The following is a 57,671-nucleotide window of genomic DNA, read 5'->3' on the forward strand; positions in this document are numbered from 1 at the left end:
AATTTGACGTCGTCTTTACTGACCGGCTTCGGGTTCGGGCCCGTAGCGTGGCGTGCCGCACCGCTGACAGCCCCACATTGGCTGCCCGGTCCATTCGTCATCGGGGGCAGCCTCGAAATCGCGAAATCGATGCTTAGTCTCCCGATCACACTCCCGACACTCGAGGTGAGTTCTGTTTGGGTGCTCGCGTTGTGGCTGTTCGGTATCGGTCTTGCCAACGGATTCCTGGAGCGCAATCGCCGGCACCAGCCAGAGGTCGTCGTCTGCGTCCTCACGTAGGCTTGCAAGACGCTCTTCGGAGTGAACCCCACTCCCGGTTTCCTCGTAGAGGACCGTCGTGTGCTCGCCGTCGTGACAGGACTGCGTCGTCTCTGTCCACGCCGTCCGCTCACGAGCAGCCGCGAGCAGCTGATTACCACATTCAGACGTGACCTGTGTCGCCGAGGGGAGCGAGGGCCACTGATCGACAAGCTGTGGGGCCGGTTCCTCGTCGAGATCATAGATTAGCTTGCAGTCATCGACTACTGGGTCATCATCTGCCCTCGCGAGGAGGGTGGCCGCAGCAGATCCCTTCCCGACGGCGCCGTAGAACGTCGACGCCTCGACGAGCAGCTGGATAACGTGGAGGAGAGTCGTTTCGGCAGTCGATGTGTCCTGATCGTCGGCTGCTTCGAGATGGTTCGTGAGACAGAATCGGCACTTCGACTGGCCAGCGGGGATTGACGCTCCACAGGAAGCGCACTCGGTCTCATCTGCTGTCGGGCCATCTGGATAGTCCGTGTCGACGCCACCAGAGCGTTGCCGCCGGGGCTCGCCACTACTACTGGCGAGTTGATCGTCGGGAACGTGGGTCGCTTCGCCGAGCGGTCGGAGGGCTTCGTAGTCGGCGTACTGGTCGGTCATAGAGTGATCTGGCCGTATCATGCTTCGTCTTCGGATTTAAACAATGGCTCTCACATCAATCAGCCTACAGACATACAAACGAAAATCAGCAGTGTGGGCGTTAGACAGCCAGTTCGTCCAGCGCATCGCGGTGGGTCCGCACGGTGACTACCGAGACGTTCGCAACGTCAGCGACGTCCGACTGGGTGAGCCACCGTCCGTCTTCGCGTCCGGCCTTGTACAGACAGGCTGCGGCGAACCCGGACGGCCGAACTCCCGTGGTTGCCCCGGTTGATTCCGATGCTTCTGCCAGCTGCCGAGCCCGCTGCCGGATTTGATCGGAGACGTCGAGCTCCGAGGCCAACTGCGGAACGAACGCACTGGGCGTCACCGGCTGGGCCGGCAGGCCAAGTTCCGTATTCAGCGTCGTGTATGCGTTCGTCACCCGCGATTGCTCGACGCGCGCCGACTCGGTGATGTCGTCGAGCGTTCGCGGCCGCCCGTTACACCGACACGCGCCGTAGACACTCGCGGCGGCCATCGCCTCGATCGACCGGCCCTGCAGGAGGTCCTCGTTCTGAGCGCTACGGAATAGTTGGCAGGCCTGGTCACGGGTCGTCTCAGATAGTTCGAGCGCACTACTGATCCGGCGGACTTCACTAAGCCCGTGTGCGAGGTTGCGTTCAGCTTTCGACTGAAACCGCCCACGGGTCTGTTCACGCCGCATCCGAGCGAGCCGCCGTCGCTTCTGTCCTGAGAGTTCGTTCCCGTTCGCATCGGTCCCGCGGCCGATCTCCGTCGATAACCCTCGATCGTGTCGTGCCGCCGTCAACGGAGCACCCGTGCGCTCCCGTTCGTCTACGTCGAACCCTCGCCACTCTGGCCCGTGGTCGATCCGCTGCTCGTCGATGACCAGGCCACAATCCTCGCAGATGGTTTCGACTGCGTTGGTGGTGACCCGGCCGTCGCACTCGGGACACTGGTTCGCACTCGATTCCGTTCGGACGTCTTCGTCAAAGCCAGTTTCGTAGATGTCTCTGGTTGCCATGGTTCTCACCGTGTTCAGGGAACTTGCCAGTACGGCAAGCCCCTCACCTATCGAGGGGTCAATAAACGCTACGCGGTGTCGCACTCAATACTTCCTTAGAATTTCTTATCGCGACCGTCGTTGAATCCTTCCGAATCTAAGTACTGTCGTTCCTCGTCAGTGGTCGTGGCTTCTTCGTAGATTTCGTCCTCGCGTCGCCATTTCAGCCATCGGTACCACAGTCCGCTTAGTTTCGCTTCTGACTTCAGGTCATGCCGCTTGACGGCGAGTTCTTCAAATCTGTCTCGAAGCCATTCCTTGTCCCGATTTCCGTCCTTCAAATCGAGCTCGATGAAATCTTTAATCTCGTCGTGAAGCTCTTGGTAACTCCGACCCATGTCGTGGAGCTTTTCTGCGCGCTGCCCCGGCTTCCGGTTTGCTTTTGCGAGTGAAATAGTGCCTACGAGGAGGGAGAGCGAAACCATGCTCCAGAGTGGGATGGTTCGCCAGGCTAATCCATAGGTGAGGATTGCGCCCATGATCGCGGTGAGGACTGCTGAACCGACGTCGATCCAGCCCCAAAAACTGGCGGCTGTATAGAATCGTTTGAAGTTCCAGAGGTTGCTATTCTGTTCCTCTAATGCCCGATTGTAGATCCGGTTACGGAAATCGAGATCAACGTCATCGTCATCCATCCAGCATCACCTTCGTTGTTGTCTAGCTGAAGTCGTCTCCGTGGACGTCTTGCAGCTTTTCTTTCGCCTCCTCGGTCTTTCCTTCTTCTTGAAGCTGCTTCGCCTCTTCTAGTTTCTTCTTGGCCGACTTCGCTTTTTTCGCGGCTTCTCGACGCTCGCTACGGCTCATTCCCTGGTCGACCCGTTCATCATAGACGGGCTCCTTTGTCTGGCTCTTGACCCGGTTGGGCAGGGTCTGGACAAATTCACGGGTCATTTCCTGGTAGGTGTCCGGGACCGGTTCACCGCGGCGGGCCTTCTCCTCGAAGTAATTGTAGACCATCGTCTCCATGTGGAATGAGCGCACGGGGACGTTGGTGGTCTCGGCCCATTTTTTCATTGTTCGGGTTAGCCCGGAGACTTTCCCATTGTGTGCTTGGTCCCGAGCATCGAACATCTGCTTGTACTTGCGGGGATTGGTGCCCTGCCACGACTGCCCGCCATGCGTATCCGGAATGGCATAACCATCGCTTGCGTCGGTGAACAGGCCGAACATCCCCCGTGGATGGTCCGCATGGGGCACCTCACTATAGTGAAAGGCCGGTGCGATCTCGATGGTCGAATCATGGTACTTGACCTGGACGACGTTCTGATCGACCTTCACCTCGGTCTGTGAGAACCGGGGGTCGTTCTCGATACGCCGCTTGATAGCATTCAGACAGTTGCGTGGTCCATTTTCCTGTTCGATCCATTGCCGGTGTTCGTCAGCATCGAGAACGATCATCACGTCAGCGTCCGAATCCTCGCTCAAGGGAGCCGTCATTGTGCCCCGCGTGTAGGACCCGATTAGTTGGCTGTCCTCTATCTCCATGTCCTCGCTCAGAATATCGACGAGCACGTCGCGCCGATCAGAGATCGTCTCTGTCTGACGGTCAGTGATCTCGGTTTCCTCGACGTGATCCTCGTAACAATCCTCGACTTCGTCCTTCTCCGGTTCCTCTTTGGACTCCGGTTCGGGATCGCCGGAAATGGCGTCATGGAGTGCTTGGCCAGCTCCGCCGGTGTCTCCAGGTTCGCGGCCGCTATGTGAGTACGTCTGTCCGGTGGAATTGTAGCCGCCCCCCATTTATGCCGTCACCTCCTCACTGCTCGACCAGGCCATAATCGGCATCTGTCCACGTCCGAGCGCACCATTGATGTTGGCCTCCATCTGTGTGTAGCGTTCCTGTGATTGTTTGTAGGGAATGTCGCGGAGCTGGACTTCGTCAATCCAGCGTTGGCCTGCAGCGGCCACGATCTGTGGTGGAAGCTGTTCCAGTCGATGCGTGGCTTGCAGGCCGATAAGCATCACTTGAAGATCGGGTGCTTCGGAGACGACGGTTCGCAGATCCTCTTGGAGCTGGTAGAACCCGATGTTCGCCGTAAAGTACTGCGTACCGTAGAACACGCAATATCGGGCCCCGAGATACTGAAAGACCTGGTAGCAGAGCCGGCGCTCATGCGGCGTCTCACCTTTCAGCAGAGGAATGATCCGGGTTTTAGCGCCGTAGAGATTGCTGGCCATCCAGATCGTTCCTTTGAGGCATTGGAGCACGTGCTTTCGCCGAAGCAGCGGGTCGTTCTCCTTGTAAACGGGGTAGTCGCACGGGATGTGAAAGTCCGGTTGGAATTGCTGGATCAACGCGAGTTCGTCGTCCCATCCGAGGTCGGAGAGCAGGCGGTCGTTGATCGTCGTGGTCGTAATGACAGTGACACGCTCTCCGAAATAGGACTCAGCTGTTTCTCCCTTGTTGACTAACGTTTTTACAGCGGTTATCCGAAGCAGCACTGTCAACTGGCGGGGGTGGTCATTGTGGAAGCGATCGTGGGCTTCCTGTCGTTCGATGAGTAAGACAGGCCCAGTTGGTGCTTCGTCTGTCGATGCGATGTTGAATCCCTGGTGATTTTCAGTGGGGATCTGGTGTTGTGTCATTGGTTAGATCACTCTCCGAGGAGCGTCGTCTGATAATGCGGGTCGATGAACCGAGAGAGGACGTTGTCCGCAACGTACTGTAACGCCTCTACCTGTTCCCGCATGGTCAGCGATTGTTCATACAGGATAACGATGCCGCGTTTATCGAACCCGACCGTGATTTCAGTACCCTCGTTTGGCAGCTTTACCTTGACCTTGGAGACGGGTTCGCCTTCGTACCGGTCCCAGAAGTCCGTGGCTTTCAGGCTGCGCCGGTCTCGGCCTGAGATTTGCTCTGGCTCTGAGGTCTGCGTCGGGTTGAGGTCTGCTTTGACAATGTCCGGCGCCTGTTCGATGATCTGCTGGAGCGTGCTTTCTTCGAAGTTGAGGGTTTCGAGGGAGTAGCCGGGGACGAAATTGGTCTCAAGGAACTCTTGGAGTTCGTTTTCGACTTCCTTGTTGCAGTTACCGATGGCAACGAAGTCACCGCCTAGGAACACAACGGGGTGTTTCTCTAGGATCTTCGTTTCGTGTTCACCACCTAGCGTTTCGTATTCAAACTCTCGTTCAATCGCGTACTCGAACCAGAAGACGTCAGTCGCTACGCTGTCTAACGTCTCTGGAAGTGTTCCCCGGCCTAAGTCCGCGTTTGATTCTCGGGCTGAGAGCTGTGCAACTCGATCCTCGACGTCGTCCGTATCGAGATCGTCGTGGGGTGTTGGTATCAATTTGTAACTAGGCATGGAATTCGCCCTCCTGCGCAATGCGGCGCTGCACTAAGGGTTTCACTGGGGCAGCCACCCGGTAAAACACGGACCGACCAGACTTCTCTTTCTCTAACAACGAATCATCGAAGAGATTCTGGAGATGGTACGAGATTGTGGACTTGTCCCGATCTAGGAGTTCGACCAATTCCGAAGGTCGACGTCCCTGCGGATGCCGGGCCAACAGCACATGTTTGAGGATTAGCACCTGTTTTTCCGATAACTCGTAGATACGTTCCGCTGCACCGTCTAGGTGGAGCGTCCGTGCAGCTGCATCAACTGCACCAACGTCACTAAGCTCCAGGTCGTTGAGAAAGGTCTCTTTTAGTGTTTCACGGAGGAGTTGATGGAACAGGCCGGGAATACCAGAACTGCACTCGTAGATACGCTGGTACAGATCTGTGGATACTTCGATTGGGGCTGTACTGAACGCCTGCATCGTCGCATCCAATGCCGCGATCGTGGTCGATTCATCTAGCGGTGAAAGCTCCACCACCTGTGAGACCGTGAGCGTGTCGTTGATCTCGTCTTTCACCATATTCCATCGTTCAGGCGTCCATGTCGTCACGACGAACACATCTGCAATGCGGCTACTAATCGTTCCCAGCGAATGCTCAATCCGCTTATCCTCCTCGCAATCATCTAATAGGATGATGGCCTTCTCCAAGTCGCTGAGTTCAGCAAGAACACCGTCCCAATATGGTTCGCTCTCCTCTGTATCCTCCTTGAATTGGGCCGCGGAATACTCTCGGGACGGTAATCCGGTTTCTAGCTGGTCCAGCATATGCTGGATAGTCGCAAGAAGCTGGGTTTTCCCGATACCGGTTACTCCGACAATAGGGATATGATGAGGTCCCTCTCGTCGAGAGAAAAACCCGAGGAACTCAGCGATCTCCTCAAGCTGAGCGTCGTGGTTGGGTGCGTTTTCCGGTTGCTCCCGGAAATACTGTGACACGAACCCTTCTGTCACACGGTCGGGGCGGATATCTTGGTCCTGTAGCCAGGCCTCGTAGTTGCTGATATCGCCCTGTTGCCCGCGTGCAAATGCTTCTTCGAATCGATGCTGCTTATCGGAATCAACCATGGATTTCGTACAGTACCCCTTCTATTCAAACTGTCGTACTCTCCCCAAAGTAATAAAACACTAGGGTCAGTAACACGTCTAATCACAGCTCATTCCGCAAACACACCACATCACAGACCCAATTTCGCACGGCAGGGGCGATTCACCCCACGGTTGTGGCTGCGCGCGCAGCGACCGCAGGGAGCGAGCACGGAGCGGAGGGTGGGGCGGCGGGGTCAGGGCCGGTCCGGCACACAGCAAAAAAAGAAGGCTGGGCTAACTGGCTATTTTTCCCACCACCGACCGCGCTCTGGGAATTCGATCCTCGACCAGCCCGTGATCGCGAGACTGCACCGGCCCTGGTACCAGTTCTTCTTGACCGCTCTGAATCTGACCGTCTGCCCCTCTCGAACCACCGTTTTCCCGCTCTTCTCCCAGACCGTGAATTTCGTGCGCCCGCTCTCGTCTTCGATGAGCCCGACTTGTTGAATTGAGTTGTCACTTGGAGCCCAGAGCTCAGTGATTTCACCCTGGACCGTCACTTCCCCGACGGGCACGTCCGGCACATCCGCGATGGGCACGATTGCACCGGGGACCGCCTTCTGCTCCTCCAACGTCTCCAGCACCGCCTTCGTCACGTCCTCTCCGCGCTGCACCTTCTCGGCCAACTGCTTCGCGACGACTGCTCTCGACCAGCCGCCCTGCACTTCGTCGCAGATCCGCATCGCCTGCTTGTTCACCGCTGCGAGTTCGTCTTGCGTCAGTTTCTCCCGTGGATCCGTGCGCTCCACCGGTTCGGGCTCATCCAGGCCACACTGCTCGACGACGACCTCCCGCGTCCGCTTCGCGCGTCCCTCCTGTTGACTGAGTTCCGCCTGGGCACTGATGTGCTCCAGCTCGGCTTCCCGGGCCTCGATTCGCTCCTCCTGTTCGAGAGTCTTCCCGAACATGTGATCCGGGCCTTCCTTGACCCGCGCATCTGGGTGGTTGGAATCGACTTTCGCCTGCACTTCCATGTCGACCGTCGCCCGGAACTCCGGGGTCTCGTCGACGACTTCGAACCCATCCTCGTCGACCTCAACTTCATCGTGTTTCTCGAAAGCCTGTTCATCGACCGAAACTACTTCACTGGAGACGTTCTTACTTGACATTGGAACTCACTGGTTCCTGAAGGCGCTCACGCGCCCGACACCGCGATGCTACAACATCGCGGATTTCCTCGACGACAACAACCGACAGAACCATCTGCGCGCTCTCGCTCGCGCCTTCGCGAGCGCCCTGTGGGCGCGAGCGAGAGCGCGCCCGAGGCGGACGATCATCCAGCACCGCGCACCGACCCGCCCGGAGCGAGCGGCCAGCGGGATATGCCCGCTCGTGTCCGGCCCGATGTGCGGGTCCGTGTCCAGGGCGACTGTCGCCGAGAACGCGCGCCGCAGTGTGGCGCGCGACAGCGCAGGCGGCACAAAGCGCTGGAACGCGAAAGCCCGCAAGGGGCGCAACCGACGGGGATACCCGCTGGCGCCGAGGGCACATCCATTTTAGCCCGGAACGGGCGCGGGCGGTGCGGAGAGCGCCCGCACGCCCGGAATGGTCGGTCGCGAGCGACGCGGAGGGCGGAACGCGGCGAGCGGGGCGGGCCATAACGGACACACCAGTCTAGCCGGCCGCGACACTCGGCGATCCAGCTACCGTCCTGGTGGACTCAGAAAGGGCGAGGCCGCCTCGGCCGTCCCCCGACCCCGCAAGCACCGCAGGCACGAGGCGCGCAGCGGTGGTCGCGGGATGCCGAGCGGCCGAGGGCTTTCAGAAACTGTATTTCAATCGTCGTGCTGCGCGTTCAATTCTGTCAGGAACTGGCCGGCTGCTGTCCCGATACGAACACCGTCGACGTTACGCATCTCGAGGTCATGCGTGGCAGTCCGAAAGGGGTGGTGGTCGACGAGAACGCGATGGATAACAGTTCGGACGGGGCCGGTCCCGTACCTATCGACGACAGTAGCCATCATCTCGTCGAGATGTGCGTCCCGGTGCTCCGTCCGGGGATGCTGTGCGCGCTCGAGGATGAGTTCGACCACGTCATCAACTGATGCGTGCTCGGGATTCTTGGTTCGTTCACAAACGTCGTAGAGAGCGTCGTTATCGGGCATTCCAAATCACTTCGAAGGATCCTCCACGGTGTCAGGGCTCCTTGAGCAATGAGCGAGCTCGCTGCACGTAACTGTTCGCGCCCCAGCTACGGGCGTCACTGATCGCATCGAGGAGCAGCCGCGCATCGGCAGCTGATAGGTGTTCAGCTCGAACGAGAACCGAGAGCAGCGTCGGTGTCGTGACGAGCCGAGTATCAGCGAGTGAGGCGTGGATCAAGCCAAGTTGGTTGAACTCGTCACAGAGGAAGAGCGTAGCATTGAGATCGTTCGCGAGCGTGACCGCCGCGTTTTCACCGTCATCGAGGGGGAACTCGGCATCGAGGTCGACCGACTGTGTCGTGAATGACTCTGTTTGGTCGAGGACGGCGGACGCGGCGTGTCCATGGACGTCATCGTACGAGGCGATCTCTTGGAGTTCATCGATGACCGCTGTTGGGACGACGACCTCGTACCGGGAGAGACAGAGTGCGAGTGGATCGGGGTCGTCGTCAGTAACGATCCCGAGACTCACGAGGGCGGAGGCGTCTGCGATAAGCCGCGACATCTAAGCGTCGGCGACCTCGTCGATGAAGTCCTCGTCCAACTGCTGTTTCAACACGCGGAGGTTTGCCGCCTCCTCGGCGCCGACGAGCGCTTTGAGTTGATCGAAGGTAATCTCATCGTCGTAATAGGCGGCAGCGATCTCTTGGGTGAGTGCGTCGTCGTGAGCGGCGTCTTGGAGGTACTCCCGAAGCGCGGTCACGAGGATATCTGTTCGGTCTTCCCCGAGGACTGCGGCCAGTGCGTCGGCCCGGTCGATGAGCCGATCGGGGGCCCGAAACTGCACGCGCTTCTTATCGGTGCTCATGATGTGTACATTGTGAGCCAACGCACTTAGCCGTTTTCGTGTGTACGATGTGAGCCTCACTCGGCTAAGCGTCACTCGGCCACGAGGTGCTCCGTGAGGTCGCGCGTCCAGTACGTCGCGAGCCCACCAGGGCTACAGCGAGCACACAGTTGGAGCGGCCCCTCGAGATGGCCGAGTTCGACGCGGAACCGGGTAAGTGCCGCGAGGGCGCCGACGACCAGTCCGCACCCGTCGCAGGCGTGGTGGTCGCGCTCGTCGGGATCCGACCGCGTCTGGGTGGCGCAGTCGACACAGATTGGGTGCGTCACCCGTTCGTCTTTCCCCCACGTATGCGCCTCGCCCATCGCTGTACCAGGCGGTGAATCGCAGAACCCACACCCAGAAAGCGTCTGTTGCATCAGTTGTCCTCCGCGTCGGCGTCGGTGGCGGCCTGCCAGCCACGATGGAACACGGCGAGCTGGGTGATCGACTTGAAGGGCTTGCTACTGGGCTCGTGGACGAGAATGCGTTGGTCAGGGATCGGCGCCACCACATCGTCCTCGACGAGGTCGCCAACGAGACGGCGGGCAGTCGCCTCGTCGATGTCCGCCGTCGCGACTCGGGACGCATCCCGGTCCTGTGCAACGAGTTCGGTTTCGAGCCGGTCGTAGTCGCCTGTCGTGTCGTCGATGATATCAGGTCCAGTCATGGAAGCTCACGCTCTGGACGCGCTTCGAGCGCGCCTCACGCCTCCTGGCGCCGATAGACACACCTGCGGTGCGGGCATGATGTCCTACGTCAGCTATCTGCCTCCAGCTAGCCGTTCCTGGTTGGAAGGGAGCATGACGCTACTCCAACACCTACTGTAAGCCACCCCTTGCTGTCGGTCTGTTAGAGTGCGATCACGAGCCCGGTCACGAGTGTCACGAGTCCGAGTGCCAGCCACGTCGTCCGCGCTGCAAGGCGCTGCCAAACCCGCCTCCCCAGCTGGCGGAGTTGATCACGGAGGGCTGCCCGCCGTTCTGTTTCGAGGACCGCGACTTCGTCGTAGTAATCGCGGCGCTCTGCGGGAAGCGTCCGGAGTGTCGTCTGGCACTCACTGCAGGTGTATTCGAACTCTGCACGGACGTGCTGGCGGCGGAATTCTTGCTCGCCGCTCTCGTCGTAGCCTGTGATCTCGTACACGAGGAGTTTCGAGACGAATCGACGGTTCCCGCACTCTGGACATTGGTTCATCCTGAGCGTTGGTGTTCCATCCTCGCTGCTCGTATCGTCTGGCCAGGATGTCTGTGACTCTGTGTCCTCGGTCTCTCGGGGTGGCCTCGTGTGGTTTTCTGACGGCGATGCACTCGCTGTCTCGGAGTTACTGAACGTGGACATGGGTTCACCTGTGACTGCACTCAGCTGACTCCAGGCTGGACACCACGGCGACTCTCGTGGTGGTGCCCATCGTGCTGAGCGCCGTCACCCTTGGTCGGCGCGATAAACGCCACTGCGGGGGAGTCGTCTAGTCGTCCCACAGTACTGCAATCCGGTCTTCGACCTCGTCGAGGACCAGTTGCAGGACATCACGATGATCGGTCGGCCAAGAGTCATCGTCACCAGGCGTCGGGGCGGTGGGCGGGGGATGGAAGTGGTCGCGCGTATTGTGGGGGTTCGGATGCCGATCCCATCGACATTCCCAGGTGTGCTCCGAATGGACCTCTCGATAGTGGATTGTGAAGTCGTCGTTCGTGTACCAGCGGACAGTCAGGGTTGCGTCGTCGACGGGCGCTGGGTAGTATGACGATGCAAAGACGACCTGAAGCTCGAGATGGCCGCTTGCATCCGTGATGGCCGCGTGGGAGACTTGTCCGGTGGCTTGGAGCCGTGTCTGAAGGAACTCAAGGATGGGACGATCGATGGGGGCAGGGCTCCCGCCATCGCCTGTCGGTGGCACCATCGAGCCGGCTACCCGGATGCCTGTTCGCGCTCGCCATCCGTGCGTTGCTGGCGTGCGCGCTCGTAGCGGGCACGCTCCTCGCGGGCGGTCGCCCAGTCGGCGAGGTCGCTGTACACGTCGTCGATGGTCCGTTCGTCGCTGGCTTCCGCGGCGGCGACGGCGTCGACGGCGGCCGGTGACGCGGCGTCGTACGCCTCCTCATACTCGGTGATGCGCGTCGTCAGCTCACGAACGCGGTCCTGGAGTTCCTCGACAGAATGGTCGGCTGCGAGCTGGTTGATGCGTCGCCACTCGAAGTACGCGTCATTACGCTCGTAGGTGGCTGGGTGGCCGTCGTGCCGGGTAACGATGCCGAGATCGTCGAACCAGCCCAGATACTTCCGGGCGGTCTTGGGGTCACAGTCGGCGCTGTCGGCGATCGCGCTCGCCGCCGTCGGCTCGCGGGTCTGCAGGATGGTGCCGTAGACGCGTTGTTCGACGTCGTCGCTGCTGAACGCGTCCTCAAAGGGAGGTGGCCCATCGGCGGCGTCTGTCTCGGACATACTCAGAATTGCAGGTCTAAGGATATAGTTCTTACTTCGAGGAATAGTTTCCCGAACAACAGTATCCTGCGATAGCCCCCATTTTGCGGCGAGATTGAGCGTAGTTAACCAACAAACAGCGCAATATAGCGAGAACGTTGGTTAATACTTCTATCTCGCGGAACCAGAACTCTCGAGGGAGGGCTTCTCGGATGAAGGTGATGCGGCGCTACTACTCGGACTGGCCACCGAAGAATCGACTCAACATAGAGGGTGATTCTGAATCGTCATCGGTCTCTCTCGCAGTACCGGAGTCTTCCTCGTGAGACTGCGCAGTCTCCCGGTCACGGGTTGCGAGTTCGTCGGTGAGCCGCTCGACCTCTGCTTCGAGAGTCTCGATCCGCTCCGTCTTCTGTTCGAGTGTTGCTTCGAGCTCGTCGACGCGCTCGCTCAACAGTCGGTTTTTCTCCGTCAGGTACGCACGACTCCGGTCTGCCTCGTCAGGTGTCCCGCCAGCTGTGACCTCGTCAGGTGTGCCGTGGGGATCTGCGGCGTCGTCGCCGGCGTCCGGGTTGTAGAACTCCGATGTGGTCGCAATCGCTCGCTCGATGGTCTTCTCGCCGTAGGTCGACCCGTCAGCGTAGTGAACCTCGTCCCATTTCTCGCGGTGGAGTCCCGACTGGCGGAACAGGTGATCCATCTGCGTCTGGTCGCCGCCGGTCCAGAATGCAAGCAAACAGCACAGCGCCATGTCGGCCTCGGACTGACTGTCGTAGCCGACCGTATTCCCGTTCCAGAGCCGCTCGAACTTCTCGCCGTTCGATGCGTTTCGCGCTTTTTCGAGGAGGTCCTCGTCTTCGAGGTCGACGTCGACGTCGGCTGCGTCGGTCGTCGGTGACCGGGCGTCAGTGCCATCACGCTGTTCGGACTCGGAGGCTGTGTCACGCTCTGTGTCCTGGACGTACTCGCGGTGAATCGCTGTGAGCGCGTCCTGCCGGCGTGCAACGCGTGTTGGTGTCCACTCGACGTGGTCGCCAGTGACGGTGAAAAAGCGTGCCGTGTCGTACAATTCGATGCTCCCGCGCCGGTTCCGCCCCTCGGGGAGTGCGCCAGTGATCAGGACGTGATAGCCGGTACCGGACGGTGACACCTCGGTGTAGGAGTCGAGTCGCTCAATGATGTCCAGCGCCGCGTCGTCGACGTCGTCTGTCTCGGGATCGCGGCAGTCGTCCAGATCGATGCCGACGATGGAGTCGTCGTCAGTAAACACGAACCCAATACCATCGGCGTGCTCTGTCTCGCTGTAGTCGAGTGCTGTCTCGAAACTCGCCCAGGTCTCCGACTCTGTTGCTGACGCGAACCCCCCAGCCCCTGGCGTCACCGGAATCTTCGTCGGTTTGCCGTCTCGCTCCTCCTCGCGCCAGCACACCCACTGGTCGCGTTCGCGTAACGTCTCCGGAATCGCCTCCGGCTCGTTGACGATGGGGTCACTCATCCTCACGTAGCACCTCGCATGGCTCTCACTGGCTCTGAGCCAGCACAGAACTCACTCTGCTGTACGTCGCGATCCAATCCCTTGGTCCCAACGGGGACCCCCCGTTCTATCCTAGTTGGTTGTTGGGTGGAACACCCGCTATAGCAGGTTAAAAATCGCTGGACGTGAGCGTGTTCCACCCATTTCGGCCGTTTCGTAGCTGTTCCACCCATTGAAGATTTGGGTGGAACATGCCGCAGCCGGGTGATTTCCGACCTTCGAGTTTGATTGGATGAGGTCATGATTCAGCTTGGGTGGAACAGGTCTCAAGAAGTCCCGATGATATCGGGAATTGGACCGTGTACGTCCATTTCATGGCTGAAAGTCCTCTTCAGACCGGATGCGGACACCAGTGTAATGCGGGACGGGTTCCCCGCCGATTCGCTTCTTCGTGGAGTCCACCTTGATGTGGGTGTTGAGCTTCCGGGTGAACCAGCTCTTATTCAGCGGATCGTCGATGCCGTGTGCCTCTGCCCAGTCGTTGTAGAGACCGAATACATCGTCTTTCGGCACGGCTTCATCCGCGTCTTCGACGAGATATTCGTCGACAAACGCTTCGAACGACGGTGGCGATTGGTCTTCCTCGACTGTCTCATCGGCCTGGTCGGTCTGACTGGGTGGTTCGTCAGCGGCCGCTGATTCAGGCGATGCGGGACGGAATGCCCCGTCAGTGATTGCTGAGAGTGGCCGCTTCTCACCGTCTTCATACACGACCGATTCCGCCTCATCGTGAAGGATAACGATGCCGTACGTCGAACGTGTGTAGTCTGGTACGGGGAGTTCGGCTTCGGGGACAAATGGCTTCTTGATGCGCACCCAGTCGTCCTCAAACGCCGATTTCGTCTCGTAGACGTGTTGCTCACCGTGCTCGTATACCACGTACTCGTCGGCAGCGTGGTCGTAGCTGTAGATGGCTGGAACACGGTCCTTCGAGAGTTTTTCAAGCGACGGGAGGCGGATGTGTTCCGTCCCGCTGGCATCACGAAGGACGATCTCGTCGCTATCACGCTGCCAGATGTTCTGGGTCCCGTTCTCGTCGTCGGTCGCCGGTCGCACGGCCGTCACTCCACCTTCTTCGGTCGCTCCACCGTTGAACGTGAGATTCGAGTCAGTCGTGTAGAACCGTGTCTCATCATTCTGGAGAGTACGGACGGGTGGTGTGAGAATGCCGTCGACACGCTCGGCCCACTCAGTTTCGTCGTTTCCTGGGCGAACGACAAACAGCGGGATATCCCCTGCTTCTTGGGCTTTCCGGAGATTCGTGAGCACCTTTGCGGGATTCTCGGGTGTCGTCGTTTCGACTTCGATGGCGAATCGGTCTGCAACGTCGGGGTGGCTCGCCCTCGCGTCAGGTTTCTCGCCGCCATCCTGTGTGAGGATCGAGACGGTGAAGCCGAGTGCGGTGAGCTCCTCTTCGATCTGGCGGAGTGCTGTGTCGTGGACACTCCCACCAGCGGCCTGCACGCTACCAGTATCGGGTGTCGAGACATCCTCTCCGGCGTCAGTGAGCCGGATGCGGAGCTCGTCGGCGTCGATATCGACGGTCGTATCGAGGTATCGTGATCGTTCTCGAATGTCCGCGAGGGCATCATACGATGGCGGCTCGGCGTCGACGTCGTCGAAGAGCCGTCTGAGTTCGTCGTCAACTGCTTCAACGGCCACCCAGCCGTTTTCCTCACGGCAGCCCTCTCGAAGCTGCAGACTCCGAACCACGTTCGCAATCGCGACGTCCAGGTCATCGCTCCCGATATCGAGCACCCCGTGTCCGTCGGTCGGTGTTCTCGTTGTTGAGGCGTCTGTTGCGGCCGGCACGCCGTGTTCGTCACTGATGTGCTCGTGCATCGAGGAGAGCGTCTCAGTGAACTCCTCCTCTTCACGCTCAGTGAGCGGGAATTCACTCTCGGGGTGGCCCGGTGGAATCGGGAGTGGTTCGAGACTGAACGGATATGGTCCTGTTTCACCGAACGTAGGGCTTGGCAGACTGGCGATCCACTCTCCGCGCGGCAACGAACGAATCCGATTAGCGAAATCTGTGGGGTCCATTTCTTCGTGGGCCATCGCTCGCGCCAGTTCCCGGTCGACGTTGATTTTCCCGATGAGTGAACTGCCGATGTTGTTCAGAGCGTTCAGGTAGATCTTCCGCCCACCTTCAGCCTCCATCTGTTCGGGGAACTGCATCGACAGGCCAACAGAGAGCCGGAATCCCCGGCCTTTCTCAAGGAGATCATTCATGATGTCGGAGACCACGACCGATGCTGCCTCGTCGACGAGCAAGTTCACGACGTAGTCGTCGGAGTGCTGGGAGAGGGCCTGTTTGCGGTCCTTGAGAGCTGCATCGAGATTGGTCAGGATCACACCGGTCATAATCCGGGCGGCGTCGTCGCGGAGGTCGCCGAGGTCGAAGAGAATGACCGTATCCTCGTCGAGGACATCTCGAAAGTCGAACTGGTTCTCGGTATTGTTGAAGATCTGCCGCAGGTGCGTATCCTGTGAAATGTACGCAAGGCGGTTTCCGACACCGCCCATCACGTTCGCGAAGGTGTTCGAATCTAACTGGAGCTGCCGTCGAATCGTCCGGGTGACTTCCTCGTCGCTCGACCGTGGAGCGTCGCCGATGTTCTCGTTCGGTGGCCCGGCTTCCCAGAGCTGGTCGACGACGTGTTCGAGCTGTCGGTGGGCGAAATAGTCCGTCGACGCTCGGTACAGCCCGTTCTCACGCCCGTATTCCTCGTCGAACAGTGCCTTGATGAGTGTCTTGATGAGAGTTGGGGCCACAGTCGCCCGCTCGTAGCGGTCGGTTCCCATCACGAGCTTCAAAATCTCTTCGTAGTGGTCGGCCTTCCGTTGGACGGCGTCTTCGCGGCGCCGTCCGCTCTCCATCGACGGTTCGAGATCGAAAAACGAGAACCCGGGGAGGACGTCCGGGATTGGGAAGTGGACGACGTTCTCTTCGAGGTCGGTCATTCCGAACCGACGCGCGTGAGCCCGCATATAATTCTGGGCCATATCGTCGTTCTTCGGGATGATGAGGATCGTCGGCCCCTCGGTGTTGTCGTACAGCGACAGCATATCGTTGATGAGGGCTTTCGACTTCCCAGAACCGGTTGTTCCGAACCGGCCGAAATGAGTGGGCAGCAGTCCGGGTGGAATGTGTGTCGGCACGTCTTCGGCCTCGCCGGTGTCGTCGAGGGCATACCCGATTGCCATCCCGTCTCGGAACTCACTCATGAGGTCTTGGTGCGGACGGGGCAACGGATTCCGACTCTGCTGTTCCGCACGCGTCCCACGTGTCCCCTCGACAGTAAGCTGTTCCGAGGAGGGGACGAGTACGAAGTTCGCGAGTTCTCGGCCACTCAGGACGAACTCCGGTCGAGTCGTCCCGCGGCCAGTCGTGATCTCACGATCCAAGAGCCGCTGCAGCGCCGCTCGTGCGTTTCGGTCTTTCGTAGCTGCCCGGAAGCCGCTGTCGCGTACCCGTTCGGCCGCAACCTCATAGTACGGCCCGTCAAGCGGGTCGAATACCGGAACAAGTGATTGCATTCGCTCATCGAGATCATCGCGACCGTCACCACCGGAGGGAATCCCGATTGCTCGGATGTTCGCGGTGAACGATCGCTTCGGATTTTTCGCCTCGATTGCCGCGACACGTTTTGCAACCGCGTCGCTAAGCTGGTTTCTGTCCCGGCTCTCCGGCTGATCGTCGAGTTCGAAGAGGGAGCCAATAATCTCCTGAGCGAGTGTGTCTCGTCCGTCGATGACGTCCTCCTTGCGAAGGTCGGCATCGGACTGCCAGCTCTCGTGTCGTTGGAAGACGACTTGGAACGCTACTGGTGCTGTCGCCTCCATCAGGTGGTCGACGAGCGACGCGAGCGCACCTCCTGGCTGATCGACGGCTGGGAGTTCCGCTTCGTCGTCGGCAGTAAATGGCGAGAGTGAGGTCATCCAGTCTTGCTTCCGAGTCGCCGACCCTTGCCACCGCACGCCGAGTGGGGAGACGGATTCGGTCGCTGGCCGTGCGAGTATCGTCCCCTCCGATGTTACCGTTGGTTTGGCAAGTGTCGTGAATGGCTCATCCTCGGGAATCGCATCTGGTGGGGCGAGTTCGAGGGCAGTATCGCCGATCTCGATGAAGTGGTCGGGAAACTGGTCGCCGACCGTTCCTCCATCCGCGACTGATTCGGCGTCCCCTGGCCCCGCTTGACTGTTGTCGTCAGTGCCACGTTCGTATTGCTCATCAGGACTGAACTCGTACGAGAGCTCGTCCGACTCATAGTGCTCGACGAATGTCTCGCGGTCGAATTCGACAGGCTGTACGAGTCGAGATGCGACGTCGACCTCGGTACGCTCGATGTCGAAGGTCCCGGGATAGATCGACCGGAGCCGTTTCTCCAGGGTATCCAGATGGTCGTCGGCACCGTAGTAGAATTCGACGGGGTCATCTTTCCCCTCGCTCAGCGCGAGAAATTCGAATCGTAGCGGTGTGTCGCTGTGTAGCGGATTGAGTGTGTCAACTAGTCCTGTCGAGTCCGTTGAGGTCAGTTTGTGGAGGCTCTCCAGTGCCTGCGGCAGACGCTCCGGATTGAGCCGTTCGGAGGTTGGCGTCACGCGAAGGTACTCACGCATCGTCGTCACCTCCCGCTGCGCCACCATCAGTCTCTGCTGGCGTCTGCTCAGGTGGGCGTTGTCCATTGTCGGTCGCTCGGCTTTCAATATCGTCTTGGAACGCCTGCACGTCCGCGTCCACGGCGTTCTCACCAGTCCCGGGGAGTGAGGCTCGCCGTTGCTCGGTTGGCTCGAAGTCGATGACCTGCTTCTCCTTGGGCATCGCTTTGACCTGGATCCCACGCCACTCGCCGTCGACGCCAACCAGTGCTTCGGAGAAGCCGGCGTCCTCGTTGCCCGGCACAGCATCCTGGACGAACCGCATCTGCGCGTAATTCAGCCCGAACTCGTCGGCCCACTCCTTGTCCATCCCGTCGAGGCGGTGGAACTGCTTGACGGCACACTGATCGAGGATCGCCTCGCTTTCGGCGTGCTCGAAGAACTCGTCGACGGTCTGGGTGACCAGCCGGATCGAGAGGTCGTGGTGGCGGTGGTGCCGGAACACCGTCTCGAGGAACGCCAGACTCGCGGCGTCCTGCATGATGTAGCGCGCCTCGTCGATGTAGAACACGACCTCCTTCTCCGAGACCTTCGCCCGTTCGTACACCAGCGAGATGAGTAGCTGCATCGTCAGTGCCGTGCTGCTGTCGACGCTGCCCTCCTGCTGGGCGAGGTCGAGGTAGATGACCTTCTCGTCCCGGATGTCGAAATCCGATTCTTGGCCGAGGTTGGCGTGGCGACCGTCGTCCTCGAAGGGGCGCAGCTGATCGAGGAGCCACGTCGCGTCCTCTTTGATCTTCCCTGCCTCTTCGTCGGATCGAACGACGAACTCCTCAGGGTCGTCGACCATGTCCTCGAAGACGTCCATCATATCACGGATGGTCGGACTCGGATTGCTGTGCGTCGAGATGTCGTCGGTGATGCCGTTGCGCTGGTAGGCACGTTTGAGGGCGAGTTCGAGCGTGGTGCGCCGGTCTCCCAGTGAGATGCCCCGGAGGGCAAAGAAGTTCGTCAGGAAGCTCATCGCGTCGTCGAGTTTCTCGTTGAACGGGCTCGCGTCCTCGCCCATCGCCCGCTGGACGTGTTCGGGCGTCTCCCGAATCTCCAAGGGGTTCAGCCCGAGCGTCCCGCCGACTGTGATCCGCTTGGCGTCGAGCGCCTCCGAGACACCGGCCCAGTTGTTCAGCGGCTCGAGGATGATGCCGATACGGTCCTTACTCTGCTCGATGGAGCGGATGAAGTTCTGCTTCGAACTGAACGACTTCCCCGACCCCGTGTCGCCGACGGTGAACATCGCGTACCCGTTGTCCCGCGCGAACGGGTCGATGACCACGGGACTCTGGTTATCTTTGTGAATCCCGAACTCGACGCCGCCCTCCTCGAGAATCGTCGCGTTGTGCGGCGAGGACAGCAACGCGCCGACGGCGCCGCCGAGCGCAATCGATGTCCGCCCGAATTCGTTGTCGCCGATGGGCGCGGCGGATTGGAGGGCGAGATCCTGCCGACAGATAGCCGTCTTCGGCGTGAGGTTCGCCGGGTCGTCGCGGAGCGCGCTCTTGACCGTCTGGACGGCATCTCTGAGTTCGTCTTTCTCGTCGGCCCGCACGGTGATGAACATCCCTTGGTCGAAGACGTTCGCGCCGTTCTCGACGGCCTTGTACGTCGCTGCGGCCTCGTTGGCGCGCTCTTGGAGATAGGCGCTCCGGATACTCTGTTCGAGGTCAGCATCGACCTGGAGGTCGTCAGCGATGTCCTGCAGTTCGTTCCGGGCCCGCTCCTGATTTTTCGGCGTGATGTGGGCCGTCAGATCGAACTGGACATCGGTCATCTCGAAGAGGTCGCTCAGATACCCGTCGTTGGGATAGTCGGCATAGTTAGCGATGTAGAGTGTCGTCGTCCACTGTTCGCCGACCCGTGCGGCTCGCGTTTCCCACTCGACAGCTCCGGGAGCGGTGACGGTCTTGTGCGACTCGGAGATGTCGTCGAGGAGCTTGCGTTCGGCCTCGCCTTCTTCGAGTGTCTCCTCGTCGAGGACATCGGTAAAGTCCACGTCTGGTTCATCATCCGCAGTGAAGCGGTCCCAGAGGTACTTACTGCCGACGCCAAGGCCGAGACCCACTGCAAGGGCTAGTACTGCACTCTCTGCTGGTGTCAGGTTCTGGAGCCACCCGGCGACGGAGCCAAGCGCGCCACCACCGGTCTGGAGGGTCACGTTACGCATCGTGTGGATCCTCCCGGCGCGAGTGGCCGATGATCGATTGGTCGCGAACCACACGCTCCGCCTCGTCGTAGTCGTGTTCGCGGCCGTTCCAGAAGTCCATATTCAGAACGAACAGCTCGACCGTGCTGAGTCGACGTGCGGACCACCCCGACGCCTGCTGGATGAACTCGGATCGCACGTCGTTCACGCGACTGTCGAGCTTCTCGAACATCTGCGCACGACGTTCGACGTCGGTAAGGTCCTCGCGGCGGGTGACGAACGGGTTGAACAGGAACCCGATGACGGGGAACTGGGTCAGCTTCTCTGCGGGGGTGCCCTCGTCGCGGAAGCGGTCGTAGACCTCTATCGGACTGACTTCAACGCCGATGTAGTACCGGACCTGCTGAATACCCCGGTCACGCATCTCCTTCGGCCGTGTCTCTCGGTACTCTTCGAGGAGTTCCCGGAAAATCGGGTTCTCCGTGACGTCTTCGTCCGTGAGTCGATCCTCGATGGTCTCGGTGATCTGCTCGACCGGGAAGGAACGGGTTGTGGCGTGGAGTTTGAGCTTCGAGTCCAGCTCTTTGTTAGCGAACTCTTCGCCGGCGTCCTGGAGCTGCGCCCAGTCGTCGGACATCGCGAAGTCCATGTTGGCCGGATCGATCTCGATAAACGCCTCCATCGCGCCGTCTTCACGCTGGATGGCACCAGCACCCGGCCACGCCCGCTTGATGTTCGTGAGGTCCTGCGTTCGCTCGTCCGGCTTGAACGGCGTGTAGTTCGCGAGTCCGCCTTCGTTGCGCTCTGACTCGTTGGTACTCGTGTCGGCGTCGGCGGGCGCACTGAACGTGATCTGAGGTCGCTTGAGGTACCGATAGACGTCTTTGGTCCACGTCCAAGCGTTCAGGTGGGTTGGTGAGACGTAGATGACGGCAACGCCAAAGCCAAGCCCGCCAGCGACGAACGGGAGGGCAAGCGACTCGATCCCGGTGAGGCCAGCGATAAACAGCCCAATAATTGGGAAGGCGATGAGCATGCCGACGTCCCCTTCCTCAATATTGAGATACGGGATGCGACTCTCCTCGCCGAACTGATCCATGATGCGCCGTGCGGCCGCGTCTTGATCTGCTGACATTGTTAGTGGATTCCTCGATCAAACTCCATCCCACGGTCGTCACTCGCCGATTCCGCTGTCGCACCACCTGGGTCATTCTCTGTCCGACGGTACGATGGCGTGTCGCCATCGTTTCCTCCATGCCCACCGCGGGCAGCCGCTTTTTGCGCGACGGCATGACCGGCAGCGGCTTTCGGCCCCCACCGAGCGGCGGTCGTCGCGACGCCGGCGCCACCGACGTAGGCTCCAGCGGCGACACCGCCAACGAGTGCTGCGCCTTTCGTCGCACCGCCGACGACTTTGGCCGTCAACGGGGTCGCGTATTTGAACGTCTTCCACGTGATGTAGAGGGCGACCAGCGGAAGAGACGCAGCGACGAGATATTTGAGGAATGCTGTTCCTGGTGTGAGCGTTCCACCGCTGTAGATCAAATCGTATCCCTTGAGGACCATCGCAGCTGGGAGCGGGAGGACAGCCAACGGGACAAACCGTTTGCAGAATCCCATCGCGATATCGGATACGACCGGAATGTTTCCGTAGGCCAGTGCAAATGCAATCGGCATTCCGTACAGGTAGACATAGAGCAGGATCATCCGGATGTAGAACAGCGCCTCCAGCGCCCACATCGAAATTCCACCAATCACGGCGAACAATAGCCCCAGTCCTGGGTTTGTGATGGCTGCACCCAAGAACTGAAGCATTGCCGAGGCTACGGAGGAAAGCTCCGGCATCAGTGCAATGGTGAACCCGTCGACGAGGTAGAGCGCAAGAGTTCCAACCCAATACCACGTAATGATTAGAAAGGCACCGACCCAGGCCGTCTTCTTCGTTTTTCGGGCTTCGTAGGTACTTCCAATATTGAAGATTCGAACCGTGTGACGCCCCTGGACGCTCATCACGAGGAGCAAAAGAGCGACCAGCATGATTTCGCCGCCGATGAGAGCATCGTGAATCGCTGGCCAGGGTGCGTTGGTTGGTTCACCGAAGACAAATGCTCCGTTCGTCTCTGGGGTCGGAGTTCCGAACATCCCCTCCGACAGAGTCTCATACCCCGACCTGAGACCGTCGATAAACAGCCCGATGAACCAATCAACGACGCCTTTGATACCCTCAAGGACGACGTCAATGAGATCAACCATCGTCAGGCCTCCGTGATCGTGACCTCACAGTCAGTCATCTCGTCAGACCCGGAATACTGGACATCGTAGGTATTCGTGACCCGATTGCTACTGACTTGAGTCTCGACGATAACCGTGAACTGCCCGCTGTTACCATCCGGAGAACACCCCATTCCGTCCTCACTCTCTGAACCGAACGGGAACGAATTACTGAACAGGTCGGCTGTCTCGCCAGGGGAGACTACTACCCGGTCTGTTTCGTGCATTCCACTGCCTCTGGGGTTCTCAATTGGATTGGGAACGTCCCCGGAGAAGATTAGTTCAGTTATCGCTTCTGGACCGCTTCCTGTGTTCTCTACCGTGACGAATGCCTCGCCATTCTTGATCCGGTCAGTCTCGCTCTCACCATAGACCTCATCCCACGGCTTATCTGGATTATTCCGATAGAGTCCGACATCCTGTATCTGGATCTCTGGACGCAGTTCAGTCGTGGTCTCGACTACTGTCTCCTCGCCCTTCAGTGCGACAATCCGGTACTCACCGGGTGCATACGCGGTGCCAATCTCGAACGAGACCTGTTGAACCCCTGCGGCTACGTCACGCTTCCCGAATAGTTCTCCATTCGGTTGGATGAGGTTGACTTTGTCGACGTCTGCGTCTGCAGAGAGTTCGACGACGAGTGTGGTTCCCTCGACAGCGATACGCGTGAGTGGGCCGTTGCCATCTGGAGAGGTCGTTCCGTCACCAGGCGTCCCAGAACCGCCATTGTCGTTCAGACAGCCCGCGACGCTCACGAGGGCAGCACCTGCGACTGTTCGGAGGGCGGTTCGCCGACTGATCTGTGGGTGGTTTCTAGTCATGACTATGGGTTCCGTTGGAAGATGTCGTCTGGACCGAGCATTCGGAGGAGCCGCTTGCCTGCGTAGAACATCACAAGAAACGGGATGAGCTGCCAGCCAACCTCGAAAATGAACGCGAACCAACCGTCGATGGTGCCGAGCGGATGCCACCGAGCTGTTGCCGTCGCACTCACATACGCGGGGTCGTGCCCGAGCCACGAACCCGGATGGTACCGTGCCGTGTAGATACCCGGCTCGTCGATCGTCACGATCGCCACCCCGGAGGCGTTGGTCTCGACGCGTTGCTCCGCGATGGTGATGTACCCGTTGCGAGTGTTCCCACCGATTGGATATCGTCGGTCGGGATCGCTGAGCACGATTGGGGCGCCGGTCTCGTTGTCTCGGAGTTCGATGCGGAGTGTGGCCTGACTTTCGTTCTGCTGGAGAACCTCAACAGTCAGATTACTGCGCCGGAGCTGCCGCTCTGAGCCAGCGTCAGGTGCCACAATCGAGGCGTTCACGCCCCGCACGATCCCCGCTACCTGGAGCGCGTCGCGGTCGACGTTCTCCGCGCGAACCGCAACACCGTACGTCGTCGTGTACGACTGGTTGACGATGTCGATGTTGATGTTCTCACCGAGAGTGCCGTCCGGAGACGGTCGGTCAGTTCCCCAGGTGTCGATGATCTCTGGGCCATCGCGAACTGGTTCGGCACGCGGGCCGATTCGCGACGGGTACGCGTGAACATAGACAGGAATCGCATCCGACTCGACGGTGGCGCTGTCGGTCCGGTTCGACCTGACGAGCGTATCCCAGTCGGTGTTCCGAGCGGTGTAGAACCGCCAGACGCCACGCACTCGTGCGCTTCCATTCTCCGTCAGCGTGTACCCCTGCCACGGTCGAGACTGGAAAATAGCCACACCGGCGTCACCATTGGGATACTCGGCGTAGTAGGGGTACGCCGAGAGGTCGTAGATCTCGACAGCGATCGAATCCGAGACGTTGAGCGACTCGGTTCGGTACGTGACCTCAACATCGGTCTCGTCGCCTCGGTCGATTCGCGTGGTCTTCTTCAGCCGGACGCTGATCTCGGCTTCGAGTGTGAGGTTTGCACTCCAGTCGTCCTCGATCTGGTAGTCGAGGGCCGGCGTGTGCGAGCCGTCGCGCTCGACGATGGTTTCGCCGTCCTTCTGCAATCGAACCTCCTCGACCTCGGTGCTCGCGAGCGACCACTCGATCGTCGTGTTCCCCGAGGAGCTTCCGTTCGGGACGCGAACGCGATAGTCGACGAGCCCCCGCATCGTGCCGTTCGGCGCGATATAGAGCGGGGTCTCACCCGACTCCAAGTGACCTCGCGTCGACGGCTGCACTGCGAACACTGTGGCGTGGGCGTCCTCGATAAACACGCCATCTTCGAGCGACGCGTGGCGCGGATGCACGGACGTATCCGACCCACCGGCTTCGAGATCAGCGAAGTCGTTTCGCGTCCACGTTGCAGCTGTCGCCGGCGGGCGCGTGAACGTGATGTCCGTCCCGTTTGCGAGCTGGTGCATCGCGGTCCGGCTCTCGCCGTAGCGCTGCTGGTACTCCTCTTGGGTGATGTAGTTGTCCGCGTCGCGAGACCACAGCGTGGCTGATTCATTCTCAGTGAGCCCATTTCCCTCCGTGCCTGGCCGTGGCGGGCTTGCAGTGACGAGACCTGTGACTAAACTCGTCACGAACAGGGCGGCCATTAGCACGGAGAGCTCTCGTTGTGTCATGGGGGCTCGCGACGGGGATGGTAGTCGCCTACCAGGGGGCGAGGTCGACGCACTGCGCCAACGGGAGGTTCATCATCGACCCAGCGACGGTGTAGAGTGGGCCGAGGGCGACGAGGACGACCGCGGACTTCATCGCCGACCGTTTGTGCCGCTTGAGGCCCTTCTTCTGCTCGGGCGTGATCGTGAACATCTCGATAAGGGAGTCAGCCTGCCACACGACTGCGAGGCCGACAATGCCCAGCGCCGTGGTAAGCTGGAAGAAGCCCTCGATCATGCTGGGAAGGTTGTCCGCACTACAGACGGCATTCGTCTGTGCGGCGGCGGGTTCCACAGCGAACAGGCTCAGGGCGACGACGATGAACATAGCTTGCCTGGGAAGCCTACTCGATGCCGTGGACTGGCTGTCGAGGCGATTCGAAGCCGTCTCGGAGGGCGTATTGTCCTGTGACATAGCGGGTTACTCCTCTGCGTCGTCGACGAGTGCTTTCAGATCAGCGTAGCGGTTGGTCTCGTCGACGATCTCGTCTTTCGTGTAGCCCTGTTCGCGGGCCCGTTCGAAGAGATCTCGAAGCTCGTCGGGGTCGACGTCGCGAAGCTCCATCTCATCTCGGAGGGCGCGGCGATAGAGGGCGGACCCGTTGATATGGCTGTTCCACGTCAGGTACAGATCATCGATGTCTTCGATGGTGACTGCCCGTGTGATCATATGTGCGGGGTGGGTATGCACCGGTTGAGCCCCGGTCCATGGTGGTGCGATAGCTAGAAGATCGGTATATGCTTTCTGGCCACCAACTGGTGCAAAAATCTAAAGTAAATTATAACCGGAGAGTTCGTTCACCTTGCAAAGGTACTGTTAACCAACAACGGGGTTAGATGCCGTTGTCTGTTGGTTAAGGTTGGAATGGCGCTCTACTCGAGTTCCACGACCTCTCCACGCCCGTTGTCAAGGATTTCTCGCACCTCGGCCAAGAGTTCCTGACCTTCCTCGTGGAGCCTTGTCCCTTCATCGAGGTCACACTCGTCCGCATCGAGCTGCTCAATGATTTCTTCGACACGGGCCAGCCGGTCGTGGATCTCTTGGTCGTTTGCCACGCTTAGATCACCCCCAACCAAAGCCCAGTGATGGCCAACAACAGCAACAACAGCACAGCGATTGCGGCCTTGTAGTAGACCGGCGGGAGCCCCTCGGGTACGGCCGCCTCGTCGACTGCTTCGGCGAGTTCCTGTTCGTGTTCGTGCTCCTGCTGAAAGGTATCGTACGCAGCGTCGAGTTGCTGTGCCAGCGGCTTGACTTCGCCCGCCAAGAACTCCTCGCGGGAATTCACGATATACTCGCCGGCGGCCGTCGGCGTGATCGTTGCCACATCCGCGACCTGATCGGCGATTAACCGGTCGTCAGTATGCCCGATCGCCGTGACGATCGGGGTGTTTGCGGTGAAGATAGCTTCCGCGACCCGCTCGGTGTTGAACGCCTGGAGGTTCGAATCACTCCCGCCGCCACGGCCGACGATGATTGAGTCGACCTCTTCGGAGCGGTCGAGATGGTGGATACCGTTCGCGATGGATGTGGGCGCTTCCGACCCCTGGACGGTGGCGTCCTTCACCAGGATGTCGACGGTAGGGTCCTGTTCATGGATCGCGTTCTGGATGTCATAGCGGGCATCGCCACGGAGGGAGGTTACGACCCCAACCCGCTCTGGAAACGCCGGCGGGCGCTGTTTCTGCTCGTCGTCGAACCAACCACGTTCTTCGAGTTCGCTTCGCAGTCGCTCGACGGCAGCCGCTTGGTCGCCGTCGCCGACGACGATCACTTCCCACGGTTTGAGGTCGATTTTCCCGCCCTCTGTCCAGTAGTCGATATCGCCTTCGAGGATGACCTCCGTCCCGTCCTCGAGGTCAGCGTCCATCTTCTGATAGCGGTTCGTCCAGAGCATACAGGGAAGCTCGGCGTCGCCGTCGGTGAGAGTGAAATAGAGGGCGGTACTGTTCTGATGGAGATCCGTGACCTCGCCAATACAGCGGACGCCATTGAGGGCAGGCGTGTCCTGGACGACCGACGCAATCCGGTCGTTCAGCTGTGACACGCTGAGGACCTCTCCTGCATCGGGGTCGACCGCCTGCCGTTCAGTATCCGGTGCGTCCGCCATCTCCGTTTCCTAACTTCTGAACAGGAACCTCAAAAAGCTACGTTCGAGTGCCGGGGTGGGCTGCGTTACGCAGGCCTACAGGTCGCGGGGCTGGACCGTCTTCCGGTCGTTGGCCTCGGCACGCTCTGCGGCGTCGTCGAGCAGTTCGGCGACCTCTTCGTTGAGGTCATCGTAGAAATCCGCCGAGACATTATTGTCCGAAAGTGCGTCCTTCACGGCTGCTTTGACGATTAGGTCAGACATTCCATCGCGGAATTCTCCTGTCCACTATATAAAGGTTCGAAGTTCTCACGTGGGCTTCCTGACCAGTATTGCCGAATTCGCCTCTGAGTACCAGAGAGAACATATGCCATCCCTCAAAAACAGGGAACAGACGGATGCACGATCTAACTGGGTTCCAGCGGGACATCTTGTACGTAACCACCGGGCTTGAGGAACCACACGGGCTCGCAATCAAGGACGAACTCGACGACTATTACGAGCAGGAGATCAACCACGGCCGCCTCTATCCGAATCTCGACGATCTCGTCAACAAAGGACTGCTCGAGAAGGGTGAACTCGACAAGCGGACTAACGTGTACACGGTCACGCAACGCGGATCGCGGGAGATCGAGGCGCGACGTGAGTGGGAAAGCCAGTATTTAGAAGACGTGAACGCACCCACTACGTCGTAGGATCTGGCGAGTAGAACTCAATAGCTCTATTGTAGTCTGTTAGAAGAAAGCCAAACTGAACACTCCAGCCAATCAGCCCTAACCCAGATCACCGAAGAGTTCCTCATGCCGTTCTTCCAACCGTTGAATCGTCTCCTCGCGCTTACCCATTGCATCCTCCCGGTGATCCTGAAGCGCCTCAAAGAACCAGGAATAGAAGTCGTTCAGAACGTCTTGGTAAGAGTGCATCTCCGCCTGGATATCAATCTCTTCACCCAATTCCGCAAGATACTCTCTCGGCTCTGGGTCGAAATCACCGTGATTCAGCAGTTCATCTCGCGACACAACGATACCAAACCGAACCCCTTCCTCCTCCTCGAATAGAGTAATGTCAATCGAGGGGAGGCGGCTCTTCACCATGAAATGCCGAAGCTGCTGGAGAAACTCCCACCGTGTTTCGATATCGTGCTTCCGCTTGCCCTTCTCATAGATGTCATCAAATTCGTTCGTACCGTACTTGTCCGCCCGCTTGATCCGTTGCGTCTGCTTGATGAGCGTGTAGACCGACACAACGTAGTTGTGATACCGGCGTAGATACTCCTGGAGAAACGCATCCATATCGCCTTTGTCCTTCTTCAACTGGATATTCAATCCCTGCTCTCGAAACCATTGATCCAGCTCGTTCACTTCCTCAAAATTCCGATTCACCGTGTATACTGACCGTTTCAACCGACGGAGTTCATTCGCGATTTCCGTTCCCTCGGTCTCTTCCAAATCCTGCAAAATATCTCGGAAGGTGGGGTTGTCGTCCATACCCGTGTTTGTGGCGGAGTAGTTATTAATCACTTCAGCAAGAAGCACGCAGCAAATGGATTTCTACGTACCACACAACGGTGATGTAGACGACGAAGAGCTGTACCAAGACATCGTCTACTACCTCGAGGAGCATCTTAGCCATTCAGTACAAACCGACACGAGGTACAGCTATCTTCGGTTCAAAGACGATGGCGACATCTATGAAGCAGAGGTCGGAGAGGTGTTCGACCCAGTTGATGAAGTTGTTGTAGCCATATTTGAGGGTGGGTTCGTGTTCTACATCTGCACCCAGAACAAGGGAACGCCTGGTTCGGACGAGGGGCCGATTATTGTGGAGAAGGGCGGGACGGTTCTCTATCACCGAGAGTTCGATGACTACTGATTGCAATTGTCTCGACGGGATGAGCCGTTTAGACTGCGTGATATCAACATATCGAGCATGATTGACCCGAGTATCCTTTTCAGCAACATTCTCGGTGGCATCATCGCCCTCATCGTCGCCGTGGGAGTGTCTAGATGGGAGTTCAACAGACAAGCAAAGGAGAAGAAACAGAACTGGTACAGAGCTGTTCACAACACCTGTGTTCGGGCCTACGGCAGTCGAGATGTTGACCACCGGGGCGTTGATGACGCGAAACTGACTGAGTACGCGCAGTTGTACCAGGCGTTCGCCGAGCAAATCGAGACTAACCTCGCGGAAGCCCCAACGGACGAAGTGAATTTGCCGTTGTTTAATGCCCTCCAGAATATCCAATTAGGGTGTATCAGGTTCGCGCTTGAAGTTGACACGCCGAACCCGCATAAGCAGTTTCTGCACAGTCGCCACGAAACGATTATTGATTTCTGCCAGATTGCGATGTACCTCATCGAGTTCGAGAAGGAACCAGACATCGAGTATCTCCACGAATTAGAGGGAGAGGAACTGGAGGAAGGGAAGGAAAAGTACGAGAAATTCAGTGAAGGGACGTTGTACGAGGAGCAGAACGACCGGGTGAGAGAGACGATGCGAAAACTGAGCAAGTTAGACGAGTAGTCGGCTACTGAGGCCAGAACCCAATGTTGACTTAGATTGTCGCTTCTTCTCTCTTAGAGTTTGATTCTCGACACACAGACGTGGTATACCCATCCTGTATGACTTCGAATATTGGTTCAACACAGGAAGAATGAAAGAAATAAAACCATATACTGAACTCACCCTCTATATTCAGACACCACTCCTGGCAATCTCAAGGGGTTTCAACAGAGCCAACTCCATATAAAAACGGGACTGCTTTATCCACTTCCCACGAATACACATTGAGATGGCTCGGCTCGTCTTCTATCATCACCCACAGGCCGAGAATTTTTCACTCAAATATAGCTCGGCATCGGTAGCAGAGATCCGGTCTCAGCGGGACCAATCCAACGAGTCGACAAAGCTCATCGGGTACCCCTTCGAAACACCGGTCTATGTGCTCTACGAAGGCGATACAGAGATCGAATCAGCCCAAGACATCGACTTCGATCAGGAATGGCTGAGCGACCGTATTCGTGACCTTCCTCGTGCTGGGCAAGTTGTCACATTCCGATTAGTAGAGTTGCTCGAAGCCGCTGTCGATGTTCGAGATGAGGATGAGTTTCGGCTCTACAAGGAGTTCGAACCACAAAAGATCCAGCAGGCACTCAATCACGTATCCTGGGAAGCACCACTCCCGACCGTCGCCGGAGAGGTGCTGTCGAATTTGATTCTCCGACATTCCCTCCCGAATGCGAATCATCGAACTGGCATCGCGATGCTACAGTTCTGTATTGAGAGTGTGGACCCGGATTTTGAGATGCCACGAACACACGTCGACGACGATACTTGGCGAGAGTGGGTCAATCCCTACATCGTCGATTCCAAGCGGCTCATCACGGTCCGCCGGAACAATCTCCGTTTCAAGCAACTCGAAGATTTGGACGTCGATCTCGTCGAACGGAAAGACGGGATCCAAATCCGATTAGCCGAGTTCGAGTTGGATATGCACTGGCGAGAAGCCCTTTCGCAGTACGCTGAGCAGCATGAATCCCACTGTACGGACTTCGCAGATGCAGTCCTCAAACGTGCAGAGCGGGACGATCTGCTCGACTGTCAAGGACCAACGAAACAAGAGTTCATCACGTATCTGGAGGACGGACTCGTCGAACGGGACTTCAGAGAAATGTTCTGATCAGTCGCGAAGCTCGGCGACCGACTGACCGACCTCACGGACGTGTTCACTTCGCTCGAGGTCAAGTTCCTCGGCGAGGTAGTCAACCGTCTCTTCGAGGCTCATATTGGAAAGAAGTCTGCCGAGCGGTATAAACCTAGTGCTGACGCAGCAATGTAGCTCATCAGGGAAAGCGCCTCATTACGTAAGACTATCAATCTCTTCTAGTGCCTCAGTTGCGACGTCGCCAACTTCACCAGCTTCTATATGTGTGTAACGCTCTCTCACCATCTCCTCGGAGTTATCCAAGTAACGAGCTTTCAAGAGCCGCTGGAGAATCTATCGTGCGCCGTCCGTCGTAATCGACGGCGGCCGAATGTCCTCATCGAGCGCCAGCAGGATTTTGAACGGGATTTTATATACTGCGGACTACCTGTATTCGATAATGAGTGACTCGTCGGACGACTATACACTTGAAGATGCGAAAGACGAAGTCGGAATTCTTCGCCGTGTAACCGACGACGTCGTCGAAGCAATCCGGAATGCAGAGAGCGAAGACGTACTGGAGTTTTTGATCGAGGACGAGAAACTCGACGTGGTCCACGACGGTGAACGTGGTCTGGGTCGGGTTCGACGTGCTGTGCTTGAGTCACCGTTGGCTTCAGACCGTCTCAAGCGCGTCGTGAGTCTCCGCGGTGATGAAACGCCCGAAGAGATACTCGTTCCGAAAGATGTCGAACGCAACGCCAAAGTCGCGCTTGAAGCCGGGAAGCCCGTCGTCCTGTACGGACCGACCGGAACAGGGAAGACGACCTTCGCCAAGCAGCTCGCCCGTGAGACCGGCATCGGGTACGCTCTCAACACTGCGACCCCCTCGTGGACGCCGTCGGACATCATCGGCGGGATCAGCCCGGACTACACCGGTGACTCGCTAAGCTACCGGACGAAACTCGGCTGCGTGTCCGAAGCCGTTCAGCGTGCCCGCCGATTCGACGTCGAGTACGGCGTCATCCTCGACGAGATCACGCGAGCCGACATCTCGAAGATCTTCGGTCCACTGTACACCGCCATCGAGAATCCCCATCAGACCATCTTCGAGACCGACGAGGGGGAGACTATCGAACTGGACGAGCGGGTGAACATCATCTGTACGATGAACATGTCCGACCGGACGGTAAACGAACTCGACAACGCGATCACCCGCCGGTTCGCCATGATTGAGCTGGACGAGTACGAGGAGGACAAGCGGCGACAGCTGTTCAAAGACTGGATCACCACGCACGTCACCGACCACACGGATCTCGGAGAAAGCGAGATCCTCCGCCTGTTCGAGCGGGACTATCAAGGGATCAACCACGGCCACGAATCGACGTCACAAGGGTCGATCATGCGCTTCGGCCCGATGCATTATCGCGACGTCGCCGTCTTCCTTGGCGTCGGCTGTCGAGAAGGCGGAGAGTACGAGTATGACCAGAAAGATGCGGTCGGACAGGCGTTCCGGACGTACATCGTTCCGCGACTCCTGAACGCCGCCGCATTCCCGCAGATCGAGCGAATCGCGGAACACTACCGCGCGATGAACGGCGAGTTCGAGGAGTTCGATCTCGCCCCTGCTGCTGAGCTCGCCGAACGGGAACTCGAACAGGAGCGTCGCCAGATGGGCTCCTACGAGTAATGAGCACCGTTGACGAAGTCTACGAGTATGGGCAGGACACCTTCAACGTCCCCGAACGCGGGGAGATCCGGATAGAGGGCTGTCCGTCGTCCATCGGGGACCAGCTTCGTCGCGCGTCATTCACACAAGAGAGTCCCGGCGTCTTCACGAAGAGTCAGGCGGCGCTCGACGGCGAGCAGGAGTACGAGGTCGTCACGGTGACCGTAGACGGCGACGAGAACGAGGTACTCCACGTCGAGGCGACGGACATCATCGGTGTCGTGAGCCTCACGCCGTCGTCAAAGGTCCAGGTCGATCCGAAGATCGACTGGGAGCACATCTTCGATATGCTGCTGGCGGTCTACGACCAGAACCGCTCCATCGAATATCACGGGATCCCGCTGCAGGACTTCCTCTCCGACGACATCCATCTCGACGATATCTTCGTTGTGCTGGCGATCAACTACCTCGATGGGTTAGAGACGATCCACCGGCAGGGGTACATCCGCGACTTGGTTATCCGACGGCTCGACAGTCTGGACGGTCGGGGAGAGATCGACGTCGAACAGACGCTTATGAACCACGCGCGGGGGACGCTGGAACCACACTGGATCCGTAACGAAACCGAGTACGACAACGCCGCGAACTCGCTGCTCCACTACGCGGGGAAGACGCTGCTTCGGCTCTTTCGACAGAACTCTCACGAGAACGACCACCCTGCGTACGACCGTATCTTCTCAGAGGTTCACCGAGAGGTGGAGCGCCTGGAGAGTATGGGTGTTAACAGCGGGTTAGATCGGATGGACGCGTATCGACGTCTCTCGCTTAGCGACCTTCCGAAGCAGCGACGGTACTACCAGAAGGCGTTCGACGTCGCCAAGGCAGTGATGTCATCGTCACTCGGCCAGCAACTCCGAGACGGCCCGCGAGAACTGGTCGTGGACTACGTTTTGAATATGGAGTCGCTGTTCGAGCAGTACTCCCAGGTCGTCATTGAGCGGGAGCTCTCGTATATCAAGTCCTACGACCACCTCGGCGGCCTCAACGACGTGACGCCTGTCCGATCACCGTCCGTGAACCCGTTCGAGGGTGAGGGCCAGATCTACCACGAACCGGACCACGCGCTACAAGAGGGCGACGAGACACTAGCTGTGCTAGACTCGAAATACTACGCAGAAGGCCACGACCCAGTGAAGGAGTCGCCGTCTCGGTCTCGGTTGTTCAGCTACGCCTACCTCCTGCACGCTGACCGGCTCGCATTCCTGTGTCCGCTACTCGAACCGAAACGTCGCCGAGTCGCCCAGACCGGAGCTGAACTGCAGATCGTCTCACCCGAGCAGTCGTTCACTCTGGAAGGATACGGCGACGTCGTCCACAGCTACCTACACGACGTCCTCGTCAAGAAATCTGCTGAACTCGAAGCCTTCCGCGCCGTCGCAGAGAATCGCCTGTGTCTCGACGGCGTCGAAGAGACTGCCCTGTGCGAAGCGACATCGATGAGCGGTCCGTTTACGTTCAAGGATACTCGGGACTTCTCGCTTCGCGTCCTCAAGGCCGCTGCCGACGAACACTCGTGGGAAGTTCGCAATCGATACGACCTAGAGCAAGACGGTGACTGGACGCGAGAACAGATCGAGACGCGCTGTGAACAGCGCTACGAGCATACGACGACATGCGTACCGGTGTTCTGCCGCGAGCACGGGCAGGAGTGGATCGATCTCTATTTCCTCCAGAATGGTTCCGATGAAGTGGAGAAAGAGGGACCGCTGAAACTGCTCTGAACAGTAGTTTCGTCCGACAGTCTCTTTATACCTGGTTTCACACTAATCAGATAGTTGAATGAGTAACGAGATGACATCACATGACCCCCTTTCGAACGATGACGGGTTCTGGGGTCTACTGCTCGGGAAGAAATATGATAAAATCCCGGAGTCAGAACGGACGCTCGAAAATCTCGTATCGGAGTTCTACGTTGGGCGAACGAAACGGATTGATTCCCGTTTTGAGTCAGTCGCCGACTTACTCGCAGAATTAAAGGACCGATCACCAGATCGTGCACAACAGCTTCTACTCACCATCTGGGCAGAGGAAAAATGGGCGCAAAAGAGCAGCGGCGGCAACGGTTTCCAGGTGGAAACTAATTTCGAGGACGAACTTCGCCGACTCGAAGATGAGGGTCTCTTCGTCGAAGAGTTGATTGACGGTTTTACACTGGTGTGGCCGAGCAAAGAGGTTCGTGTGACCACTCGGGAAGACGACCGTGTCCGAAGTCGCTTGTTCGAGCGCGCCCACCCACTATTCGTTCGGAAAAATGATGGTGGTGAGGTAGAGGTACGAGGTGCAAAGAGTCGAATCAAGAAGTTCTCAAAGACCTTTACGGATAGTGATGGAGTTGACAAAATAGAGCGATCACAAACGACTCAGCACGTCATCGATGGACTTGCGTCAATCTTCAACGATGAGATTGAGGCGCTCACACTCACCGAGGTGGAGTTCCAACGAACCTATCTCCCCGATGGATCATCCCTCTCCCTCAGCAACCCTACGGGAGTTCGAAATGATCTCAACTCAGAAGCCGTCTTTCAGGAACTAGTCGATCTACAGAGCTTATCCGAACTGTCCCATCTCGGCTTCAACCACAACAAGACGGGAAAGAAGGTCGAGCTGAAAGTAGAGCGTGAAGAAACAGGATTTTACTTTGAGATCCAGGATCGGTACCTTCCCGAGTCAGAAAAGGAGGCAATTCGATTACTGATCGAGGACAAATTGGGCATCTCGTTCGATAGCATCTATCCATATGACGTCCAGCTACGAGATTCATACATCTTCCACCAGATTCTCACTGGGGCAGTTGAGACGTATAACCGATATTTTGAGGATTTACCGGAAGAAGAACAGGCACTTCTGAACGAATTCATCGACGTAACCGAGATTGACACATTTGAGTGTTATCGCTGTCACGAGGTATATGAGGAAGAAAAACCGGACGAATGCGACGAATGTGAAGGTGATAGTTTCAGGGACGACATCCGTCGGGAGGTCAGCGTAGACGATGAGGCGATCCATGAAGCAGCATTTGAGTCGCTAAAAGAGATCCGTGATACGCTTTCAGATAATGGCATCAACTTCTTGGACGTCTCAATCGATGCGTATGAGACGAAACACAACGACTACATCCGAGCCACATTCCAAGAAGTGGCGAGTGCAGGAAAAGAAGCCAACACACACCGATATGAGTACATCAACTATTGTCTCGGAAACGGCCGCCTTCCTCGACGAATTAATCAATACCTGCTAAACTCGGTTCTCGTCGTTTACGGGAAAGCGTATCTCAACGGGCGAGAGCACTTCGGGACTATTGACCTACACGACCTGTTGGTGACTGATTCTCCAGAGGATCTTCTTACCTCAGCGATTCGTGACAGCAAGTCCCAGTTCAGAAACCGAATTATTGGCCGGGCTGACGAAGCGTTCGAACGCCTTCAGGACCTACATCAGCGCGGTGCAGCAGGCGAATTCGACGATCTCTCACAGGAGGAGCGGGAGGAACTGAAGGAGGATTACGATTACAACGAGTTTGAACGGGACGTGTTCTATCTCCTGAAATTTATGTTCCTCTTCACCGAGCGGTGGGGACGAGAAGGAGAGACGGAAACAGATGGCTGTCTCGTAATTCCTGAAGACGACGGTTACTTCATCGCAAGTTACGACCCGAAACTCACCTACACAAAGAAGGGATACGATCTCGATGCCGGTGAGAAGAACAAAGCTGCTTGGTACATGGTTACGGAAAATCTCGGTGGTGCTCTCTCAGTTTCGCTCTCAGATGACGAAAACCTGGACGCCCACCTCTTCGTCTCGAATAACTTCCGAGAAGGTCAATTCCCCTATGTCGCCTCTCGTGTACAGGAGTGGTTCGAGCAGAGTGAGGATGTGGAGAAGGAAGAGATTCCAGTTGCATTCCTCCCTCTCGAATCATTGTTGTCGCTGTACGATACCTTCGACCGACACTACGATCCGATAATCGAATACCCTTCAGTGAAAGCTGCATTTAGAAGGGCATTCATAGAGAAGATCAGGAGCGGAGAGGACGGATACTCTGTTGTGGACACCGACGCCTGCGACGCCGTCGAAGAACGAGTACTGCAGGCCTTGAAAGGGACTACCCGGAGTAGAACTCTCAAAGACCATACTGAATAGGGTGCGGTCGATTCTGCGCCCCTTTTCGAAATAGTACAACACTACATAGGAGGTTATGACCAGTACTGAGGATTAAAACGGCGCGACGAGCCACTCCCCACCTTCTTTCCGTTCAAGTTGTGGACCAAAGACCTGCTGAAGCGAGTAGAGTTCGTCATCGTACCGAAGGTCGTAGGTCTTTCCGCTTCGGTGAAACGACCCTTCGATGACGAACTGTATCGTGGGACTTTGATACTCTAGATCGTTCGCACGCTGATCCATCTCACGGGCGAGTTCGTTCGCCAGATCCTCGTCACTCAGGGCATCCGAGAGTCCGACGACACTCACTTTCTCGGGAACATCATCTTCCTTGAGCCGCTGGAGGAACTCCTTCACGGGGATCTGGTGTTCGAAGGTCTCGTAGGCACCTTCAATGACGAGATTGTACTGTCCGGGTATTTGTCCGGGGGCTGCCATTACCTATAGCACGTCGCCGAGGGGTCAAAAAGGGGTGCGGTACCTCAATCGTCCCGTCGGAGGTCTTGCAGGGAGTTAACGCGTCGAAGTGCATTATACCGATCGCGGTAGTTGGGCGTTAGGTCGGGAGATCAATGCCAAGCGCCTCGTCGGTGGGCGACCAGGTATGCTTGTTCTGCTCAGCGAGGCCAACGTTCTGGAGACGGCTCAGAATTGAACCTACCTCATTTCGTTCTGTACCGTTCGAATTCGGTTCATCGAATGGTGAGTCCGGAAGCTCGGTCGCGTCTCCGTGAATAACACGACGAACCGCGCCACCTGTGTTCTGGCGGAGTGCCTTGAGAACGAACTGTTCCTCCTTCGTAAGCCGGTCAATCGCGTCCGCCGGCTCTTCGATGTCTCCAAGACGTGTCTCGGGCGTCGCCCATTCGTCGAGGACAAAGTCGATTATCGTCTCCTCGCGGTCCTCGATATTTTCCACGGACCACTCGTCGTAGTCGTTCTGGATATCCCATTGCACCCAGAGCTTCGACTCCACGTATCCCTCATCACACTTGATCTCGAATGTAGCGTTCCCCCACTTCGAGTTCCACGGTCTGCTCGCAAGCGTGAGATTCCCGAGTCGATCAACGTATGCGCCGTACCGCGCTTCAGGACTGGGATACTCGTCGGCATCCCCGAGAGGTAGTTCGTCGGGACTCTGTGGCCAAATGTGTTCGACCGTGTATTCATTGCTCATTGCTTCCGTGAGCGATGGTCCACCACGCTCACCCTTCTCGTCAGCTCGGTGTTCGTTGTAGAAGTAGAAGAGATACCGGAGGTCCTGCGAGCTCGCTTTCGAGTACAGATCCGCGGCTGAAAGGGATCGTCGGAACTGCGAGTCGTCCTCGTATCGATTCATTAGGGAGACGACTTTGCTCACCCAGATATCGGCTGGACTGTCTTCGCTGATGTTTCGCGTGCGGACGTAGAGGCTGGACTCACCGGTGTGACTTCGATGGTTACCAATCGAGTAAACGCGGAAGATGTACGTCTCAATCGCGTTCAGGAGCTCCTGCCTGCCATCGTCATCAAGATTCGGCCACGCTTTGAGGAGCAACGGGTAGAACTTCGTCGCGTGACGGAGGCGGTGTATTCGCTGAACGAGGGTCGAAATTTCGTCATCAGCGGTACAGTCTAACACCCTCGATAACGCGTTGAATCCGCGTTCCAAGCTGTTGGTGTAGTCTTTGATGTATTCCAAGCACGCTCGTGGATCTTCCTGTCGAAGCTTGCGGATGTGCTCTTTCAGCTCGCTAAGGAAGGCGGGATCACTGTACTCGTCGGAGTTCGACCAGTCAAAATACGAAATGAAGTGGTAGCGCTGGACTGCGTCATCGCTAATATCGGTGACGTACGGTGACTCCAGCATCGTCTGGTGGTCGTTGTACATCTCCCCGAACGATTGTCGGATTCGGCGGATGGTCGCTTGTGCCTCGCTCTCAGTATCCGCAGCGAGGTATGCCATCCGCATCAGGAACGACTTCGTCTTGTCGAACGTAGAGAGCGACCGACCTCGGTCGTTGACGCTATCGAAGATGAGCGTCGCCTTCTCGGGATTGGCTGCGTCAACAACGTACACCATCAGTTCGAGTTCGAGGATGGTCTCCCAGAGTTGCTTGAGTTCCGTAGCGACGTCCACGGGATCGACATCGGGGGATGCGGTGAGATCGTCGAGTTGGTCGTCGAAGTATTCCTTCGCCTCGATCATCTTCCGCTGAGACGGGCGATCCGGTTCGTGAACGTCGTGGCCCGTGAGTAGCCATTCGAGGTACTTGTTGTCCTCCTCGTCGAGGAGCTGGAGCTGATAGATGTTGTCCTCAACGAGAAGTGTCTCGCGCATCTCTTCGACGTCGGCGAGTATCTCGGCCTCGTGATCCGTTTCCGGTGCGATTTCCTCCAGACACTCCGTCATCGAGCGAACCAGCAGCGCAAGCGAGGTGAGCCGTTGTTGGCCGTCGATAAGGAGGTTGATGGGTTTTTCTCTCGAAGAGCCGTAGCCACCGGTACTCCCACCGCTTTCCGTTTCGTCCGTCTTCTGGATGATGATCGTCCCGAAGTAGTGCTGTTTGTCCGGCGGAAGCGTGTAGAGATCAGTCCAGAGGTCATCCCACTCCGGTTCAGTCCACGAGTAGTAGCGCTGATACTCCGGAACGTGGAACACCCCTGCTGTCGTCAGTTCCTCTAACGACTTCTTTCCCGATTCCATATGGTCGTGTGTTCGGAGGAGGTAGAAAGTTCCCGGGGTGGTATTCGCTCAAAGAGCCACCCAGTTAACCATCCAAAGTGCTATTTCACGGCGTGGCTAATCAACTATCGAGCGCAACGGTGCTGCGTAGAGCCTGTGTGACCATGTCCCGGAAGCCTTGCGGTGCAAGCCAATAGGCGTCGAAGACGGACGTGGGTACAGGAAACGCACTGATTTTTCGATTCTACGGTACGGAGAGCTGCTACCGGGCTCAGTAGCTCGTGATATCCCGATCTCCGAGCACCCGCGTGTACGTGTCGTCGCCGGTCACGTCCGCGAGCCGTCCCGCGAGTTCACGCAGATCGTCATCGACGTCCCACTTTTCGACGTAGTTCTGGACCGCCTGGCCCTTCTCGTAGCGGTACCGGAGGAACTGGAGCTTGTCGAGGTTCGAGAGGTGGTCGCCGCCGTCGCCGTTGACGTGCTCCTGGATGTACGCTTGGCGCTTCTCGTTGTCCCACGTGCCGAGTTCGAAGCCGTCGTTCTGGTTGTACAGGCGCATCTCCTTGAGCTCCTCCGGCGTGGCGTTCGTCCCGCGACAGAGCTTGTTGACGTCGTCGTACGAAGGGTTGTCCGTATCCAGCAGATCAACAAACACATCTTCAACGCCAATATCGCTGGCATCTTGGATGATACCGTAGATCTCCTGAACGACTTCCTTCGCACTCATGACCTCACCGTCCCGCTGAACCTTTCCGTGGTGTTTGGAATATTCTCGGAAACAGTCGCCCATTTCCATCACGCCAATATCGCCTTGTGAGAGGTTTCGCCCTTCTTCGAGTCTCCTACGAGTTCGTCTTGCAGTCCGGTATATTTCCCGGCGAAGAGAATCCCAGCTCATCGCAGTCGTCTCTTCAGCAGGGCGAGCAACGACTAGGATATCGAATGAAACTGCTTTTCCAATTACGTTATTTCCAAATTTCACCTGATCTGCGCTAATGGGATACGTAGCCGTCACCTCAAATCCAACATCGCATAGTGCTTCCAGCAATTCACCCCACGACTCAGAGTCGCTATGGTGGTACGTGAAGGATAGTACACCATCTTTCTTCAACATGCGCTTGATATTGGCAAACCCTTGTTTGATTTCTGACTCAAATTCTTCAGGCCCCTTTCCTTGAGCAGGATTTGCTACTATACTGGACTCACTATCTGTCAGTTCGGGCTCAAATTCATCATACTCGTCTTGAAGTATGAGGCGTTGCCAGACATAGAAATAGTTAGACAACTCAGAATATATAACATTATCATAGTAGGGTGGGTCAGTTATTACCGCATCAAAGAGTTCATCAGTTTCCAGATCGCGCATATCGCCACAATGAAGAGTGAAATCTTCGCCAATTGGCGTGTTGAATTCCCCTGTTTCTACTGTATCTGGCTCTGACAAAGACGGGTCCGTAATGAACTCGGGCTTTTCATCCTCTTTAGGGTATTTTATATATCGCTCTGTTGGGGAACGTGCATACTCACACCCCCGAATAATCATATCCCAAGTAGACTGGAATGTACCGATACCGTACTCTGTACCCCATAAGTTCCCCTCCGCAGGCTTATGAGGCGGATCAAACGAATTTGTATTAAACATATTAACAGAATGGTTCCGGCCTGCGTTGTAGCCAATCATCATACTGTTATAATTGAGAGACTCGGTGAACGCCAGAAGAAGATACTCACGTGCCTGCTTGTGCTCAACTTGGCTGATTTCCTTCAGGAGGGTACTTAAGCAGAGAAGCTGACGGCTATTGTACATATCTGTCCACTCTTCATAGCCCTTCTTCAGGACGTTAAATCCGCCACCGATCCCTCCCTCAAAGGCGGAACTATCTGTTTTGATCCCAACCGGTATCTTGCCATCTGGAATATACCTAGTGAGGTCTTTGCTGCTCTCCCACTCTGATTCAGCAGTTTGGTACAGCTCCCGGTCACTGGCGGACGCCGGTTTGTAAGACTTTATTGCCTCTTTACCCATCCCTTCATCATCACAGGTAGGGCAATAATATTCGATAGCATACAGACGCTTGTCAAAACCTCCTCTTTCGTCAATTCTATCAATTATTCCATATCGCTGACCACAGGAGCGGCAAGAATACTTTCCATCAGATACCGTCCCTTCTTCTGGCACAAACGTATTTCCGCATTTACAAGAGCACTTCTCCCGCCAGTCGTCAACCAAAATCACAGACTCACATTCCGGACAGTAGACGTGGTACTTGTCTTTATTATCGTATCGACCCTTTCCTACCCTAAAGTCATTGAACAGAGGGACCATCTCACCGCAGGACGTACAATCCAACTCTTTAGCCCACAAGTAGTACATTACATCCGCACGGTGATCGCCATTCGGGCAGTCAGTCTCGTAATATTGTGTTATCTTATCAGCTACGCGTTCCTGTAATTTGTCGAACTCCTGTTCTAGTTTCTCAATGTTAGCTTGCCCTGCTTCCAACTGCTTCTTAGTAATGAACCAAGCTACGGGGTTGAGATCGTTCCCTACGACCTCAGCACCGAATCTCGAAGCCTCAACTAGAGAGGTTCCACCCCCCATAAACGGATCTAAAACGCGTTTGTTCTCTACAGTTACGTCCTTGGGGTAGAGTTCCCACAGATCCTCCGGATCATCCAATGAAACAGATTCGACAAGCGAATGGATTTCCTCGGCCGAGGATGAAAAACTGTCTAGTTTTTCATTCTCTTGAGTGGGATCAGTAACCTTGATTTCTGATTCATTATCCAGAAGTGAATAAAGGGAAACAGCCCGGAACACGCAACCCAGACGACGAGCCCACCATTTGTGCATAGTGTAGACAGGGCGATACCATTGCTTAGCTCGTCCCTCTTTTTCACCGATATCGTTTATCAATTCAATTGGGAACCCGCGTTCAATGGGGAGTTCCGTTCGCTCCTGCCGGCCCTGTGAAGGTCCAGATTGCTCAGACATTATTCAGTATATAGAAGCGATTACGCAGGAGCCCCATAAGTGTGCGTTCTTTCAGCGGTAGAGAGACACCCGGGAATCCACCCCTGAGTCTGAGAGTGATCTAAGCTTGATCAGGTTGAAAGTACATGGTTTGATACAGGCAAAGGTCAGACAGATAGTATGGCCGCCCCAGCGTGGTTTTATTCAACGATTGCTCAGGCATCGGCAGCAATTATCGGCCTGACAATTGCGTTTACAGTCTCTACTCATTTGAGCCGAAGGGAACGCCGGCGTAGGCGTACTGATAAAGCACGAGAAGAGGCAATCGAACTCAAACAGCGGTATCAGCCGCTAATGGACACAATCGCACGGACAGTCAGAGAAAATGCAGATGTTAATGTTGACAACACACGCTACGAGTTAGAAGACGTCTCTTCAGTTGAATCATGGGCCAGTAATAAGAATACACCAGTCTCTGCGCAAATCTGGGCACTCACCTCGGGGATTTCACATACCCTCTCGGATTTTACTGTACTTTCCGCAGAACCCACACGCGAGCAGTTAGCAAAATTGCAGAATGCCGTCCAAGAACTCGAATACAGTCTGCTCTACCGCGATAATGGAAACGATAGAATTCTCTATACAGAGATAACGGGTCAACCACCCGAAGAAGCGGATGGATTCTATTATCACGATGACATACTGGAAGACGCTGATCAGATCAGTGCGTGGTTAGACAGAAATCGACGAACACGAGACGAGAACATTGCAGGTGCCCGCCCAGAGGACTTGACAGGGAAGAATATTTTCTCCCTTGTGACGATAATGGAAATCCTCGATTCGGACCTAGATAGCTTCGGAGTTAATGCCGTAGAAAGTGACTTGACGGCGGACTTCCTGCAGCGCAACTTCGGATCACATGTTCTTTCTACCAGTGCGAGACTCGCAGTTTTTGGTATCTTCCTGCCAATGCTGTTTCTAATCAGTTCACCAGATCTTTCGTTGCCGATGCAGGTTGTCGAAGCCATCCCCTCGATATTCTTCGACGTAATCGATGGTTCCCATATCCTACTTAATCTACTTGCCCAGATCACAATACTCTCTGCAAGTGCGTTCTACACGGTTCGGCTCTTCACCATTATGAGACTAGATATGAACACGACTGTCCCCACAATGGGAGAGCTTCTAGGAGTTGACAACGGAGACGAGTCAAGTACTGAATCAGATACGACCTCTGAGAATGGACGATTGGCGAGATTGCTACGGTATGTTGCTCAGTGGGCTCAGATGAAATCCCTCCCCAAAGATCTTCAGGACGATATCCAAGAAACCGGATCGTAGCACTCCCAATAACGCTACTTTTGGAAGGTGATCTCGATCTTTAGGCTCGACGCCTCTTCCGGCATCCGCTCAAACAGGTCCTGCACCTTCGTGTAGTCCTGTTCGGACCGCAACGTCAAGCTGACCTGCGTCCGCTCAACGTCGGCGGTCCCCTGAAGAGCACCGGGAACACCCTCCCTGTCGGGCAGCATGAAGGTGACATCGCCGTACTCGACGCTCCCCGTCTGGTGGTTGTTTCGCCACTTGCTCCGCATCGCAGCGACGTCGTCGCCGTTGTACTCGAAGCGCCACGTATCAGCCTCTGTGTCGGCCTTCCGGAACGGATAGCCGGGCACCCAGTCGGTGGCCTTGTCCGACCCGGTTGTGTTGACCACGTACTCCGGTTCCTCGTCCTTCCCGATGTTCTCCAGCAGGAACGTCCGCACCATGTACTCGGTGACGCTGTCGTCGAAGCGGTCGGTGACCTTGTTGACGGTGAACTGGTCACCCGGTTCCAAGTCCTCGATGTACGCCAGAATCTGGTCACCGATTCGGTCGGACACCGTCGGGACAATCTTGACGGTGGTCGGCTCGCGATCGCCGAGCGATCCGAGATACCGACCGCCGGCCTCCAGCACGTAGTCGTCGACGAGGAACTCGTTGACCGCCTCACGAGCAACCGATTCGGTCTCGTCTGGTGGCAGGAACACCGCTTCGTCCGACCGAACTTCCCCGATGATCGTGTCGAGATTCGCGTACCCGTCGTCGTCGATATGCTCCTCGATACGGTCCACGAGGGACGACGCACCGACGACCTCCGCACCGCCAACGTCGCGAAGCGTCGCGTCGGACTGCGGCTTGTCGAGGATCTCGTTCCCTTTCACGATGACGTACTGGTCCTCACGGGCGAGCCGGCCGATAGCCCGCATCACAACATCGTGACTGTCGCCGTCGATCCAGATCTCGCCGTCCTCAACGAGTTCCAGTTCGAAGTCGCCGATATCGAGCGCAGTCGTCCCGCTCCCGAAGCGCTGGCGGAGCTCCTGCTCAGCGTCATCGACACCCCACACGTCCACGTCATCCTGCTGAACGAGTACAGTGTCCAGCGAGCTTCCGGAAAGGTCGTCGCGGAATCCGCCAGTATCACGGGCGAGTACCGGCTTGCCGTCGAGCGCTTCGACGGTTGCGTTCAACACGTCGTTGGCACTGCCAGGAATCGGGAGTTCCGGGTCACGGAGGAACTGCTCGTAGATATCCTCGACCGATATTTCCCCACGTCGCTCCAGAAGGTCCTCGGCGATGTCCCAGACGTGCGACTGGAGGTCGAACGGGTCAGCTGCCGCAGAGTCCGCAATGTTCGAGGCGTCGAGTTCCGCCTCGTCGAGGACGAAGACATCGAGATCCATCGGCTCCACTTTCGCCCACTCGTCATCGTCCATCAGATTGTCGCCGTCGATCACATCGCCGTACAGGAGTTGAAGCTCTTCACGGAGCTCGTTCTCCTCCTGCTCCATCATACTGCGAATCGATGTGCGGATTTCGTCGTCGAGAGACTCGTCGGCAAGTACCTGTCGCGCGCCCTCGATGTACCGTGCCTTGTCGATATACCGTGTGCCGGACTCGATGGCCTTGTCTCCCGAGGGCTGGACGAACACGAGTGTGTTGCGCCACTCGCGTCCACGACCGTCGTTCGTGATGACCTTCTTCACTTCGTCCTTGGTCCACTGGCCGTCCTTCACGACGACCTTCACCTCACGGTCGTCCGGGATATCCCGCATATCGTTCGTCCGGAACCCGACTGGGTGCGCGTTCGAGCCGAAGATATCCGTGATGAAGTCCGCGATCTCGGCCTTCGCTGACGTCTCGGACACATCCACGGCTGCGTTCCGGATGAGTGCGTTCGGGTTCTGCCGGTCGCGGATGGCGTACTTCCCGTTCAGCTTATGGAGGTGCCATGCAACGCCGTGCAATCGTTCGAGGTTGAGGACGACGTCGGAGACGAGATCACCTGTCTGGTAGGCACCTATCACGATCTCCGACACCTCCGCACCCTCGCCTTCGCTCGGCTTCAACGAGTAGAGGAGAATCGTGTTCAGGATGCGACGACCGTGGGGCACTTCATCCGTGTCAACACGACTTTTGATGTCACCGGTAGCGGCGTTCAGTCGTTCGTAGTTGATCTTCGCCAGTTCGTCCTCAAACTCGATGGCGTCGATGTCGCCGTGTGTGATCAGGTCCGTCTGATCCTGCATCTGCAAGAGGACCTTCGAGAAGAGGTAGATCATCCCGCGCGTGTTCTGGTTGCCCTCATCGGCGTAGTAGCGTGTCTCGAGGGCATCCAGAAGCACAGGGTGGAACGGATAGAGATCGTGCATCTCCGACAGCAAGTCGTCGGGGAGATCAACGTGCCCGTCGGCTTGGTCATATGCGTCGAAGTACCCGTTGACGATCTCGCGGGCCGCACTCTCGTTTACGGAGTCGATCAGGCGGTGGCGCAGGACCTCGCGCTTGTCCACCTGGTTGTTCATGTTGACCTCGACCGCCTGTTCCCGATTCAGAATGTCGTGAACCTCAGATCCTTCGCGGAGCACCGAGACGATCGTGTAGAGTTCGAGATCCGAGAGCGCGGTCGATTCGAGCAGTGACTGGAGGAAGGCCTTGTTCGCGCTCTTTCGGTCACCCTGAAGCGTATCGAACCAGTCCTCTAATTCGTCCACGAAGAATGCGACCGTGGTGTCGCCGACAGCCTCCTGAATCGTCTGCATATCGGGATAGCCACCCGACTCGAACGTTCCAGGATCGTAATCGAGCGCCTCGAAGAACGGCTCCCAGAGGTACTCGTACTGTTCGTTCTGCATCGCAACCGTGATCGGCGTCGCCGACTCCGGAAGCGCAGCGTCGAACCCTTCAACCGAATCACTTGCCCACGCAGCCGCGGCGTCGGGATCGTCGAAACAGTGGTACAGTGCCACCATCTGGTGAGACTTCCCACTGCCGTACGGGCCATAGAGAATGTGCGTGCCACGTGGGTCGTCCCCAGTCAAGGAATCACGAAGAATCGAAAGGGCCTCCCGAAGGCCCTGAGTCATCAGCGTCCGTTCGAAAAAGAGTGCTGCGTCAGACTCGAACTCGTCATCGTCATCAACATTGTAGAGTTTTACCTGCCCATCGATCTGTCCTTCTTCCCGAAGCTCGCGGCTGAGAGTCACCGTGTCTTCGAGCGTATTTGGTAAGGATCCCGTCTGTGCCATCTTGATACTTAAACAAACCTCAGTGGCACCCAATAAACACTATGGTCCCGCGAATTCAGCAGCTTTGTTAGTAGTCTTCAGCCATATCGGGAGGAATCGGAGTGTGGGTGCAATTCGGCCGACTAGGGATTGTTACGGGCGTGTCGTAGTTCTCTTTATCATACCGTTCTTTCAATCGGTTAAGTAGCGGGTCAATTTCCCACGTGTCGCCAGCTAGTTTCCTGGTACACTCTGACCCTCTGTTTTCGTGTGGCGAATGTGGAATATAGCATTCTGAGTACCCGAGTTCCTTCAGTTGTAGAAATGCCCCGTGGTTGTAGAAGCGAACAGCTTGCATTCGAATCAAGGCCTCATTCCAATCGCTGCTAAACGTATTATTATCGTGTGAATGCGGCGATTCGCGCCGTGGAAGCTCCTGTAGAACACGTTCGTATGCCTCTTGATATTCAATTTCGCAGTCAAAGAAGTCGAGGAGAATATCTCGTGCATTTTGTTCTCGGTCACCGCCTTCTACCCTCTTTCCATAGATTGGGCGACCAGGAATGATATCGGCGATCTGCGTTTGAAGGGCATCGTTACTTCGGATTGCTTCGGGGATTTCTAAGTAGTGACTGGCCCACTGGGTCATCTTTGATTACCTACCCTAATGTTATTTCACACCCACTTAGTGATTCGGTGGGAGTTCAGCTGCATATTTTCACTTCCGAAATGGAGACACAGCTGCCTGGTTGCTGATTTGTAGTCACAAAACGTATTTCACGCACACCTGCTTCTACGAACATATGAGCGGGTACGACCTCGTCGATATCGAGGTCACACACGAATCTGCTGACGATCTTCTGGATTCACTGTCTGAGGACGGTACTGATGGGAGTCATCTGCAGAGTATCCAGGCACTCCGTCTGCAAGCAGGCCAACCAGATTCAGAACTCCGGTCACTGAAAGAGTTGGACGAGAACGCCGTCAAACTTCTCGAACACCAAGTGGATGCAGCCTACCGGGCTCTCTTCGAAATGGACGGAAAAGCACTCCTGGCTGACGAGGTCGGTCTCGGGAAGACCATCGAGGTCGGGATGATTCTCAAAGAGATGCACTTCCGTGAAACGGACGAATCCGTCCTCATCCTCACTCCTGCACAGTTGGCCAAACAGTGGCAGGCTGAACTCCGAGAGAAATTCGGTCTTGACTTCGTCTGCAACTACGACGACGAATTCGAAGATTTCGACGCCCACGATTACATCATTGCAAGCATCGATACTGCGAAGAGCGAGCGACATCGTCAGACGGTTCTTGACCGCAACTGGGACGTTCTGGTACTCGACGAGGCCCACTACGTCAAAAACGAAGAGACGGACCGTTACGACCTGATTGACCGACTTTCCTACAACTACGCGTTCTTCCTGACGGCGACGCCGATTCAGAACGAATTGACTGACCTGTACAACGTCGTCTCGCTACTCCGCCCTGGGCTATTCGGCACACGCGACGTCTTCCACCACTACTTCGTGAACAGCAATCAGGAGACACTGGTGAATCGAGACGAGCTACAGGATCGGTTGAACAAAGTGATGATCCGGAACCGACGGGAAGACACAGATATCGATTTCACAGATCGGACTATCGACACACGGACGTTCGATCCCACCCCGAAGGAACGTGAACTCTACCAGGCAGTCTCCGACTACGTCAAAGGTGCGTACAGTCAGGACCAAGGCCAGAAGCTCGTATTGATGCTCCTTCAGAAGGAGGTCGTCAGCAGCCCGGTCGCACTCAAGAAGACCATCGAGAAGCGACTCTACGACCAGTCGGAGCTCACGCACGCAGACGAACTGGAGTCGATCTTAGATCTGATCGATGAGATCGATACCGTGACCAAACAGGAACGGCTCTTGGATATCGTCGAAGAAGCCCGCGACAACGTTGAGATGGGGAGAGTCATCGTCTTCACTCAGTTCCGAGCAACCCAACAGCAGATCCTCGACAGACTCGCCTCGGAGGGATACACAGTACACGCATTCCACGGCGGGCACTCAAGCAGCGAGAAGGAGCAAATTGTCGAAGACTTCGAAGAAGAGGGAGGAATCCTCGTCTCAACCGACGCTATGAGTGAAGGCCGTAACCTACAGTTTTGCAATATATTAGTCAATTTAGACTTGCCGTGGAATCCGATGCGTGTTGAACAACGTATCGGACGCGTACACCGGATCGGCCAGAAGCGAGACGTATTCATCTTCAACATGGCGTTGAAAGATACAGTCGAAGAGTACGTACTGGAACGGTTGTACCACAAGATCGATCTCTTCCAGCAGAGCGTCGGAGAACTGAGTTCAATCTTGAGCCGCTTGGAAGAGTCGGGAACAAGCTTCGAAGACGAGATCTTCGAACGGTTGGTGGCCGCTGATTCCGAAGTCGATCTTGAGAACGACTTCGATGCGATGGCAGTTGACCTCCAGGAACAGCGCGAACTCGCCGACAAACTTGAGGAGTTCAATAGCGGTGTGTTCGAAGGATTCGATCTGGGGGAGAGCGATGACTGACGCTTCGATTTCTGTCACGCAATCTGTGGTAGAGCAGTTCACAGAACGGTATCTCCGATCTATCGGCTGTTCCATCGAGCGAAGTGACGATCGCTGGCTGGTGTCGGTACCCGATGACACAGACACCGAGATTACCCACGGGAGACACACACTCATCCGGGGGGAGGGTACTCCAGACGATGACGATGATAGAACGAAACGGCTGCATCCAGAGAGTGCGTTCTTTCAACAGCTACTCCGTGAGGCGGGTGAACGATCGCCGTCTGGCAAGCTGTCGATAGAGAGTGAATCTGACATCGAGAGTCCGGAGTGGATCCAAAACGGCGCTGTCGAGGTACAGAGCGCACAGTTCACTCCGTACTACGACCGCACAGCCATCGTGGTTCTCTTTCGTGTCGGTATCGAGACCGTCAGTGAATACCAGCAAGAGCTTCTCCGCGCCATCGCTGTAGACGCGCGGTCAGAGGAGAGCCTTCCAAAGCTGGCGGAGACATTCCTCGACACCACCACAGTAGAGACCGAGACGGCCTCTGATGGCGCTGTACAGCTGACCAAGACAGATGTGCGACCTCTCCTCGAAACAGCTCGGGAACTGTTGCTGGAAAGCGTACAGGGGCAGCTCGACGACATTCATCGAGAAGCCTCGCGTGCGGCAGATTCAGAAGTTGAAGAGTACCGTCAGATGCAACAACAGCGTATCCAGGAGCTACAGGAAGAACACTCGAACCTGTCGTCGAAGATCAACGATCTGAGTGAGAAGATCAACACAGGAGACGAGGATTCACGCGTCCGGGCGTTGCGAGAACGGAAAAAACTCAAATCGGAGTACGAGGAACTCGACGAGACGCTCAGCGAATTACAGGAGCGCCGTGACAGTGGATTCCCCAATCGACAACGAGAAATCCGAGAGCGGCACTCACTCGACGTGCAGGTCACACCGCTTACTCTGACGGAAGTTGAGTACGAGCGAGGCGAGATCGATTTCGAACTTATCGACGGTAGCATACATCAAACCGTCACTCTCGGATACGGGAGTGGGATCGGTGTAGTCGATACTGTTCGATGTTCGTCGTGTGAACGCGAACTCACCGAACGCAACCCGCTTCAAACGATTTCAGATGGACTCAAATGCCAGAGTTGTACCAAAGAGCGGTGATACGGCGACCCCTCGATAGTTCAATAGAGCAAAGCCCCGGAGCGAATAGAGCCAGTACACTGATTAGTCAAGGAAGCCGCCGAACGAGTTGGATATCTGGAACTGAAGGCAACGTCAGGGCTACCGAAGTGAGAATTTGCTGAAAAGATTCGAAACCTCGGTGAAGTGGCGCTGTTAGTCTTGGAGGGTGGCAACTGTTCGGCCCGTTTCCTCGGCCTCTTCGCTGCGCGACATATTGTACGTCGCGAGCGCTTCTTCAACCGCCTCATCAAGACTCATTGGTCGACCTAATTTTGACTCTTCTACCGTATAAACGCATGCATGGCACCAGACAAGTAACAAGCAGCCTCAGTTCATCTCGGTCGGTGCTGAGTGCGCGGATGTTCTTCTCTGCTCTGAGGAATCCGTTGCCGCCGAACAACTTGGCTCCGAACGAATTCCGGTTATGTCCAAGGAGATATCTGGATCTGCGGTATGACTACTCGAGAACGCTGGCTTCTGAACGCTGTTCTTGACTAATCAGCGCGACTAGGTCCGCTTTCGAGAGTGGGTCAATATCAACACGGACCCCTTGTGCAGTATAGAAGATCCCTGCGGTCACTTCTCGACCAGAGAACCATTCATTTAGCACGTGATAGTACACGCTGAGTTGCTTCCGATACTCATCCTCGGCGTGTCGCCCGAGGTCGGTTTTGAAGTCGATAATCTCGACGGTATCGGGACGAAGGTGAACGAGGTCGACGATTCCTGAGATGGTGACCTGCTCTCCGTCGACAGCGAGTGGCAGATACGCATCCTCCTCAACTCGCAGCTCACCATCGAGCGAGTCTATGAACGACTTGATGTGACGCTCGTCGTCGTTCGAGGGTTCGACATCCCCCTCCAGTACGTACCGCTCAGCGAATTCGTGGGTCTGCGTTCCGAACGCGGTCCCTCTTCCGTCGTCGACGTCCTCGAACACATCGTCGCGCATGAGCGTGTGCGGCGAGTGTCCGACCGGGCCGTCCGGCGTCGGCACGGAAATCTGCAAGTGTGCCTGCGTCGTCTCGTCGATGTCGTCTTCCTGAATGTCGGGCTCCAGTTCCTCGATGTCGACCGGGAGCTCTTCAATGAACGTGTTCGGGCTCTCGGCTGCAGCGAACACGAGATGGCTCTCAGCCCGCGTCATCGCGACGTAGAGCAAGCGTCGCTCTTCGTCGTATCCACGCGGCAGACACTTCCGGAGGACGTCAGTCCGCCAGTTGTCGTGAATATGTGGATACCCGTGATCATCGGCGTAGAGCTTTCGCTGGCGTAGTCCAATCGGATCGTCGAACGCGATCGCGTTACTGTTCCCGCCTGACGGTGGGAAGCAATGGGAGTTCATGTTCGCGAGCACGACAATAGGGTGCTCGAGTCCCTTGGCCGCATGGATGGTCTGGACCGTCACCGAATTCATCCCAGCGCTCGCGTGGACCTCGTGGGTGCTTCCGTCCTCGATGCCGCGTTCGATGAATCGGATGAGGTCACCTCGTGTCAATGTCGTCGCGCTGTGGACGGACTGAATCGTCGTCAGCAGCACGTCGGCGTAGGCCCCGTCGTAGTCGTACTGGGAGAATACACGCTGGGCAACCCCACCGACCGTCTCCAGGGCCGCAAGCTTCGACTTGAACGCCTGCATGTTGGTGGGGTACTCCTCGCTATCGAGGACGTGTTTGACCTCGTCGAGCGTGTAGCCAGCTTCTTCAAGCACGACTGCCCATCCCCGCTCCGCGTCGGATTCGAGAATTCGCAGCCACGCCAGGAGAAGCTTCGCCGGGTCAGACCGGAACAACTCGATGCCTCCTTCGTACGCCATCGGTAATCCATACGCCTCAGCGACAGAGAGGAGTTCTCGGCCGAAGTCACGAGTCCGGGTGAGGACGGCGATATCACCGTACTCTGGCAGACGAAGTTCCCCATCCTCCTCGACCTGATACGTATCGTTCCCGACGATCTCCTGAATCTTGGTCAGAACGGCTTCGTGTTCGTCTTCGTGTTGAATCGACTCTATCTGAGAGTTCTCGTGCGAGGCGTTCGAGGAGAGTGACACAATTCTATCTCGCACGGCCGTCTCGTCGACATCGTCTGTGCTCGCCGCAGGCGTCACTAGGCTGTGCTCGGAGAAGTCGAGGATGGCCTGCGTCGAGCGGTAGTTCTCGACCAGTTCGATATCGATGATCGGGCGGGTCGCCCACGATACTCGCTCATGATCCTCGTTGAGTTCGTCGACGAACCGATCCAGCCGGGATTCGAACTCAGTAATGTTCTCGACGGCGGCGTACTGGAACGAGTAGATGCTCTGTTTCCAGTCACCGACGACACAGACGTTGTTCGTGTTCGCGAGCAGGAGTGCGAGTTTGAACTGGATCTCGCTGGAGTCCTGGAACTCGTCGATCATCACGTACTCGAACGCGACATCGTCGCGGAGTCGGTGGTCGTCACAGAGCAGGACGAACGCGAACAGCTGCAGGAAGCTGAAGTTGAGGTAGTTCCGACTGAGTGCGAATTCAAGATACTCGTGGTAGACGTCGTGAACGAAGTTCTTGAGGCCCTCTCGCTGTTCGTCAAACACCAGCTGTGCGACGCCATCAGGAACCTGCTTCTCACCCCATCCGCCACGGATCTCGTCTTCCTCGGGCGCGTCTGGGAGGTAGCATTTGTCGTTGCCGTAGCCGCCGAGTTTCGAGCGTAGCTTGGACTGCTTGTTCCCGTCGTTCCGGGGCTGGTTCAGCTCGTCGAAGATCTCGCGGAACGTCTCGAAATCACCGTCCAGATGCCGCTCGCCGTTCCGGTACCAGCCATCGGCCGTCGGGAAGACACCTTTCGCCGCAAGCTGATGGATTAACCCGAGGAGTTCGACTGGTTCCTCGACGGCGCGGAAGAAGTCGTCGTACTCGGGGTGGTCGTCGCTGAACCGACGGATAAACTCGCGGAACTGCACCTTCTCGACGTTCTCGTCTTCGAGGACACGCGTAGACCCCGTAATCCGGTCGTCGATACCGAGGAGCGTCGGTGCCTCGAAGCCGTGTTCCATGAGGATGTCGTGACAGAGGCTGTGGAACGTCTGGATCGGTGCGTCCGAGAGTTCACGCATCCCGTAGTCACAGTGGGCGACGATTCGGTCCTTCATCTCCGTCGCCGCGTTGTTGGTGAACGTCACGAGGAGGACGTCCTCAGGCTCGACGTCGTCTTGGTCGACGATTTCGGCGTAGCGACGGGTGACGGTGAACGTCTTTCCAGTCCCTGCGCCGGCGTCGACGACGTGGATGCCCTGTTTGCTGTCGATGAGGTCTTGCTGTTGGTCGTTTGGTGCAGTCATCGCGACTCACCTTCCAGGATGCAATCGCGGTTGTCCACGTACCGATAGTTTGGATCGCCACCGAGTCCCTGAACCGGAAAGCGCTCATCACCGGCACGACGGTCGTTCAACTCCGATAGGCGATCTTGGACGAACTGCTCGAATGCATCCACATCGCCGGTGAAATAGTTCTGGTTGCGAATACGGAGCAAGTGTCTCAGGGCCTGCTTGCAGCCGTTTTTCACGTACTTGTAGTCCCCGACATCAGCGATCAGTCGTTCTGTGATCGCGTCGCCGAATTCCGATTCGATGAGTTCGTCGCTGTCGCTGGTGTCCGGGAACTCATACCTATCCACCACAGCCCGGTAGATTTCGTACGTCGACTTCGAGAAGGTCTTATTACAGTCGTTCGCGGCGTCTTCCTGCAGTTCCGTGAAGACATCTGGGCTCGCGATGTATTCCTCGAAGGTGACTGGATAGTGGGTCACCGTAGTGAGGCAGTCTTCGAGAGAACCATTCCCAGTCACCACATCATCAAGCGTTTCGAGGAAGTGGAAGAACGTGAATCGCAGTTCCTCATCCGGGTGCTCAGTCCGCTGGTGAGCGAGGTACAGCAACGCCTGGAAGTTCGGTTTGTCGCTCGGTGGATCAAGCGCCGAATGCTTTACAATCGAGTATGCTGACTTCTTTGAGCCACTCTTGTAGTCGAGGAGTCGGCTCGGGCTGTGAACGAGGTCGATCTTACCCTTTAGCCCGAGATCAGTGTTCTCGAACCAGCGTTCAGTGTGCGACGCATCGATGGGGCGGTCGTAATACTCGGCGAAGAAGTTCTCTCCCCAACCACCGTCAGGCGTCACCAGGCCGTCACCGTGAGGCAGGTTTGCATCGAGGAACTCGACGATGGTCTGGAGGCCGACGCGGTACTTGGTGAGTCTGACCTCCCGATCGACGCCTCGGAGGAACGGGTCGACCTCGTCGAGAATGACTGCGGCGACCTCATCGAGTGTGTCCGTCGTGATGGCGTCCGGATGTGAGACGTAGAACTCTGCGAAGTCGTGGAACAGGTTCCCTTCTCTGAAGTGCTCCTTGTCCGGGTTGTCGACGAGTCGACTGAAGAAATAATCGCGGGGGGAGTTGACGTAGGTGTTCAGGCTCGACTGGCTGAGTGCGGTGACGTCCTCGGGGGAGACATCGAGTGGTTCTTTTTCGAATCCGTCCTGTGTCGTTCGAGACGCCCGTGAATGCTGCAGTGAGTCCAAATCACTGAATCGGTCGAACTCCTCATCGAACAGTTCCTCGAAGTATAGACACGGGGTGACGGGCGTTCCACCGGCGGTGTCCTGCACGAGGTAGTACTGGTCGACGCCGTTCTGCAGGAGGAGTTGGAACTGCCGGATGTTCCGCTCGAACTCCTGATCTCGGTCGACCCACGGGCGACGAGGCGACGAATGTGTCCAACCTTCGTCAAGGCCGAGGTAGAACACGACGGCGCGGTCGACGTGAGCAGCCGATTTTGCATCTGCCAATAGGACACCTTCGTTCTCCCGATCCACAGGCACTTCATACGACTGTAGATAGAACTCGAGACGGTCAACTGCCGGTTCGGTGACGGCGTCATCGAGGAGGCCGAGCGTCGCGAGTTCCTCTCTGAAGGCGTCGATAGAGGCGTCCGTGACTGCTTCGTATTCGTCGATGGCCTCCTCGAATGTGCGGGCACGAATCTCATCACGGAACTCAAGGAGCCAGTCTACTTCCGGGTGGTCGAGGTCGTAGAGACGCTTCTCGTCGTGCTCGATGTCGACGGGCATCCCGAGCTGGGTGAGGAGTGGTCGAACGTCGCCTACTCGTGTATCTCGGCCAGCGTGAGCACTTCGAAGGAGCTGTAAGAATGCGCGGTGACGGGCATCGTCGTTGAACCCCGGACCGCCGTAGTATGGAATCTCTGCCGCTTCCAGCGCCGACTCAATGAGCGAGGAATACTGACTGGCTGCATCGAGGACGACAGCCACGTCATCGGCGTTCTCCGGTGTGACCGTATCGAGGACCGCGTCGACGATTGCGGCCGGTGAATCGAGAATGCGGAAGGATGGATGATCGAATAACCCCTCGGTGAACGGGTCGACCGTCTCGTAGTCTGGGGGAAGGATCGAGCGTTCGAGTTCGGTAAGCTGCTTGAAGCCGACAACAGCGACCGACGTGTCGGCTTCGATACTGTACTCAGTGAGACGGTTAGACGTCGTGTCCATCTCTGCGATACAGTCGACAGCAGTGTGCGTTGCCGTCGTCGCGAACTGCTCGTAGTCCAGAATAGCGTCAGCCGTCCCCTGATACTCCCAGCACTGGAGGATGTTCCCGACCGCATAGGACGTCTCCTTCCAGTTGAGATCAGTCGTCTCAATGATTTCGAGAAATGCGAGTCGATCCTCGGCTTGTTCTCGGCGTCGAGCAGCCAGGCGCCGTGGTGTAATCGCGAACGGCCCGAAGTGGGGTTGATCAAGACGCCGGTTCAGGGCACTCGCCATCGGCGCATCCGGCACGAGCACAAGGTCGAAATCCTTGCATTCCTCGTAGAGAGAATCGATAGACTTCGCTCGTGTAATTGACACGGACTATCGGACTCAGGTGGCTTTCAAAAATGTGTCGTCAGAACAGTCCAATCAGAAGTTCGGGATGATTCCGATAGATAGCGGAAGTAGGGGGTAAACGAACGAAAGAGAGATGATGATGAGAGTGACTATTGTCGCTCCTCTGCTAAAATAGTCGTAACCACTGTGGCCGAACGGTCCATCAGTGGGAGCAAAAGAAAGGGTTGCAAGCACTACACCAGAGACCGCTAACGCAAGTGACTGCGGTTGTCCGAACGAAAATGCAAACCCAGACCAGATTGCCAATCCACACCAGACGGTGAGTAGAGCGTAGAAAACCCTTCGAAGTTGGGTTTGTGCCCGCTGACGTTGCGTTTCAGCTAACCCCACGTATGCTGATTTCCGGTCTTCCAGATCACCAAACCGGAATAGATCCTTGTTGAACCGGCGGATATGCTTCTCATAGAAGTCATAGTCGTTCTTCACCTCAGTGATTGTGTCGTCCAGATCCTCAATTCTTCCTTGAATGAGGGGGAGGTAGAACCCAACAATCACAATAAGAACAAAAATCGAAAACGGTGGCACCAGATCTCGGTCGCTCCATCGAAGTACCAAGAAGATGTTCGCGACGATTGCACCAAGGAGTGTGAACGTCAATCGTTGGATATCTTGTGAGGTTTCATTGGCTGCCGACGAAAGCCTCTCAGTCAATCCAGCCATCAAAGTCTGCGTGTCTTCAAGTACATCACTTAGAGCTTCGAAATTTTCTTCGACAGCAGATACCTGGAGGTCCTGATAACTCGATTTAACGTCTTCAATGACCTCAGGGAGCATCTCGATGCCACGCTCCGTACCTCGACAATGTTCAGTTATCGCCAGCTGCCAGAGATCTCGAAATGCGTCTTTTTTCTCTTCAGCTTCAAACGATTGATGAAGGTCTCTAATCGCACAGATTCCACTCTTGCCCCACTCTGCACATTGCTCAGACAAGTCAATCCGGGGGTTGAATTCAGGTTCACTAGAGAATTGGAACTGCATCGTCTGACCGTCACGGTCAACAGCTGCGGAAAGAACTCCTAAGAGAGAATACGCATAGAGAGGAGAAACTTGTTCACTGTCGCAGGTTTCCCAGAGGCCCTCAACTATCGATGGATGGATTGGTGAAAGATCTCCACGCCAGTGAGTGAACTTTCGGGAAGCAGACATAGAGTCAAAATATTGATCGGCAGCCTCCTCAAGTT

General features: G+C 56.9%; 46 protein-coding genes and 1 pseudogene (1 of these 47 running past the window's edge). 10 read left to right on the plus strand and 37 right to left on the minus strand.

Annotated elements, in window-relative coordinates; genetic code table 11:
• Positions 1–15: 15 nt before the first annotated feature.
• From EYW40_RS18515 to EYW40_RS18655, 28 genes are all read right to left on the minus strand, one after another.
• The gene (locus tag EYW40_RS18515; protein ID WP_135823099.1) at positions 16–903 is read right to left on the minus strand and encodes a biosurfactant protein 1; all 888 of its coding nucleotides are present in this window, start codon (positions 901–903) and stop codon (positions 16–18) included.
• 100 nt (positions 904–1,003) lie between these two features.
• Positions 1,004–1,930, minus strand: a complete 927-nt coding sequence (locus EYW40_RS18520; RefSeq protein ID WP_135823100.1) for a transcription initiation factor IIB — start codon at positions 1,928–1,930, stop codon at positions 1,004–1,006.
• A gap of 95 nt (positions 1,931–2,025) precedes the next feature.
• Positions 2,026–2,604 (minus strand): hypothetical protein, encoded by a 579-nt coding sequence (locus EYW40_RS18525; RefSeq protein ID WP_135823101.1) that lies wholly within the window; start codon positions 2,602–2,604, stop codon positions 2,026–2,028.
• Between the two features lie 22 nt (positions 2,605–2,626).
• Complete coding sequence (locus EYW40_RS18530; RefSeq protein ID WP_161973253.1) at positions 2,627–3,709, minus strand: CBASS oligonucleotide cyclase; 1,083 nt, start codon at positions 3,707–3,709, stop codon at positions 2,627–2,629.
• Positions 3,710–4,555: a hypothetical protein gene (locus tag EYW40_RS18535; RefSeq protein ID WP_135823102.1), complete on the minus strand. Its 846-nt coding sequence runs from the start codon at positions 4,553–4,555 to the stop codon at positions 3,710–3,712. It lies immediately after the preceding gene.
• Between the two features lie 8 nt (positions 4,556–4,563).
• Positions 4,564–5,277, minus strand: coding sequence for a hypothetical protein (locus tag EYW40_RS18540; RefSeq protein WP_135823103.1), 714 nt, complete (start codon positions 5,275–5,277; stop codon positions 4,564–4,566).
• Entirely contained in the window at positions 5,270–6,382 is a 1,113-nt protein-coding gene (locus EYW40_RS18545) for a winged helix-turn-helix domain-containing protein (protein WP_135823104.1), read from the minus strand. The genes EYW40_RS18540 and EYW40_RS18545 overlap by 8 nt, the downstream gene beginning before the upstream one ends.
• A gap of 263 nt (positions 6,383–6,645) precedes the next feature.
• Positions 6,646–7,512, minus strand: a complete 867-nt coding sequence (locus tag EYW40_RS18550; RefSeq protein WP_135823105.1) for a DNA-binding protein — start codon at positions 7,510–7,512, stop codon at positions 6,646–6,648.
• Positions 7,513–8,178: 666 nt separating this feature from the next.
• Positions 8,179–8,508, minus strand: a complete 330-nt coding sequence (locus EYW40_RS18560; RefSeq protein WP_135823106.1) for a DUF8158 family protein — start codon at positions 8,506–8,508, stop codon at positions 8,179–8,181.
• Positions 8,509–8,539: 31 nt separating this feature from the next.
• The gene (locus EYW40_RS18565) at positions 8,540–9,052 is read right to left on the minus strand and encodes a PIN domain-containing protein (protein WP_135823107.1); all 513 of its coding nucleotides are present in this window, start codon (positions 9,050–9,052) and stop codon (positions 8,540–8,542) included.
• Complete coding sequence (locus EYW40_RS18570) at positions 9,053–9,355, minus strand: hypothetical protein (protein WP_092635685.1); 303 nt, start codon at positions 9,353–9,355, stop codon at positions 9,053–9,055. It lies immediately after the preceding gene.
• Positions 9,356–9,426: 71 nt separating this feature from the next.
• On the minus strand, positions 9,427–9,753 hold the full coding sequence (locus EYW40_RS18575) for a DUF7558 family protein (protein ID WP_135823108.1): 327 nt from the start codon (positions 9,751–9,753) through the stop codon (positions 9,427–9,429).
• Positions 9,753–10,043: a DUF8069 family protein gene (locus EYW40_RS18580; protein WP_135823109.1), complete on the minus strand. Its 291-nt coding sequence runs from the start codon at positions 10,041–10,043 to the stop codon at positions 9,753–9,755. The genes EYW40_RS18575 and EYW40_RS18580 overlap by 1 nt, the downstream gene beginning before the upstream one ends.
• Before the next feature lie 182 nt (positions 10,044–10,225).
• Positions 10,226–10,714 (minus strand): hypothetical protein, encoded by a 489-nt coding sequence (locus EYW40_RS18585; RefSeq protein WP_237560649.1) that lies wholly within the window; start codon positions 10,712–10,714, stop codon positions 10,226–10,228.
• Positions 10,715–10,841: 127 nt separating this feature from the next.
• On the minus strand, positions 10,842–11,276 hold the full coding sequence (locus EYW40_RS20480) for a toxin-antitoxin system TumE family protein (protein WP_135823110.1): 435 nt from the start codon (positions 11,274–11,276) through the stop codon (positions 10,842–10,844).
• 8 nt (positions 11,277–11,284) lie between these two features.
• Positions 11,285–11,818 carry a DUF7342 family protein gene (locus EYW40_RS18595; protein ID WP_135823111.1) on the minus strand — a complete coding sequence of 178 codons (534 nt, stop codon included), beginning with the start codon at positions 11,816–11,818 and terminating at the stop codon, positions 11,285–11,287.
• Between the two features lie 211 nt (positions 11,819–12,029).
• Positions 12,030–13,292, minus strand: a complete 1,263-nt coding sequence (locus tag EYW40_RS19755; protein WP_161973254.1) for a phage NrS-1 polymerase family protein — start codon at positions 13,290–13,292, stop codon at positions 12,030–12,032.
• Between the two features lie 351 nt (positions 13,293–13,643).
• Complete coding sequence (locus EYW40_RS18605) at positions 13,644–17,954, minus strand: primase-like DNA-binding domain-containing protein (protein WP_135823158.1); 4,311 nt, start codon at positions 17,952–17,954, stop codon at positions 13,644–13,646.
• The gene (locus EYW40_RS18610; RefSeq protein WP_135823112.1) at positions 17,947–20,154 is read right to left on the minus strand and encodes a VirB4 family type IV secretion system protein; all 2,208 of its coding nucleotides are present in this window, start codon (positions 20,152–20,154) and stop codon (positions 17,947–17,949) included. The genes EYW40_RS18605 and EYW40_RS18610 overlap by 8 nt, the downstream gene beginning before the upstream one ends.
• Positions 20,147–21,268, minus strand: a complete 1,122-nt coding sequence (locus EYW40_RS18615) for a TraC-like domain-containing protein (protein ID WP_135823113.1) — start codon at positions 21,266–21,268, stop codon at positions 20,147–20,149. The genes EYW40_RS18610 and EYW40_RS18615 overlap by 8 nt, the downstream gene beginning before the upstream one ends.
• A 2-nt stretch (positions 21,269–21,270) precedes the next feature.
• Positions 21,271–22,386: a TrbL/VirB6 family protein gene (locus tag EYW40_RS18620; RefSeq protein ID WP_135823114.1), complete on the minus strand. Its 1,116-nt coding sequence runs from the start codon at positions 22,384–22,386 to the stop codon at positions 21,271–21,273.
• A 2-nt stretch (positions 22,387–22,388) separates the two neighbouring features.
• The gene (locus EYW40_RS18625; protein WP_135823115.1) at positions 22,389–23,225 is read right to left on the minus strand and encodes a hypothetical protein; all 837 of its coding nucleotides are present in this window, start codon (positions 23,223–23,225) and stop codon (positions 22,389–22,391) included.
• Positions 23,226–23,227: 2 nt separating this feature from the next.
• Positions 23,228–24,964, minus strand: coding sequence for a DUF8186 domain-containing protein (locus EYW40_RS18630; RefSeq protein ID WP_135823116.1), 1,737 nt, complete (start codon positions 24,962–24,964; stop codon positions 23,228–23,230).
• Between the two features lie 28 nt (positions 24,965–24,992).
• Positions 24,993–25,415 carry a DUF7985 family protein gene (locus tag EYW40_RS18635; RefSeq protein ID WP_135823117.1) on the minus strand — a complete coding sequence of 141 codons (423 nt, stop codon included), beginning with the start codon at positions 25,413–25,415 and terminating at the stop codon, positions 24,993–24,995.
• A gap of 6 nt (positions 25,416–25,421) precedes the next feature.
• Complete coding sequence (locus EYW40_RS18640) at positions 25,422–25,670, minus strand: hypothetical protein (RefSeq protein ID WP_049987855.1); 249 nt, start codon at positions 25,668–25,670, stop codon at positions 25,422–25,424.
• 203 nt (positions 25,671–25,873) lie between these two features.
• The gene (gene xseB / locus EYW40_RS18645; protein ID WP_119712814.1) at positions 25,874–26,056 is read right to left on the minus strand and encodes an exodeoxyribonuclease VII small subunit; all 183 of its coding nucleotides are present in this window, start codon (positions 26,054–26,056) and stop codon (positions 25,874–25,876) included.
• Between the two features lie 2 nt (positions 26,057–26,058).
• The gene (xseA, locus tag EYW40_RS18650) at positions 26,059–27,111 is read right to left on the minus strand and encodes an exodeoxyribonuclease VII large subunit (protein WP_135823118.1); all 1,053 of its coding nucleotides are present in this window, start codon (positions 27,109–27,111) and stop codon (positions 26,059–26,061) included.
• A 75-nt stretch (positions 27,112–27,186) separates the two neighbouring features.
• Positions 27,187–27,354 carry a DUF1931 domain-containing protein gene (locus tag EYW40_RS18655; protein WP_135823119.1) on the minus strand — a complete coding sequence of 56 codons (168 nt, stop codon included), beginning with the start codon at positions 27,352–27,354 and terminating at the stop codon, positions 27,187–27,189.
• Positions 27,355–27,488: 134 nt separating this feature from the next.
• Between EYW40_RS18655 and EYW40_RS18660 the strand changes: the two genes are divergently transcribed.
• Positions 27,489–27,785, plus strand: a complete 297-nt coding sequence (locus EYW40_RS18660; protein ID WP_135823120.1) for a PadR family transcriptional regulator — start codon at positions 27,489–27,491, stop codon at positions 27,783–27,785.
• A 78-nt stretch (positions 27,786–27,863) separates the two neighbouring features.
• Here EYW40_RS18660 and EYW40_RS18665 read toward each other — a convergent pair whose 3' ends face one another.
• Positions 27,864–28,577 carry a hypothetical protein gene (locus tag EYW40_RS18665; RefSeq protein WP_135823121.1) on the minus strand — a complete coding sequence of 238 codons (714 nt, stop codon included), beginning with the start codon at positions 28,575–28,577 and terminating at the stop codon, positions 27,864–27,866.
• 55 nt (positions 28,578–28,632) lie between these two features.
• Here EYW40_RS18665 and EYW40_RS18670 point away from each other — a divergent pair, with 55 nt between their 5' ends.
• The 3 genes from EYW40_RS18670 to EYW40_RS18680 all read left to right on the plus strand — a co-directional run bounded on the left by EYW40_RS18670 (position 28,633) and on the right by EYW40_RS18680 (position 30,769).
• Positions 28,633–28,962 carry a hypothetical protein gene (locus EYW40_RS18670; RefSeq protein WP_135823122.1) on the plus strand — a complete coding sequence of 110 codons (330 nt, stop codon included), beginning with the start codon at positions 28,633–28,635 and terminating at the stop codon, positions 28,960–28,962.
• A 57-nt stretch (positions 28,963–29,019) separates the two neighbouring features.
• Entirely contained in the window at positions 29,020–29,613 is a 594-nt protein-coding gene (locus EYW40_RS18675) for a hypothetical protein (RefSeq protein ID WP_135823123.1), read from the plus strand.
• A gap of 268 nt (positions 29,614–29,881) precedes the next feature.
• Positions 29,882–30,769 carry a DUF8172 family protein gene (locus EYW40_RS18680; RefSeq protein ID WP_135823124.1) on the plus strand — a complete coding sequence of 296 codons (888 nt, stop codon included), beginning with the start codon at positions 29,882–29,884 and terminating at the stop codon, positions 30,767–30,769.
• Between the two features lie 180 nt (positions 30,770–30,949).
• On the opposite strand, the pseudogene EYW40_RS20245 reads toward EYW40_RS18680, so the two are convergent.
• Positions 30,950–31,150 (minus strand): annotated as a pseudogene (locus EYW40_RS20245) (site-specific integrase); the annotation flags it as partial.
• 43 nt (positions 31,151–31,193) lie between these two features.
• On the opposite strand from EYW40_RS20245, the gene EYW40_RS18690 reads away from it, so the two are divergent.
• The 3 genes from EYW40_RS18690 to EYW40_RS18700 are packed head-to-tail and all read left to right on the plus strand — an operon-like array spanning position 31,194 to position 36,602.
• Positions 31,194–32,423, plus strand: coding sequence for an AAA family ATPase (locus EYW40_RS18690; RefSeq protein ID WP_135823125.1), 1,230 nt, complete (start codon positions 31,194–31,196; stop codon positions 32,421–32,423).
• Positions 32,423–34,183 (plus strand): 5-methylcytosine restriction system specificity protein McrC, encoded by a 1,761-nt coding sequence (locus EYW40_RS18695; RefSeq protein ID WP_135823126.1) that lies wholly within the window; start codon positions 32,423–32,425, stop codon positions 34,181–34,183. The genes EYW40_RS18690 and EYW40_RS18695 overlap by 1 nt, the downstream gene beginning before the upstream one ends.
• Before the next feature lie 58 nt (positions 34,184–34,241).
• Positions 34,242–36,602, plus strand: coding sequence for a type 2 periplasmic-binding domain-containing protein (locus EYW40_RS18700; protein ID WP_135823127.1), 2,361 nt, complete (start codon positions 34,242–34,244; stop codon positions 36,600–36,602).
• 72 nt (positions 36,603–36,674) lie between these two features.
• On the opposite strand, the gene EYW40_RS18705 is transcribed toward EYW40_RS18700, so the two are convergent.
• The 3 genes from EYW40_RS18705 to EYW40_RS18715 form a co-directional block, all read right to left on the minus strand.
• Positions 36,675–37,058 (minus strand): DUF8076 family protein, encoded by a 384-nt coding sequence (locus EYW40_RS18705; protein ID WP_135823128.1) that lies wholly within the window; start codon positions 37,056–37,058, stop codon positions 36,675–36,677.
• A gap of 118 nt (positions 37,059–37,176) precedes the next feature.
• On the minus strand, positions 37,177–39,306 hold the full coding sequence (locus EYW40_RS18710) for a DUF262 domain-containing protein (RefSeq protein WP_202614607.1): 2,130 nt from the start codon (positions 39,304–39,306) through the stop codon (positions 37,177–37,179).
• Positions 39,307–39,556: 250 nt separating this feature from the next.
• A complete protein-coding gene (locus EYW40_RS18715; RefSeq protein ID WP_135823129.1) occupies positions 39,557–42,283 on the minus strand; it encodes a DUF1156 domain-containing protein in 2,727 nt (908 codons plus the stop codon).
• A 159-nt stretch (positions 42,284–42,442) separates the two neighbouring features.
• On the opposite strand from EYW40_RS18715, the gene EYW40_RS18720 reads away from it, so the two are divergent.
• Positions 42,443–43,603: a hypothetical protein gene (locus tag EYW40_RS18720; RefSeq protein ID WP_135823130.1), complete on the plus strand. Its 1,161-nt coding sequence runs from the start codon at positions 42,443–42,445 to the stop codon at positions 43,601–43,603.
• Between the two features lie 14 nt (positions 43,604–43,617).
• Here EYW40_RS18720 and EYW40_RS18725 read toward each other — a convergent pair whose 3' ends face one another.
• Positions 43,618–46,833, minus strand: coding sequence for a DUF499 domain-containing protein (locus EYW40_RS18725; RefSeq protein ID WP_135823131.1), 3,216 nt, complete (start codon positions 46,831–46,833; stop codon positions 43,618–43,620).
• A gap of 782 nt (positions 46,834–47,615) precedes the next feature.
• Between EYW40_RS18725 and EYW40_RS18730 the strand changes: the two genes are divergently transcribed.
• Together EYW40_RS18730 and EYW40_RS18735 are read left to right on the plus strand one after the other, a co-directional pair.
• Positions 47,616–49,370 (plus strand): DEAD/DEAH box helicase, encoded by a 1,755-nt coding sequence (locus tag EYW40_RS18730; RefSeq protein WP_135823132.1) that lies wholly within the window; start codon positions 47,616–47,618, stop codon positions 49,368–49,370.
• A complete protein-coding gene (locus EYW40_RS18735) occupies positions 49,363–50,526 on the plus strand; it encodes an AAA family ATPase (protein ID WP_135823133.1) in 1,164 nt (387 codons plus the stop codon). Before EYW40_RS18730 ends, EYW40_RS18735 begins: the two co-directional genes overlap by 8 nt.
• 478 nt (positions 50,527–51,004) lie before the next feature.
• Here EYW40_RS18735 and EYW40_RS18740 read toward each other — a convergent pair whose 3' ends face one another.
• The 3 genes in view from EYW40_RS18740 to EYW40_RS20115 are tightly spaced (at most 51 nt apart) and all read right to left on the minus strand, a layout consistent with a single transcriptional unit that may run on beyond the window.
• Positions 51,005–53,866, minus strand: coding sequence for a UvrD-helicase domain-containing protein (locus EYW40_RS18740; protein WP_135823134.1), 2,862 nt, complete (start codon positions 53,864–53,866; stop codon positions 51,005–51,007).
• Complete coding sequence (locus EYW40_RS18745; protein ID WP_202614608.1) at positions 53,863–56,451, minus strand: PD-(D/E)XK nuclease family protein; 2,589 nt, start codon at positions 56,449–56,451, stop codon at positions 53,863–53,865. The genes EYW40_RS18740 and EYW40_RS18745 overlap by 4 nt, the downstream gene beginning before the upstream one ends.
• A 51-nt stretch (positions 56,452–56,502) precedes the next feature.
• A protein-coding gene (locus EYW40_RS20115) for a hypothetical protein (protein WP_202614609.1) crosses the window boundary here: on the minus strand, positions 56,503–57,671 show its 3' portion. The gene runs 664 nt beyond the window's last position; only the last 1,169 of its 1,833 coding nucleotides appear in the window; its start codon lies off the right edge, out of view; its stop codon occupies positions 56,503–56,505.

The sequence above is a fragment of the Halostella litorea genome (assembly GCF_004785955.1).
GTDB lineage: Archaea > Halobacteriota > Halobacteria > Halobacteriales > Natronoarchaeaceae > Halostella > Halostella litorea.

Coding starts and splice junctions, on each gene's coding strand:
- EYW40_RS18525 (WP_135823101.1), bottom strand. CDS start 2,604: ATGGATGACGATGACGTTGATCTCGATTTCCGTAACCGGATCTACAAT.
- EYW40_RS18710 (WP_202614607.1), bottom strand. CDS start 39,306: ATGGAATCGGGAAAGAAGTCGTTAGAGGAACTGACGACAGCAGGGGTG.
- EYW40_RS18625 (WP_135823115.1), bottom strand. CDS start 23,225: ATGACTAGAAACCACCCACAGATCAGTCGGCGAACCGCCCTCCGAACA.
- EYW40_RS20480 (WP_135823110.1), bottom strand. CDS start 11,276: ATGGTGCCACCGACAGGCGATGGCGGGAGCCCTGCCCCCATCGATCGT.
- EYW40_RS18725 (WP_135823131.1), bottom strand. CDS start 46,833: ATGGCACAGACGGGATCCTTACCAAATACGCTCGAAGACACGGTGACT.
- EYW40_RS18630 (WP_135823116.1), bottom strand. CDS start 24,964: ATGACACAACGAGAGCTCTCCGTGCTAATGGCCGCCCTGTTCGTGACG.
- EYW40_RS18570 (WP_092635685.1), bottom strand. CDS start 9,355: ATGAGCACCGATAAGAAGCGCGTGCAGTTTCGGGCCCCCGATCGGCTC.
- EYW40_RS18715 (WP_135823129.1), bottom strand. CDS start 42,283: ATGTCTGAGCAATCTGGACCTTCACAGGGCCGGCAGGAGCGAACGGAA.
- EYW40_RS19755 (WP_161973254.1), bottom strand. CDS start 13,292: ATGAGTGACCCCATCGTCAACGAGCCGGAGGCGATTCCGGAGACGTTA.
- EYW40_RS18690 (WP_135823125.1), top strand. CDS start 31,194: ATGAGTGACTCGTCGGACGACTATACACTTGAAGATGCGAAAGACGAA.
- EYW40_RS18640 (WP_049987855.1), bottom strand. CDS start 25,670: ATGATCACACGGGCAGTCACCATCGAAGACATCGATGATCTGTACCTG.
- EYW40_RS18605 (WP_135823158.1), bottom strand. CDS start 17,954: ATGCGTGAGTACCTTCGCGTGACGCCAACCTCCGAACGGCTCAATCCG.
- EYW40_RS18585 (WP_237560649.1), bottom strand. CDS start 10,714: ATGTCCACGTTCAGTAACTCCGAGACAGCGAGTGCATCGCCGTCAGAA.
- EYW40_RS18530 (WP_161973253.1), bottom strand. CDS start 3,709: ATGGGGGGCGGCTACAATTCCACCGGACAGACGTACTCACATAGCGGC.
- xseA (WP_135823118.1), bottom strand. CDS start 27,111: ATGGCGGACGCACCGGATACTGAACGGCAGGCGGTCGACCCCGATGCA.
- EYW40_RS18660 (WP_135823120.1), top strand. CDS start 27,489: ATGCACGATCTAACTGGGTTCCAGCGGGACATCTTGTACGTAACCACC.
- EYW40_RS18610 (WP_135823112.1), bottom strand. CDS start 20,154: ATGCGTAACGTGACCCTCCAGACCGGTGGTGGCGCGCTTGGCTCCGTC.
- EYW40_RS18580 (WP_135823109.1), bottom strand. CDS start 10,043: ATGACTGGACCTGATATCATCGACGACACGACAGGCGACTACGACCGG.
- EYW40_RS18730 (WP_135823132.1), top strand. CDS start 47,616: ATGAGCGGGTACGACCTCGTCGATATCGAGGTCACACACGAATCTGCT.
- EYW40_RS18560 (WP_135823106.1), bottom strand. CDS start 8,508: ATGCCCGATAACGACGCTCTCTACGACGTTTGTGAACGAACCAAGAAT.
- EYW40_RS18515 (WP_135823099.1), bottom strand. CDS start 903: ATGACCGACCAGTACGCCGACTACGAAGCCCTCCGACCGCTCGGCGAA.
- EYW40_RS18735 (WP_135823133.1), top strand. CDS start 49,363: ATGACTGACGCTTCGATTTCTGTCACGCAATCTGTGGTAGAGCAGTTC.
- EYW40_RS18520 (WP_135823100.1), bottom strand. CDS start 1,930: ATGGCAACCAGAGACATCTACGAAACTGGCTTTGACGAAGACGTCCGA.
- EYW40_RS18540 (WP_135823103.1), bottom strand. CDS start 5,277: ATGCCTAGTTACAAATTGATACCAACACCCCACGACGATCTCGATACG.
- EYW40_RS18675 (WP_135823123.1), top strand. CDS start 29,020: ATGATTGACCCGAGTATCCTTTTCAGCAACATTCTCGGTGGCATCATC.
- EYW40_RS18635 (WP_135823117.1), bottom strand. CDS start 25,415: ATGTCACAGGACAATACGCCCTCCGAGACGGCTTCGAATCGCCTCGAC.
- EYW40_RS18550 (WP_135823105.1), bottom strand. CDS start 7,512: ATGTCAAGTAAGAACGTCTCCAGTGAAGTAGTTTCGGTCGATGAACAG.
- EYW40_RS18565 (WP_135823107.1), bottom strand. CDS start 9,052: ATGTCGCGGCTTATCGCAGACGCCTCCGCCCTCGTGAGTCTCGGGATC.
- EYW40_RS18545 (WP_135823104.1), bottom strand. CDS start 6,382: ATGGTTGATTCCGATAAGCAGCATCGATTCGAAGAAGCATTTGCACGC.
- EYW40_RS18705 (WP_135823128.1), bottom strand. CDS start 37,058: ATGGCAGCCCCCGGACAAATACCCGGACAGTACAATCTCGTCATTGAA.
- EYW40_RS18595 (WP_135823111.1), bottom strand. CDS start 11,818: ATGTCCGAGACAGACGCCGCCGATGGGCCACCTCCCTTTGAGGACGCG.
- EYW40_RS18700 (WP_135823127.1), top strand. CDS start 34,242: ATGAGTAACGAGATGACATCACATGACCCCCTTTCGAACGATGACGGG.
- EYW40_RS18695 (WP_135823126.1), top strand. CDS start 32,423: ATGAGCACCGTTGACGAAGTCTACGAGTATGGGCAGGACACCTTCAAC.
- EYW40_RS18680 (WP_135823124.1), top strand. CDS start 29,882: ATGGCTCGGCTCGTCTTCTATCATCACCCACAGGCCGAGAATTTTTCA.
- EYW40_RS18615 (WP_135823113.1), bottom strand. CDS start 21,268: ATGTCAGCAGATCAAGACGCGGCCGCACGGCGCATCATGGATCAGTTC.
- EYW40_RS18720 (WP_135823130.1), top strand. CDS start 42,443: ATGGCCGCCCCAGCGTGGTTTTATTCAACGATTGCTCAGGCATCGGCA.
- EYW40_RS18670 (WP_135823122.1), top strand. CDS start 28,633: ATGGATTTCTACGTACCACACAACGGTGATGTAGACGACGAAGAGCTG.
- EYW40_RS18575 (WP_135823108.1), bottom strand. CDS start 9,753: ATGCAACAGACGCTTTCTGGGTGTGGGTTCTGCGATTCACCGCCTGGT.
- EYW40_RS18535 (WP_135823102.1), bottom strand. CDS start 4,555: ATGACACAACACCAGATCCCCACTGAAAATCACCAGGGATTCAACATC.
- EYW40_RS18665 (WP_135823121.1), bottom strand. CDS start 28,577: ATGGACGACAACCCCACCTTCCGAGATATTTTGCAGGATTTGGAAGAG.
- EYW40_RS18655 (WP_135823119.1), bottom strand. CDS start 27,354: ATGTCTGACCTAATCGTCAAAGCAGCCGTGAAGGACGCACTTTCGGAC.
- EYW40_RS18620 (WP_135823114.1), bottom strand. CDS start 22,386: ATGGTTGATCTCATTGACGTCGTCCTTGAGGGTATCAAAGGCGTCGTT.
- EYW40_RS18740 (WP_135823134.1), bottom strand. CDS start 53,866: ATGACTGCACCAAACGACCAACAGCAAGACCTCATCGACAGCAAACAG.